Source organism: Rhodococcus sp. BP-349 (assembly GCF_019835845.1).
Lineage (GTDB): Bacteria > Actinomycetota > Actinomycetes > Mycobacteriales > Mycobacteriaceae > Rhodococcoides.
Genome location: NZ_JABUDR010000002.1, coordinates 55578 through 113248, shown reverse-complemented (window position 1 = coordinate 113248; position 57671 = coordinate 55578). Strand labels below are relative to the sequence as shown.

Genomic DNA, 57671 nt, shown 5'->3' with positions numbered 1-57671 from the left:
GCCGCATCACCGGATTCGCCAAGCAACTGCTGCTGGTCACGGTGCTGGGCACCACCGTCGCCACGTCGTACACCGTCGCGAGTGTCATCCCCAACATGATCGCCGAGCTCGTCCTCGGTGCCGTGCTGACGGCCATCGTCGTGCCCGTGCTGGTGCGGGCGGAGAACGAGGACGCCGACGGTGGCCGCGCGTTCGTGCGCCGGCTCTTCACCGCTGCGCTGACCATGCTGATCCTCGCGGCGGTGCTGGCCACGGCCGCGGCGCCACTGCTCACGCGCTACGTCTTCCTGTCGGAGGACGGCCAGGTGAATACGGGTCTCACCACCGCACTCCTTCTCCTGCTGTTGCCCGCGATCCTGTTCTACGGCCTCTCCGCACTGTTCACGGCGATCCTGAACACTCGGCAGAACTTCAAGCCCGGTGCCTGGGCACCGGTACTCAACAACCTGGTGGTGCTCGCCGTCCTGGTGATCTACCTCGTCGTACCGGGCGAGATCTCCCTCGATCCGGTGCGCATCAGCGACCCGAAGCTGCTGGTGTTGGGCGTCGGCATCACGCTCGGCGTCGTGGTCCAGGCCCTGAGCCTGGTGCCCGCGCTCCGACGGAACAACATCGATCTGCGCCCGCTGTGGGGACTCGACGACAGACTGCGTCAGTTCGGCGGCATGGCCGTCGCGATCGTGCTCTACGTCGTCATCAGTCAGGCCGGCATGGTGTTCGCGACGCGCATCTCCTCGCACGTCGACCCGGCCGGCCCGCTCATCTACAACCAGGCCTGGATCCTGCTGCAGCTGCCGTACGGCGTGCTCGGCGTGACGGTGCTGACGGCGATCATGCCCCGGCTCAGCCGCAACGCCGCCGCCAAGGACACTCCCGCCGTGGTCGACGACCTGTCGGTGGCCACCCGCATGACGATGCTGGCCCTCATCCCCGTCATCGGCTTCCTCACCGTGGCCGGCCCGCAGGTCGGCGAGGCTCTGTACGGCTATGGCAACTTCGGCGCAGCCGACGCCGAGCGACTCGGTGAAGCCGTCAGCTGGTCGGCCTTCACCCTCGTTCCCTACTCGCTCGTCCTGATCCACCTGCGGGTCTTCTACGCCCGTGAGCAGGCGTGGACGCCCACGTGGATCGTTCTCGGTATCACCGGCGTCAAGATCGCGCTGTCCGCCCTGACGCCGTTCCTGGCGACGTCGGATCGATCGGTGGTCCTGTTGCTCGGCGCAGCCAACGGTCTCGGCTACATCACCGGGGCGATCATCGGATGGATGCTGCTGCGTCGCAGCCTCGGCGAGCTACGACTCGCGGGAGTCCGGCGCACGGTCGCGGCGACGCTGATCTCCACCGCGATCGGCATGCTCGCGGTGTTCGCGGCCGACACGGCCCTCGGGCTCGACCGTCTGACCGGACCGGGCGCTCTGCTCCGCGTCGCTTTCGACGGCGCAGTCATGCTGCTGATCACCGGTCTGTGCCTGTACCGGGCACGGATCCCGGAAATCGAATCCATCACCGTCGCGGTGGCGCGTCGCCTCGGCCGCGCCCCGGCCGTGACGTCCGGACCTGTGACGACAGCGCATGTCGGGACCGATCCCATGTACGCGGAGACCGAGTTGATCCCCGCGATCGGTGGCCCCGACATGCCCCCGGTGGGTCGGCCGACCGAGGGGTTCGGTCGGGCCACCGGCGCGGGTCGGCTCCCGTACCCTGACAGGCGAGTGGACCCGCGAGCACACGGCGGTTCCCGCGCGCCGATGTACACCGGAGACGAGTCGGAGACGACGATCATCCCCGCGTACACCGGCGCATTCACGACCAGTGGTGACGAAGGAGTGTCAGTGACCGACGACGAGGGTGCACGGGGGCGTACGCCGTCCGAGGCCGAGGACGCCGCTCAGCCCGGTGGCGTGTCCACCGACGACCGTCGCGCCGCCGACTCCGATGCCGCCACCGGTTCGTCCGAGGACACCGACCGGCAGCCCGAGGCGTCCGCCACGGATACGAACGCGTCCGACCCCGACGATGTCACGGAGCCCGAGGCATCCGACTCCCGCGCTGTCACGGGGCCCGAGCGCACCGCCGACGACACCGAGTCCGGACTCGTCGACACCGGCGTCATGCCGGTCGGATCGCCCACTCTCCCCCCTGCCGTCCCTGTCGCCGGATCGCCCCGCGCGCCGCTGAGGGGACCGAAGCTCATCCCCGGCGCATCGGTCGCCGGCGGCCGTTACCGCCTTCTCGCACCCCACGGCGGTGCACGCGGACTCGAGTTCTGGCAGGCCCACGACGTCAAGCTCGACCGTGAGGTGGCCCTGACGTTCGTCGACGCCGGGCAACGCTCGACGGGCGATGCTCCCGAACGCTCCGACGGCCCGCAGGCCGTGTTGTCCCGGACTCTGCGTCTCGGCCGGATCAACTCTCCGGGACTCGCCCGTGTCCTCGATGTCGTCCGCGGCAGCTCGGGCGGCATCGTCGTCGCGGAGTGGACGCGCGGACGTTCCCTGCGCGAGATGGCCGACACGGAACCCTCCCCCCTGGGTGCCGCCAACGCCATCAAGTCGCTGGCCGCTGCCGCGGAGGCCGCCCATCGCGGCGGTGGCGCGCTGTCCATCGACCACCCGGACCGTGTGCGGATCAGCATCAAGGGCGACGCCGTTCTCGCGTTCCCGGCCACCTTCGGCGACGCTGATCCCGGCTCCGACGTGCGTGGACTCGGCGCGATGCTCTACGCGCTGATCACCGCGCGGTGGCCCCTGGGCGACCCGTCGGGCCCTGCGACCGTCGGCGGGATGCGCATCGCCGAACGCACGGCCTCCGGTGCGGCCATCGAGCCCCGCGAGATCCGCCCCGACGTGCCGTTCGAGATCTCGGCGGTCGCCGTGCGTGCTCTCGAGCAGAACAGCGGCATCCGCACGGCCGCCACCGTGCAGCACATCCTCGGCCAGGCCGCCGTGGTCAACGAGAAGACCGAGATGATCCCCGCACTGCGGCTCGGTCAGCGCCCGCCCGGGTCGACCGGTCACGCACTGGCCGACCCCGACGACGAGCCCCCCGCAAACCGCTCCAACGTCATGGTCGCCGCGTTGGTGGGCCTCGGTGTGCTCACCGTGGTGGTGCTCGGACTCGTCGGCTGGTGGCTCGCCAACCTGTTCGCCGGCGGCGGTTCGGACGAGCCTCTCACCGAGCAGAACTTCGGGCTCACGACGTCCGCGTCGGCTCCGGCCGCGCCCGGTGAGGTGGCACCCGCGCCGACCACCGTGCCCGTCGCGCTGTCGTCCGTCGACGTCTTCTCACCGCAGGGCACTCCTGACAACCCGAGCACCGTCGACAACGTGGCCGACAACGACCCGGCGACGGTGTGGGAGACGGACTCGTACTTCAACCCGTTCCCGTCCCTCAAGTCCGGCGTCGGCATCATGGCGACGCTGGACCAGGAGACCACTCCCGCCAGCGTCTACGTGAACTCGCCGTCACCCGGCACGGTCGTCGAGATCCGCTCGGCCACCAGCGCGACACCGAGCCTGGACGAGACACAGGTGATCGGGTCCGCGACGCTCGGCAACGGACTCACCGACATCGCCGTCACACCCGACGGCCCCGTCCGCTACGTGCTGTTCTGGATCACGGACCTCAGCACCGCCGGTGGCGGCAACCAGAGCACCATCGCCGACATCGGGGTCTCCGCAGCATCCTGATCACCGCGTGTCGTGCGCTGTCACAACAGATTTCGTGATCGGCTCGGACGGTTCGTTTCTGGGCTAGCCTCCGCGGGTGCGACAAATCGGGGGAGTCGCGGGTGGTGAGGCCACGGACGGCGAGCTGCTCGCGGCGCACATCGCGGGCGACGCGACGGCGTTCGCCGTGCTCGTGCGACGCCACCAGGACCACCTCTGGCTCACGGCCCGACGGGCCAGCTACTCCGCGGAGGACGCGGCGGACTCCCTCCAGGAAGCGCTGCTGTCCGCGCACCGCACCGCCGCCTCGTTCCGTGCGGACGCTGCCGTCCGCAGCTGGCTGCATCGCATCGTCGTCAACGCCTGCCTCGACCGCATCCGTCGTAATCGAGTCAGACCCACGGTGCCGCTCGGGGAGGAGACCCGCGAGCCGCGTGACCCCTTCGACCGCTACGCCGACGTCGACCTCTCCCTCGTCGTCGAGAAGGCACTGTTCTCTCTCCCTCCCGACCAGCGCGCCGCGATCGTCGCCGTCGACATGGAGGGGTACTCAGTGGCGGACGCCGCCGCGGCGCTCGGGGTTCCCGTCGGCACGATCAAGAGCCGCTGTGCGAGGGGTCGTCAGAAGCTCGCCGTCGTCCTCGCCACCGTTCGAGTGCAGAACTCGGACGAGTGAGGGGAACCGGGGACTCACCGACGGCGTCCAATCTGTCATGGCGACAGACGAGGCGGTGACGTGTCCGTGACCGACCGCGATCCCCTCACCCCCGATCTGCTCGCCGACCTGCACGCGGGCGTGCTCCCCGACGACGAGGCCGCTCGCGTCCGTGCACGCGCCGACATCGACGTCGAGGCAGCCGCGTATCTGGCCGACCTGGACGCCGTCGTCGAGATGGTGGGTGCGCGCGGCGCCGATCTCACTGCCGGGTTCCCGATGCCTCCCTCCGTCGCCGCTCGGCTGCAGGAGGCACTCGCCGACGCACCGCGAGACGAGGTGGCGACACGACGAGCGGGCCGACGCGCCCGGATGCCGGTCGTCGCGGCGGCCGCGGCGATCACCGTGCTGGTAGGGGCCGCCGCCGCGCTGTCCCTGGCATCGATCGAGTCATCCGGCGATGCCGATGACGTGGTCGCATCGGATCGTCTGCTCGATGATCGGACGGTGCTGTCCTTCGTCGGGTCGGTCGATCGTGGTCGCTTCACCGATGCCACCGTGCTGGCCGGCTGTCTCGAGGCCAACGGCATCCCGGCGTCGGCCACGGTGGTCGGATCGGGACCCGTCACCCTCGACGGCACCGAGGCGACCCTTCTCGTCACGGCCGGAACCACGCCCGGTTCGCTCGTCGCGATTGCTGTGGGCGACGCGTGCGGTCCGGACGATCCGGACACGGTCTCGCGCGCGGAGATCGGCTGACACATCCCGTAGCTGTCGTCTCGGGCCGCCTGCCTCGAGTGAGGGAACAACGTCTCCTGACCTAGTGTTGGAGCCATCAGAGGGTGTGCGCTGACGCGTCGGCCCTGGTTTTCTCACACGAATTCGGAAGGCGAAGATGACTACCTCGGACATCCACGACCTGATCATCGTCGGGTCCGGTCCCGCCGGCTACACCGCTGCGGTGTACGCGGCACGCGCAGAACTGAAGCCCCTCGTGTTCGAGGGCACCCAGTTCGGCGGTGCGCTGATGACCACGACCGAGGTGGAGAACTTCCCCGGCTTCCGCGACGGCATCATGGGCCCCGATCTCATGGAGCAGATGCGCGAGCAGGCGATGCGATTCGGCGCCGACATCCGCACCGAGGACGTCGAGGACATGTCGTTGACCGGTGACGTCAAGACCGTGACCGTCGACGGCACCGAGTACCGTGCCCGCGCGGTCATCCTGGCCATGGGTGCCGCCGCGCGCTACCTGGGTGTGCCCGGAGAGCAGACGTTGCTCGGCCGCGGCGTGTCCGCCTGCGCCACGTGCGACGGGTTCTTCTTCCGTGACCAGGACATCGCGGTCATCGGTGGCGGCGACTCCGCCATGGAGGAGGCAACCTTCCTCACCCGCTTCGCGCGCTCGGTCACCATCGTTCATCGCCGTGAGGAGTTCCGTGCGTCGCGCATCATGCTCGAGCGTGCCAAGGAGAACGAGAAGATCACCTTCGTCACCAACGCCGACGTCGTCGAGGTGCAGGGCGAGTCCGGCGTCACCGGACTGAAGATCCGTGACACGGGGTCCGGTGAGGAGCGCGTGCTCCCGGTGACCGGCGTGTTCGTCGCCATCGGCCACGACCCTCGCTCCGAACTCGTCCGGGGTCAGGTCGAACTCGACGACGCGGGCTACGTGACGGTTCAGGCGCCCACCACGTCCACCTCCATCGACGGTGTCTTCGCCGCCGGCGACCTGGTGGATCACGTCTACCAGCAGGCGATCACCGCGGCCGGTACGGGCTGCTCCGCGTCGATCGACGCCGAGCGTTGGCTCGCCGACCAGGGCGACATCACCGAGAACACGCTCGAGAACGCCGACCGCGACGTCGACGCCGTGAGCGTCTGAGCACCGTCCACCCGGATCACCTATCGGCACACGAGAGGCACGAGAACATGACCGACAAGAACACCGTCACCATCAGCGACGACACCTTCGCCACCGAGGTTCTGCAGAGCGAGAAGCCCGTCCTGGTCGACTTCTGGGCAACGTGGTGCGGACCGTGCAAGATGGTCGCCCCGGTGCTCGAGGAGATCGCCGGTGAGCACGCCGACAAGATCACCGTCGCCAAGCTCGACATCGACGCGAACCCGCAGGCAGCGCGTGATTTCAAGGTGATGTCGATCCCCACCATGATCCTGTTCCAGAATGGCGAACCCGTGAAGACCATCGTCGGAGCCAAGGGCAAGGCCGCGCTGCTGCGCGATCTGGACGGCGTCCTCTCCTGACCTGATTCGCACCACCACACGCCCGGCCTGTCCATGACACGCCGGGCGTGTGTGTGTTCTGCGGCCGGGACGATTGTGGGAGGAGCATGATCTTCTGAGACAATCGTCCTTCAGGAACACCTACCGGGGACGTGTACCGCCGGGCGCCGAGGCGTCCGGTACCGAAGAAGGGTCGACGACAGTATGAAGCCACTCCGCCACGGCGATCGAGGTCCAGCCGTCGCGGAGGTCCGGGACATCCTCTCGGGTCTCGGCTTCCTGCCGCCCTCCGCCGCGGTCGACGGCGACATCGCCTGGGCGGAGCCGAACGTGCTGTTCGACGCTGCTCTCGACGAGGCCGTCCGTGCATTTCAGCAGCAGCGCGGTCTTCTCGTGACCGGCGAGGTGGACACCGCCACCTATCGCTCGGTCAAGGAGGCGTCCTTCCGACTCGGCGCCCGCACCCTGATCTACCAACTCTCCGCTCCGCTGTACGGCGACGACGTCGCCACGCTGCAGCGTCGACTGCAGGACCTGGGGTTCTACAACGGCCGGGTCGACGGCTACTTCGGCGGCGAGACGCACGAGGGCCTGTCGTCCTTCCAGAGCGAGATCGGGCTGTCACCGGACGGCATCTGCGGACCCGCCACACTGCGCGCCCTGGACCTGCTCGGCACCAGGGTCACCGGCGGGTCACCACACGCGATCTCCGAGGAGGAGCTCGTTCGTCGATCCGGCCCCCAGTTGACGGGCAAGCGCATCGTGATCGACCCGGGCCTGGGTGGCACGAACTCCGGCATGGTGATCCAGACCGCGGACGGTCCGCTGACCGAGGAAGCGATCCTCTGGGATCTCGCTGGACGCCTCGAGGGGCGCATGGCCGCGACCGGTATGGAGACCTACCTGTCCCGCGCCCGATCCACGGATCCCAGCACGGCCGAGCGCGCCGAGACCGCCAACGGTATCGGCGCCGATCTCATGATCTCGCTGCGCTGCAGCAGCTACCCGTCGCCGGTGGCGCACGGTGTGGCCAGCTTTCACTTCGGCAATTCACACGGCTCCGCGTCGCTCATCGGTCAGGTGCTCACCAGCTACATCCAACGTGAGATCGTGGCACGAACCTCGCTGCAGGACTGCCGGAGTCACGGTCGCACGTGGGACCTGCTCCGACTGACGAACATGCCGACCGTACAACTCGAGCTGGGATACCTCACCAGCCATGAGGACGTCGAGGTGCTGGCCGACCCGCGGATGCGCGACATCATCGCGGAGGCCGTCCTCGTCGCGGTGAAGCGCCTGTATCTCCTCGGCCAGGACGACCAGCCGACGGGCACGTTCACCTTCGCCGAGCTGCTCGCCTACGAATTGTCGGTCGCCGAAGGCGCCTGACGGGGTTCCGTCGGGTCGGACGTCTGCTCAACGAGCCCCGACGGGCACCCGAGCATCGGCTTCGACGACAGTGAGCGCTGCTGCCTCCAGCAGCCGCTCGAGCGCCGCCTCCACGTCTTCCTTCCACCCGTGGTCCCGATCGAGCTCCAACCGGAGCCGCGGGAACCGGTGATGCGGAGCCACGACCTCGAAGCCGTACTTCTCGAGGAAGTCGGCGTCGATCATGCAGGTGGCCTCTCCGCACGGTGGAGTGTCGATGAGGGAACGTCGCTCGTCGAGCTCGGAATCCTCGAGCCGGACTCCGAACGCTTCGAGCGCTCGCACACCACGGTTGACGAGATCGCGCACCACTGCGTGCAGGAGCGTGTCCCGGATTCCGTCACCGTCCTGCGCGGACAGGGGTGAGTAGAGCGAGGTCAACAGAACTGCGTCCGGGCTGACGGGCGCGGTGGGGAAGTGCGAGACCCTGGGTACGGCCCCGGGGGGTGCGTACAGAGCGCACCCCACCGAATCGGAGGATGCCGGTACATCGGCGCCCGCGACATCGGTGGCGACCTGTCCGCACGGACCCCACTCGAGCATGACCATCGACAGCCACGCCTCCTTCTCGAACTCGGTGTCGACGAGAGTCGCTGTGGAAGGGGCCGCGGGATCCATGGTCCAGAAGACGCACTGGCGATCGTGCGCCGGAAGCGCATCGAATCCGCCGAGGGTGAGTGTGGAGACGACGATCGACACGCGTTGACTCAGCCTCCGTACCCCGACTCGCGGCGGCGACGAGCCTCCGCGACTGTGTGTGCCCCTTCAGGATAAGCGATAGGCCTCTCTCGAGGACACCACGGCGCCCGTCAGACGAAAGTCTCAGCAGTGCAATGACTTTCGGCTTCGATGGCGCAGTTACGTCACAGTGACGAAAGGAGCGTGGGTGGCCGTACCCGCGATCGACGCGGTCACGACGACTTCTGGCGTTCCATCATCTCCACGATGCGCTGAAGGTCGTCCACCGAGCCGAACTCGACCACGATCTTGCCTTTACGCTTGCCGAGGCTCACGGTGACACGGGTGTCGAACGATTCGGAGAGCCGCTCCGCGACGTCCTGCAGACCCGGCATCTGGATCGGCTTGCGTTTCGGAGTCGGGGCCGGCGCAGCCGGGTCCTCCCGATTCGCGAGAGTCACCGCCTCTTCGGTGGCTCGCACCGACATGCCCTCGGCCACGATGCGTGCCGCCAAATCCTCCTGTGCCGCGGCACCCGCATCGAGCGACAACAGTGCTCGAGCATGTCCGGCGGACAGAACGCCTGCCGCAACACGCCTCTGTACGGGGATGGGGAGCCGCAGGAGCCGGATCATGTTGGTGATGACCGGCCGGGATCGACCGAGCCGGGCAGCGAGCTGATCGTGCGTGACGTCGAACTCCTCGAGGAGTTGTTGGTACGCAGCCGCCTCCTCCAGTGGGTTCAGCTGGACACGGTGAATGTTCTCGAGGAGCGCGTCGCGGAGGAGAGTGTCGTCTGCGGTCTCGCGGACAATCGCCGGAATGGCGTCCAGGCCGGCTTCCTGGCTCGCTCGCCAACGACGCTCACCCATGACCAACTGATATCGATCATCACCGATCTGGCGGACCACGATCGGCTGCATGAGGCCGAACTCGCGGATCGAGTGCACCAGCTCCTCGAGCGCCTCCTGCTCGAACACGGAGCGTGGCTGCTTGGGATTCGGCTCGATCTTGCCGGGAGCGATCTCTCTGTACACCGCACCTGCGGGCGTGAGATCGTCCTCGACGATCCTCGGCGGGGTGGAGGACGGAGCCGTCGCCGTGCGGGACTCACCACCGATGACCACGTCCGCGGCCGCCGATCCCAGGCCGGAACTTTGACCGGGGGATGTCGGAATGAGAGCCGCCAGACCGCGGCCGAGACCGCCCTTCTTGGTCGAACTCATGCCGTTGCCTCCGTCCCTGCGTTCATGCTCGCGCTCCGCGCCGCCATCTCACGCCCGGCATCGAGGTAGGACATGGCTCCACGTGAACCCGGGTCGTAGTCCAACACGGTCATTCCGTAACCGGGAGCTTCGGAGACCTTCACACTGCGCGGAATCACCGACTTGAGTACGGCATCGCCGAAGTGCTTGCGCACCTCGTCCGCCACCTGGTCGGCCAGCTTGGTTCGGCCGTCGTACATCGTCAGGATCACCGTGGACACGTGCAGGCGCGGATTGAGGTGCGCCTGGACCAACTCGATGTTGCGCAGTAGCTGACCGACACCTTCCAGCGCGTAGTACTCGCACTGGATGGGAATGAGTACCTCCGTTGCCGCCACCATCGCGTTGACGGTCAGGAGTCCGAGCGAGGGAGGGCAGTCGATGAGGACGAAGTCGATCTGCAGATCATCGAGCGCAGCGCTGGACAGTGCCGTCTTGAGACGACCTTCGCGGGCCACCATGGAGACCAACTCGATCTCGGCGCCGGCCAAGTCGATCGTCGCCGGGATGCACATCAGGCGATCATTCTTCGGGCTGCGTTGAATGGCCTCCACGGCGGTGATCTCACCGAGGAGCAGCTCGTAGCTGGACGGGGTGCCCGAGGTGTGGACGGCGCCGAGAGCAGTCGACGCATTGCCCTGGGGATCCAGATCGACGACCAGAACAGACAGCCCCTGCACAGCGAGTGCCGCGGCGATGTTCACCGCCGTCGTCGTCTTACCGACGCCGCCCTTCTGATTGGCGATCGTCAGCACTCTGCGGACTGGCGGTCGCGGGAGGGCGACACCACTCTTGTGCAGAACCTGGCTCGCGCGCTGGGCGGCCGCACCGATGGGGGTGTCGTCCGACGTGATGGGGGAGTAGCCGTAGGACTCCGATGCCGGTCGTGTTTCACGTGAAACGTCGACGGCGGGTGTTTCACGTGAAACAGCGGCTTCGGATTCACCCGACATGACTTGCTCCTTCGACAACGATCGATCCACGCAGACGTCAGCGTGAGCCGGCGGAGAACTTGGGGACGCGGTTACCACGCACAGCGCGCTCCGCGCGTACAACGATAGTCGGTGTGGGAACGACGCCCTCACCACACTGCAACACCTGGAAGTTCTTTGCGCCTATCCGCGTGAGGGTCCCGGAGTCGCGATCGATCTCCTCCTGCGCCGTGCTGCCCTTCAAGGCGAGCATCACGCCGCCCTCGTGCACAAGGGGCAGGGACCAGCGCGCCAACTTCTCCAACGGGGCAACTGCACGCGACGTGACGATGTCACAACCGCCGGCTTCTTTGATGACGCCCGGCTGCTCGGCTCGTCCGCGCACCACTGTCACGTCGAGACCGAGTTGCTCCACGATCTCTGCGAGATACACCGTGCGGCGTAGGAGCGGCTCGACGAGGAACACGGACAGATCCGGTCGAGCGATCGCGAGCGGGATCCCTGGCAGCCCGGCGCCACTGCCGACGTCGACCACGCTGGCGCCCTCGGGGATGAGTTCTCCGACCACGGCGCAATTCAGGAGATGACGCTCCCACAGCCGGGGAACCTCGCGCGGACCGATCAATCCTCTGACGACACCGTCACCCTTCAGGGAGTCGTAGTACGCCCGAGCCGTGTCGGCCCGGTCACCGAACACTCGAACGATGGCATCGTCGACCCACGCTGGAGTCGCGGACTCTTCCTCATGTTCCACGTGAAACATCCTCTCGCGTCCTGCTGGGTGGTCATGAACCACACTCGTGTAATTCTGCTGACGCCGGGCGCCACGCGCTGGAGGCAGTCTAGTGACGACCGCAGACATTCCTCACCCGCCGAGACGTCGACCGACCCCGGACATAAGAAAGGGGCGCGGTCCGTGGACCGCGCCCCCTGTCGACTCCGTCGTCAGATCACTCCTTGACGACGACCACGTGTCGATTCGGCTCGACGCCGTCACTCTCACTCGTCACACCGGCGACCGTCGCCACGGCGTCGTGCACGATCTTCCGCTCGAACGGGGTCATCGGCTCCAGGGGTTCGCTGTCACCGGACGCCGCGACGCGCTCAGCGGCCTCGGTTCCCAGTCGCGTCAACTCCTCGCGGCGGCCCGCACGCCATCCGGCCACATCGAGCATCAGCTTGCTGCGGTCGCCCGTCGACTGCTGCACAGCGAGACGTGTCAGTTCCTGCAGGGCGTCGAGAACCTCACCCTTGCGGCCGACCAACTTGTTGAGATCCTTACCGCCGTCGATGCTGACGACTGCACGGTCACCCTCCACGTCGAGGTCGATGTCGCCGTCGAAGTCGAGGACGTCGAGCAACTGCTCCAGGTAGTCGCCCGCGATCTCACCCTCTTCGACGAGGTAGTCCTCGGCGTCACCCTCGGGCTCGTCCGCCTCTGTGTCTGATTCCGGGGTCACGGCAACAGCGGCCACCACGGTGTCGTCTGCCGAGGCCTCGACCTCGGGTGTGCTCTGCTCGTCCGTCTTCGAATCGATGGTCACGTTGTCGTCCATTTCCGTTCGCACTCGTATCACTTCACGTGGTTCTGGTCCGCGGGCGGACCGGCAGGGTCACGACGGCCGGATCAGCGACGCTTCTGCTGCTTGGGTCGCACCTTGCCGGGAGGAGTCTTCTTCTTCCGAGGAGTGGTGGCGCCGTTGGTGGCCGCGGTGCCCGGTGTCGGGTTCGACTCCGATGATGCCGTGTCACTGCCGGTGTCCGTGGCCGATTCTGCGGCGACGGCGCGGGTGGGCTTGGCTCCCGGTGCCGGCTTCTTCTTCAGGGCGTCAGGGCGCGCACCGGGCTTCGGAGCGTTCTCGTTCCGGCGCTCGAGAGCGGCTTCCTTCTTCGCCGCCTCTTCCTTGTCGATGCGACCGAAGACGAGGTGCTGCTGCGCATAGGTCCACACGTTGTTGCTCACCCAGTACAGGAGGATGGCCACGGGAAGGAACGGGCCACCGACGAGGACGCCGAGCGGGAACACGTACAGCGCGAGCTTGTTCATGATCGCCGACTGCGGGTTGGCCGCAGCTGCCTCGCTCTGACGCGCCACCGACGCGCGCGAGTTCAGGTGGGTCGCGATGCTGGCGATGATCATCAGCGGAATGGAGACGGCGAGGATCGGACCGATCGACGGGATGCCCCCGAACGGCTCGAACGCGCGCAGCTGTGACTCGGGCGACGTGATGGCCGCCGAGATGGGAGCACCGAAGAGACGTGCCGACAGGAAGGACTGGACATCCTCGACGCTGAAGAAGTAGTTCGGCGTCTCGGCGTTGACCTCCGGGCTCAGACCCAGCTGTCCGATACCGGTGCCTGTGCGGTTGAACGACCGGAGCACGTGGAACAGACCGATGAACACCGGTGCCTGTGCGAGTACAGGAAGGCAACCCATGATCGGGTTGAATCCGTGCTCCTTCTGGAGCTTCTGCATCTCGACGGCAAGCTTCTGGCGATCCTTGCCGTACTTCTTCTGCAGAGCCTTGATCTGCGGCTGAAGTTCCTGCATCTGGCGCGTGGTCCGCACCTGCTTGACGAAGGGCTTGTAGAGGATCAGACGCAGTGTGAAGACCAGGAACACCACGGACAGCGCCCAGGCGAAACCGCTGTCCGCGCCGAGCACGGCACCGAACACTTTGTGCCAGACCCAGAGAATTCCGGATACCGGGTAGTAGATGAAGTCGAGCACGGCTCTATGTACTCCTCTGTTGGTTCACCCTCACGGGGTCATGAGACTGCGGGCAAGCGTGGTCGGTGTCGGTCGGCACCGCGTCGGCGCCACCCCGGAGACGACGCGGGGGTGGAACGGGATCCCACCCACCAGGGTGCCAGGGTGCGCACTTGAGGAGGCGGACGACCGCCAGAACGGCACCGACGACGAACCCACGGGTGCGGAGCGCCTCCACGGCGTACTCACTGCACGTCGGCGTGAATCGACACGTCGGAAGACGAAGAGGGGAGATGTAGGACCTGTATGCCTCGACGAGAAGGATGACCGACCGGGCGGGGAGAGACACCAGCCGACGGAGAAGGCCACGGTCGGACGCAGGCACGTCCGAGACCGGATTCGAGGACTCCGTCATCACGTCTCGGACCGGCCGAGGGCGCGGGGGCGCTCGGCGGGAACCGGGTGAGAGGAGTTCATCGCGCGCATCGCTCCGAGTCGTCGCAGACCCGACGCCAGCTGGCGTTCGAGTTCGGAGGACGCCGCGGTCGCTGCGCCGGGCAGTGCCCGTACGACCACGTCGACATCCGACTCGACGAGAGGAAGCATCGAGCTGCAGATATGACGAAGCCGGCGTGCGACTCTGTGTCGAGTCACCGCCGGCCCCACTGCTTTACTGACCACGAGCCCGAAACGCGGGTGTCCGGAGGAGACGAGAGCGTTCTCGTCTTCTCGGAACCTCAGGTGCACGACGATGTCGTGGCGTCCTGTGCGTCGGCCACGGCGCACCGTCGTCTGGAAATCCGACGACTGGTGCAGCCGATGCTGCTCAGGTAACACCCGAGCGTTCCGGTTACCGGGAAATCAGGCGGTCAGCGACGCGCGGCCCTTGCCGCGACGAGCCGACACGATCGCGCGGCCGGCACGCGTGCGCATGCGCAGACGGAAGCCGTGCACACGTGCACGACGACGGTTGTTCGGCTGGAACGTCCGCTTGCCCTTGGCCACGGTGGTACTCCTCGAGATATCGGCAGTCCCGAGGACTGCCGGTGGTGTGATGATGGTCGCGAGTTCGGCGAACTCGAGTTCGGTGGCCACCCGTGCAGGGGAACGGCAGGACCGATCCACGCATGTCGCGGGTGACCGTTCGAGGGTACTGACGGCGTCGAACGAGGTCAAACCGCGCTACCCCGGGGACAGGGCTCCTGTCACGATGACACGCCCCCGGCAGGTCGACGACCTCGCGCGGCCGAGAGAGGACCGTTCGTCTTGTTGTGCACCGGTGAGCCTGCTAACTTCGCTGTGCGGGTGACGACGTCTCGCCCCGTCGGTGGGGATCTCTCACCACGACTCTGCATCACCGCAGGTCACAGCGCCGCTGCTCCGGCACGTCTCCGCGCGAGATGCCGTCGAGCTACACCGGTGTCGTTTGTCCACAGCTGTGGATAATTATGTGGAAACACAGGTCGGGTGGCATATTCGTGTCGTCGGCGGAGCTCTCGAGGCACCGCAGCATCATCGACGGCCGCGGTCACGCCACGGCCCCTGGGAGGCACCGTGGAGGACGATCCGGACGTCTTGGCCGCTGTATGGCCGAGTGTCGTCGCCGAGCTCACGGCCGAGTCCAATTCGGGGTCGTCTCTGTCTCGCGCTCAGAAGGCGTGGCTCGCACTCGTCCGACCCATCACTCTCGCGCAAGGTTTCGCCCTGCTCTCGGTTCCGTCGCCGATCGCGCAGGAAGCGGTCGAACGTGGTCTGCGTGAACCCATCCTCGCGGCACTCGGCCGCCATCTCGACCGCCCGGTCGAGGGACTCGGTGTCCGGCTCGCTCCCGGAGCGGACGCCGACCTGTCGGATGTCCCCACGCCCGTCGACACCGAACGCCGCCCCGACACCGCACACAGTGCACCCGTGTATCGCCGACGCCTGCTCACCGAGTCCACCGCGGGGGAACCGTCCGACTCGGAGAGCAGTGACTACGGCGATCACGAGGAGGTCGACGACGATCGGGACGCTCTGACCAGCGTCCAGAACTCGTGGCCCACCTCCTACACGGTGCCGCCGCGGTCGACGTCCACTCCGACGGGCAGCACGAGCCTCAACGCGAAGTACACGTTCGACACCTTCGTCATCGGCGCCTCGAACCGGTTCGCCCACGCGGCCGCCGTCGCCATCGCGGAGGCACCGGCGCGGGCGTACAACCCGCTGTTCGTGTGGGGTGCGTCCGGACTGGGAAAGACTCACCTGCTGCACGCCGCCGGCCACTACGCCCAACGTCTGTTTCCCGGCATGCGCGTGAAGTACGTGTCCACCGAGGAGTTCACGAACGACTTCATCAACAGCCTGCGAGACGACCGCAAGGTGGCGTTCAAGCGCCGCTACCGCGAGACGGACGTCCTGCTGGTGGACGACATCCAGTTCATCGAGGGCAAGGAAGGTATCCAGGAAGAGTTCTTCCACACCTTCAACACGCTGCACAATGCGAACAAGCAGATCGTGGTCTCCTCCGATCGGCCGCCCAAGCAGCTCGCGACCCTCGAGGAACGACTGCGCACCCGCTTCGAGTGGGGCCTCATCACCGACGTGCAGCCGCCCGAGCTCGAGACGCGTATCGCGATCCTGAGCAAGAAGGCGCAGATGGACCGCCTGGACGTGCCCCACGAGGTGCTCGAACTCATCGCGAGCCGGATCGAGCGGAACATCCGTGAGCTCGAGGGTGCGCTCATCCGGGTGACGGCCTTCGCGTCGCTGAACGGGCACAACCTGGACACCGCGCTCGCCGAGGCCGTTCTCCGAGACCTGATGCCGGACTCGACGGGACTGGAGATCACCGCGGCCACGATCATGGCCGTCACTGCGGAGTACTTCGACACCTCCATCGAGGAACTGTGCGGACCCGGCAAGGCCCGTGCACTGGCGCAGGCACGCCAGATCGCGATGTATCTGTGCCGCGAACTGACCGATCTGTCGCTGCCCAAGATCGGTCAGACGTTCGGCCGTGACCACACCACCGTCATGTACGCCGACAAGAAGATCCGTAAGGAGATGGCGGAGCGGCACCGTACGTACAACCAGGTGCAGGAGCTCACCGCCCGCGTGAAGCAGCGCTCCAAGCGCTGACCCACCCGAGTGTTCACGGCCGTTCGAGTCGCCCCCGCGGCGACTCGGGCGGCCGTTCTCGTCGGTACCGGAGTTTCTGCGCCGGAGAATTCGACCGGAATCCGGGCCGATTCTGCTCGATACACACCTGTGGACAACTGTGTGAATAACGTGGATACCCCGGGGATGAAATCTGTAGTTCGCGCCGAGTCCACCGTCCGTCCACATGTGACCCGCGCCGAGCCCGTCGTGGTGCCCGGGTTCATCCTCGAGCCGCCACGCCGTGCCACCAGCACCGGACAGGGTCGGTCCACAGATTCCACAGGACCTATGACTACTGCTTGTATTTCTTCCTAGGAACATCTCTTTGAAAACAGGGTGGGGACGGATCCATTCACAACCGCCTCCGAGGGCTCGGATCGAGACGAACCCCGACTTTTCAGCACGCGCTCGAAGGCATACGGTGTGGTTTGCCCACCGACTCGTGTGGAGCAGGTCAGCGAGAGGATCAACCGGGCGATGGAGCTTGGCAGTGTGAAGTTTCGAGTTGCTCGAGAAGATTTCTCCGATTCGGTGGCCTGGGTGGCCCGGTCGCTTCCGTCCCGGCCGGCGGTTCCCGTCCTCGGCGGTGTGCTGCTGTCGGTGGACGACTCCGGGCTGACCGTGTCCGGCTTCGACTACGAGGTGTCGGCCCAGGTACGCGTTCCCGTCGAGGTCGCCGGCGGAGGTCAGGTGCTCGTGTCGGGCAAGCTGCTCGCCGACATCACGCGGTCGCTGCCGAACAAGCCGGTCGACGTGTCGGTCGACGGGACCAAGGTGCTCATCACGTGCGGCAGTGCCAAGTTCTCGCTTCCGACGATGCCGGTGGAGGACTACCCACAGCTTCCCGAGTTGCCGTCGCAGACGGGCACCGTCCCGGTCGACGTGTTCGCCGAAGCCATCAGCCAGGTGGCCATCGCCGCCGGCCGGGACGACACGCTTCCGATGCTCACCGGCATCCGGATGGAGATCGACGGGGACTCCGTAGTGCTCGCCGCCACCGACCGTTTCCGTCTCGCCGTCCGCGAACTCGACTGGACTCCGGCCGCACCCGGTACGGCCGCCGCGGTGCTCATCCCCGCGAAGACGCTGTCCGAATCCGCGAAAAGCATTGGTGGCGGCGCGGAGTCGGGCGTCGAGCTCGCTCTGGGCTCCGCCTCGCACATCGGCAACGACGGCCTGCTGGGCATCGTCAGCGACGGCCGCCGGACCACCACCCGCCTGCTCGACGCGGAGTTCCCGAAGTTTCGGCAGCTGCTGCCGTCCGAGCACACCGCGGTCGCCAGCGTGCCCATCGCTCCCCTCCTCGAGGCCATCAAGCGCGTCGCGCTGCTCGCCGAGCGTGGCGCTCAGGTCCGCCTGGAGTTCTCGGCCGACACGGTCACCCTGTCCGCCGGTGGCGACGATGCGGGCCGGGCCGAGGAGTCGATCGAGGCGAACTTCCAGGGCGAGCCCCTGGTGATCGCGTTCAATCCGGGGTATCTCATCGACGGTCTCAACTCGCTGCACTCCGAGCGGGTGTCCTTCGGGTTCACCACACCGAGCCGGCCCGCAGTGCTGCGCCCGGCGGGTGAGGACGAGCTCGAGCCGGACGAGACCGGAACGTTCAGCGCACCGAAGAGTGCGTACACGTATCTGCTCATGCCGGTACGCCTTCCGGGCTGAGTCGCTCGCCAGGCACCGGCGCAGGTCCATCGAAAGGAAGCCACGCATGAACATCGGGTTGGTCGGTCTCGGCAAGATGGGCTTCAACATGCGTGAGCGCCTGCGGCGCCACGACATCGAGGTCACCGGTTACGATCCGCGGCCGGAGGTCACCGACGTCGAGTCGCTCGAGGCCCTCGCCGCCGCGCTCCCCGCTCCCCGCATCGTCTGGGTGATGGTGCCGTCGGGTCCCGTCACGCGCGACACCGTCACCACTCTCGCCGGCGTGCTGTCCGAGGGCGATCTCGTGATCGACGGCGGCAATTCGCGCTTCACCGACGACGCGGTGCATGCAGAACTGTTGTCCGCGAAGGGTATCGGCTATGTCGATGCCGGTGTCTCGGGCGGCGTCTGGGGTCTCGAGAACGGCTACGGCCTCATGGTCGGCGGCGCCGCGGCGGACGTCGAACGTGCGATGCCCGTCTTCGATGCTCTGCGTCCCGAGGGTGAGCGGGCGGACGGTTTCGTCCACGCCGGTCCGGTGGGCGCAGGTCACTACGCCAAGATGGTGCACAACGGTATCGAGTACGGCCTCATGCACGCCTACGCCGAGGGGTACGAGCTCCTCGCCGCGGAGGATCTCATCGAGGACGTCACCGGTGTGGTGCGCGCGTGGACCAAGGGCACCGTCGTGCGGTCGTGGCTGCTCGATCTCCTCGTGAAGGCTTTGCAGGAGGATCCGGGTTTCACCGACATCTCCGGTTACACACAGGATTCCGGCGAAGGGCGCTGGACCGTGGAGGAAGCCATCCGGCACTCCGTGCCGGCTCCCGTCATCTCGGCCGCGCTGTTCGCGAGATTTGCCTCGCGGCAAGTGGATTCGCCGGCCATGAAGGCCGTGTCCGCGCTGCGCAACCAGTTCGGCGGACACGCGGTGCAGCGTGCCCCCAACACGGAGAGCACCGGCGCGTAAGTGTTCGTCCGCTCGGCGACCCTGGTCGATTTTCGTTCCTGGCACCAACTCTCGGTGGACCTCGCGCCGGGAGTGACGGTGTTCGTCGGTCCCAACGGTCACGGGAAGACGAACATTCTCGAGGCACTGGGGTACGTCGCGACGTTGTCCTCACACCGGGTGTCGGCCGACGGTCCGCTCATTCGTACGGGTGCCGAACGGGCACTCGTGCGGGCGTCTGTCGTCAACCTCGGGCGTGAGCTCACCGTCGACGTCGAGATCAACGACGGGCGGGCGAATCGTGCGCGCATCAACACCTCTCCGGTGCGTCGGACCCGTGAGGTGCTGGGCATCCTGAACACGGTGTTGTTCGCACCCGAGGATCTCGCGATGGTGCGCGGTGATCCGAGCGAGCGGCGCCGCTACCTGGACGATCTGATCGTCGCGCGCTCTCCTCGAATGGCCGCTGTCCGTGCGGATTACGACCGTGTACTCAGGCAGAGGTCCGCGCTCCTCAAGAGTGCGAGTGGAGTGCTCCGACGGGGATCGTCGTCGAGCGACGGCGCGAACGCGTTGGCCACACTCGACGTGTGGGACGGCCAACTCGCCGGCTTCGGTGCCGAGATCGTGGAGCACCGGCTGCGCGCGGTACGCGACGTCGGTCCCTTCGTCGTCGACGCCTACCGCCGGATCGCACCGTCGTCGCGGCCTGCGGCCGTCGCGTACCGGAGCAGTCTCGCCGACGCCATGCCCCCCGAGATGCTCGCGCTGGGTCGAACGGAGGAACCGGACGACGTCGAGGTGCTCGAAGCAGCCTTCCTGCAACAACTCTCGGTGATGCGGACGCGGGAGATCGAACGCGGGGTCACCCTCGTCGGCCCGCATCGTGACGATCTCGACCTCGTACTCGGAACCGATCCTGCCAAGGGGTTCGCGAGTCACGGCGAGTCGTGGTCCTTCGCATTGTCCCTGCGGCTCGGCGCGTTCGAGTTGCTGCGGTCCGAGGGTTCGGATCCCGTGCTCCTCCTCGACGACGTCTTCGCCGAACTCGATCGTGCGCGGCGGACCGCCCTGGCGGGAGTCGCGGTGACGGCGGAGCAGGTGTTGGTGACCGCGGCAGTGCCCGAGGACGTGCCGCCCGAGTTGCGAGCGCGCCGCATGGACGTCCGCGCCCACGAGACCGAGGGCGCACGCAGATCCGAACTGACCGAGGTGTCCGAACCGGATCCTGTCGGAGGCGCGCCCGATACTGATGTGGACACGAGCCACGTCGAGGAGGAGTCATGACGGACGAGACGACGTCCGGCGGCGATCCGGCCGAGCCCCCGCTGCGCGGAGCGGACATCGCGCGGCGCGCGCTCGAGAACGCCCGCGCGGCCGCCAAGGCCAACGGCAAGGCCGTGGGGCAGGGTCGCGCGTCGACGCAACGCCGGCCGCGACGGTCGCGTACCTGGTCCGGCTCGCGGCCCGACGATCGGGATCCCCAGGCACTCGGGTCGCTGGCGAAGACACTCGCGGCGTCGCGCGGATGGTCCGCGAAGGTCGACGAGGGCACGGTGCTCGGGCGCTGGCCCCAGGTGGTGGGTGAGGACATCGCGGCGCATGCCGAGCCCGTGTCCGTCCGGGACGGAGTGCTGGCGGTGTCGGCGGAGTCCACGGCGTGGGCCACCCAACTGCGGCTGATGCAGTCGCAGATCCTCGCGAAGATCGCGGCATCCGTGGGCCACGGTGTGGTCACGTCGCTGCGCATCACCGGGCCCGCCGCGCCCAGCTGGAAGAAGGGGGACCGGCACGTGTCCGGTCGGGGGCCTCGGGACACCTACGGCTGACACCGAGCCCCATTGATCGGTTCGATCGCGATGGGTACCGTTTCACGAGGGAATGACCGGATGTGGTGATCGGGGACAGCGTCTCGGTGGATCCGATCCATGACCGCGCTCTGTCGCGAATGATCGAATGATCAGCCATCGAAAGGACCCGATGATGAACGACGATCCAGGACCCGTCGTCCTGCAGGCGCGCGACGTCTCGTTCGACTGGGACGACATGCGGATGCATTACATGGACGACGATCCCCTCGCCACGCATCTCATGAACGTCATGCACCTGTTCCTCCCTGAGGGTGAGGAGTGGTTCGTGCGAGTCTTCAAGGAAGCTTTGCCGCTCATCCACGACGAGAAGCTGCGCGCCGACGTCATCGGATTCATCGGCCAGGAGGCCATGCACGCGCAAGCGCACGCCGGCATCCACACGTATCTGGCCGATCAGGGCTTGGATCCGTCGCCGTACGTGAAGCACATGGAGTACGTGTTCCGCGTCGCGCTGGACAAGCGGCCGACGAACACGAGAAACAGTCTGGTGGAGCGGATCGCTCTCATCGCGGCGATCGAGCACCTCACGTCGTTCCTCGGTATGTGGGTGTTGACCGAGAAGGGTCTCGACGCCGCCGACGTGGATCCCCGCATGCTGGACCTCGTGCGATGGCACGGTGCCGAGGAGGTCGAGCATCGCGCAGTGGCCTACGACGTGCTGCAGTACTTCGACACACGCCGATTCCGGCGAATCCGTACCTATCTCATGGTCGCGCCCACCGTCGTGACGATGTGGGGTCGCGGTCTCAGCTACCTGATGAAGAACGACCCGACTCTGACGGACGACCAGCGCAAGTACTCGCTGAAGCAGCTGAGAGCGGTCACGCAGCGCGGTCTGTTCCCCACCGCCTCGGCTGTCGGCAAGGCGTCCGTGCGGTACCTACGTAAGGACTACCACCCGTCCAAGGAGGGATCCACCTCCTTGGCAGTCGCCTATCTCGCCACCTCTCCGGCGGCGAGGGCCGCGACAGTCTGATGCGCGATCGCACGTTCGTACGAGCCATCGCGGCCGTACGCGAGTACCGCGCGTCCCGCACGATCCCCGAGGATCTGTTCGGCAAGGGCGGCATGGACGAATCGCTCGCCCAGATCACGGACGGGTTGGACAAGGTGTTCGCGTTCCTGGACCACGCGAAGTACAAGGCTCGCGCGGCGCCGATCCAGACGCGGACGCACACGATGGCCGTGTCCGAGCGGTTCACCCTGTGTCGAGACGAGAACGTCGTCGGGCTGACGCTGCGCCGAGTCGACGGTGGCGACGTTCCGCCGTGGCACCCGGGCAGTCACCTCGACCTCGTCCTGCCCTCCGGGCGACGTCGCCAGTACTCGCTGTGCGGTGACCCGCTGGAGAAGGACGCCTACTCCATCGCGGTGCGGCTCGTGCCGGACGGCGGCGGTGGCTCGGCCGAGATGCACACCCTGACGGTGGGCGACGAACTGTCGGTCACCGGCCCCCGCAACGCTTTTCCGTTCTACGCGTCCGGATCCGCGTTGTTCGTCGCCGGCGGCATCGGCATCACCGCGATCATCCCGATGGTGCGCCGTGCCCGGGCTCTCGGCATGGACTGGCACCTCGTCTACAGCGGACGCTCGCGGCAGTCGATGCCCTTCCTCGACGAGGTGTCCACCTGGGAGCAGGAGCGTGTGACGGTCCGGACCGACGATGTCGACGGCCTGCCCACCGCTGCAGATCTCCTACGCCATGCTCCGGACGGCGGCTCCGTCTACTGCTGTGGACCGCCGCCGATGCTGGCCCTGGTGCGGGCCGGGATCTCGGGTACCGCGGCGACACGCCTGCACTACGAGCGGTTCTCCCCGCCACCCGTCGTCGCCGGGTCCCCGTTCACTGTGGAGCTCGCGTCGTCCGGGACGGTGGTGGACGTCGCTGCGGACCGGACGGCACTCGACGTGATTCGCGAGGTCGTCCCCGGTGTGCCGTACTCGTGCCGTCAGGGCTTCTGCGGGACCTGCAAGGTGAAGGTTCTCGCGGGCCGCCCCGAGCATCGCGACCGGCGGTTGGCCGACGGCGAGCGCGAGGATCACATGTTGATCTGTGTGTCGCGGTCGGCGGGGGAGCGTCTGACGCTCGATCTGTGACGCGCGGAGCCCCCGTACCCACGAATTGAGCCGTGGAACACGAGAAAAGTCCGTCTCCGACGCAATGAGGGGCCGTTTCGGGTGTCGACGTGAGCCGCGACCCGCGCTTTACCGGTACGATGGACCGGTAAAGACCACCGAGCGCGAGGGGCATGTGTCCCCGAGCGCATTTTTTCGGGTCGAGGTCCTCTGCCGTCCTCACCGACCGTGGTGAGTGTCGGGGGAGCGTAGTCGAGAAGGAGAACAGCTGACCGTGGCTGACCCCAAGGCAGGCAAGAGCGACAAGCCGAAGGAATACGACGCGTCGTCGATCACCGTCCTCGAAGGACTCGAGGCGGTGCGCAAGCGACCCGGTATGTACATCGGTTCCACCGGTGAGCGCGGCCTGCACCACCTGATCTGGGAGGTCGTCGACAACTCCGTCGACGAGGCCATGGCCGGCCATGCCACCACGGTGGAGGTCACACTCCTCGCCGACGGCGGCGTGCGCGTCGTGGACGACGGTCGCGGCATCCCCGTCGGTATGCACTCGTCGGGCATCCCGACCATCGAGGTCGTCATGACCCAGCTGCACGCGGGCGGCAAGTTCGACTCCGACTCCTACGCGGTGTCCGGTGGTCTGCACGGCGTCGGCATCTCCGTGGTCAACGCCCTGTCGACGACGCTGCTCGCGCAGGTCGACAACGACGGCTTCCACTGGGAGCAGACCTACACGAGGTCCGTCCCCGGCGAACTGATCAAGGGTGAGCCGACGAAGCGCACCGGTACGGCGATCTCGTTCTGGCCGGACGCCGGCATCTTCGAGGAGACGGTCTTCAAGTTCGACACGGTCGCTCGTCGCCTGCAGGAGATGGCGTTCCTGAACAAGGGGCTCACCATCGTCCTCACCGACGAGCGCGCCTCGGACATCGAGCGCATCGCCGACGAGGCCTCCGAGAGCGAACTCGCCGAGAGCCCGAGAGCAGAGCCCGTGGAGCCGTCGTCCGCGCCGGCCAAGATCAAGACCCGGACCTACCACTACCCCGGTGGACTCGAGGACTACGTCCGGTACATCAACAAGCCGCCGTCCAAGGCGCCGATCCACCCGTCGGTCGTCGGATTCTCGGCCAAGGGAACCGGTCACGAACTCGAGATCGCGATGCAGTGGAACGGGACGTACACCGAGTCCGTGCACACGTTCGCCAACACGATCAACACGCACGAGGGCGGCACGCACGAGGAGGGGTTCCGCTCCGCGCTGACCAACGTCGTGAAGAAGTATGCGACCGAGAAGAAACTGGTGAAGGAGAAGGACGGCATCCTCACGGGCGACGACATCCGTGAAGGTCTGTCCGCGATCATCTCCGTCAAGGTCGGTGAGCCCCAGTTCGAGGGTCAGACGAAGACCAAGCTGGGCAACACCGAGGTGAAGTCGTTCGTGCAGAAGGCCGCTGGTGAACATCTGACCCACTGGTTCGAGGCGAACCCGGCCGAGGCCAAGCTCATCATCTCGAAGGCCGTCGCCTCGATGCAGGCACGTACGGCGGCACGCCGTGCCCGAGATCTGGTGCGGCGCAAGAGCGCCACGGACATCGGCGGACTGCCCGGCAAGCTCGCGGACTGCCGCTCCAACGATCCGTCGAAGTGCGAGATCTACATCGTGGAGGGCGACTCGGCCGGCGGCTCCGCCAAGTCCGGGCGCGACTCGATGTATCAGGCCATTCTTCCGTTGCGCGGCAAGATCATCAACGTCGAGAAGGCGCGCATCGACCGTGTTCTGAAGAACACCGAAGTCCAGTCGATCATCACGGCCTTCGGTACCGGCATCCACGACGAGTTCGACATCGCCAAGCTGCGTTACCACAAGATCGTGTTGATGGCCGACGCCGACGTCGACGGTCAGCACATCTCGACTCTGTTGCTCACCTTGCTCTTTCGCTTCATGCGACCCCTCGTCGAGCACGGCTACGTGTACCTGGCCATGCCGCCGCTGTACAAGCTCAAGTGGCAGCGAGGCGTGGACCCCGAGTTCGCCTACTCCGATCGCGAACGCGACGGACTGATCGAGGCCGGGCTCGCCGCCGGCCGGAAGATCAACAAGGACGACGGCATCCAGCGCTACAAAGGCCTGGGTGAGATGAACGCGAAGGAACTGTGGGAGACCACGATGGATCCGAGCGTGCGCGTGCTGCGTCAGGTGACGCTGGACGACGCTGCCGCCGCCGACGAGCTCTTCTCCATCCTCATGGGTGAGGACGTCGAGGCACGCCGCAGCTTCATCACCCGTAATGCCAAGGACGTTCGTTTCCTCGACGTATAGGCGCTCCGCGCCTCGGGCGCCGCGCTAGGAGAATGCAATGACAGACACCACCCTGCCCCCCACGGGCGGCGACGGACCGACGTCCGACCGCATCGAGCTGGTCGACATCCAGCAGGAGATGCAGAACAGCTACATCGACTACGCGATGAGCGTCATCGTCGGTCGAGCTCTGCCGGAGGTGCGCGACGGTCTCAAGCCCGTACATCGTCGCGTGCTGTACGCCATGTTCGACAACGGATATCGGCCCGATCGCGGATACGTGAAGTCGGCTCGTCCAGTGGCCGAGACCATGGGCAATTACCACCCCCACGGAGACAGCTCCATCTACGACACCCTCGTACGCATGGCACAGCCGTGGTCCCTGCGCTATCCGCTGGTCGACGGTCAGGGCAACTTCGGTTCCCGCGGCAACGACGGCCCGGCTGCCATGCGGTACACCGAATGTCGGCTCACTCCTCTCGCGATGCAGATGCTCGCGGACATCGAGGAGGAGACCGTCGACTTCATCGCGAACTACGACGGCCGCACCCTCGAGCCGACCGTGCTGCCCGCGCGGTTCCCCAACCTGCTCGCCAACGGCAGCGGCGGCATCGCTGTCGGCATGGCCACCAACGTTCCGCCGCACAACCTTCGGGAGCTCGCCGAGGGCGTGTACTGGATGTTGGACAACTACGAGGCCAGTGAAGAGATCGCTCTCGAGGCGATGATCGAGCGGATCAAGGGCCCGGACTTCCCCACCCACGGCCTCATCGTCGGATCGCAGGGTATCGAGGACGCGTACCGGACCGGTCGCGGATCGATCCGGATGCGCGGCGTGGTCGACATCGAGGAGGGTGAGCGCGGCGGCACGCAGATAGTCGTCACCGAGCTGCCGTTCCAGGTGAACCCGGACAACATGATCGCCTCGATCGCCGAGCAGCTCAAGGACGGCCGCATCGCCGGCATCTCCGACATCGAGGACCAGTCGTCCGACCGTGTCGGCATGCGCATCGTCATCAAGCTGCGTCGCGACGCCGTGGCGAAAGTGGTGCTGAACAACCTCTACAAGCACAGCCAGTTGCAGACCAGCTTCGGTGCCAACATGCTCTCGATCGTCGACGGCGTTCCGCGCACCCTGCGGATCGACCAGATGATCAAGCTGTACGTGACGCATCAGCTCGACGTGATCGTCCGTCGTACGCGGTACCGGTTGCGCAAGGCCGAGGAGCGGGCCCACATCCTGCGCGGTCTGGTGAAGGCGCTCGACGCCCTCGACGAGGTCATCGCATTGATCCGCCGGTCCGCCGACGCGGACGTGGCACGCCAGGGTCTGATGGACCTTCTCGATGTCGATCAGATTCAGGCCGACGCCATCCTCGCGATGCAGCTGCGCCGTCTCGCCGCCCTCGAACGGCAGCGCATCGTCGACGAGCTCGCCGCGATCGAGATCGAGATCGCGGACCTGCAGGACATCCTCGACCGTCCGGAGCGCCAGCGTGACATCGTGCGCTCCGAGCTGAAGGAGATCGTCGACAAGTTCGGCGACGATCGGCGTACCCGGATCATCGCGGCCGACGGCGACGTGAGTGACGAGGATCTGATCGCGCGCGAGAACGTCGTGGTCACCATCACCGAGACGGGGTACGCCAAGCGCACGCGGACCGATCTCTACCGCTCGCAGAAGCGCGGCGGCAAGGGTGTGCAGGGCGCGGGTCTCAAGCAGGACGACATCGTCAGCAAGTTCTTCGTCTGCTCGACGCACGACTGGATCCTGTTCTTCACCACGAAGGGTCGGGTCTACCGGGCGAAGGCGTACGAGCTTCCCGAGGCCAACCGCACGGCCCGCGGACAGCACGTCGCAAACCTGTTGGCCTTCCAGCCGGACGAGCGCATCGCGCAGATCATCCAGATCAAGACCTACGACGACGCGCCCTACCTGGTGCTCGCGACGAAGGCCGGTCTGGTGAAGAAGTCCAAGCTCGCCGACTTCGACTCCAACCGTTCCGGTGGCATCGTCGCCGTCAACCTGCGCGGCGACGACGAGCTGGTCGGGGCAGTTCTCTGCACCAACTCCGACGACCTGCTGCTCGTCTCGGCGCAGGGACAGTCGATCCGGTTCTCGGCAACCGACGAGGTGCTGCGTCCGATGGGCCGCGCCACGTCGGGTGTCCAGGGCATGCGGTTCAACGGCGAGGACGCACTGCTGTCGCTGAACGTGGTCAAGGACGGCACGTACCTGCTGGTCGCCACATCCGGTGGCTACGCGAAGCGGACGGCGATGGAGGACTACCCCCCGCAGGGGCGCGGTGGCAAGGGCGTGCTGACGATTCAGTACGACCCGCGTCGTGGCACCCTGGTGGGAGCGCTCATCGTCGAGGACGACGACGAGCTCTACGCCATCACCTCGAGCGGCGGTGTCATCCGCACCGCGGCTCGGCAGGTTCGTAAGGCCGGCCGCCAGACCAAGGGCGTTCGCCTGATGAACCTCGGCGACGGTGACAACCTGCTGGCCATTGCACGCAACGCGGACGAGCCGGAGGACCTCGGGAACGCCGAGGCCGACGGATCCAAGGAGTCATGAGCGCAGTGAGTACTCCCGAACAGCCCGGGTCCACCGGAAACGGACGCCCCGCGCCGAGCACCACGTCCGACCGTCAGGCCCCACGGCCTGCCGGCGGACCCCCGGCACCTCGCCCGCCCGCGGCGTGGCCGCCTGCCCAGCAGGACGGCGCGCGCCAGGACGGGGTGCAGCAGGACTCCGCTCGGCAGGACCCTGCTCGGCAGGACCCCGGCCATCAGGGTCCCCGTCCGGCTCGGACACCGGACTCCCAGCAGGCCCCCGTACGCGAGCAGCAGCCACCTCAGCGTCAGCCGCAGACGAACCTGCAGAGTCGTCCCGCCCCGGGGGGTCGCACCCCAGATCAGGCCCGTCCGGACCAAGGGCAGGCGCGCACGTCCGTGCAGCCGGCCGCGCGGCCGACGGACGGCCAGGACCGTCCGCGCCAGGGACGTCCCGCCGAGGCCACGGCCAAGGCGGCGGTCATCGACGGGCCGACGCGCAACATCGCGCGGAACGACCTGCCCACCGACATGCCGGATCTCTCGACGGTCCGTCATCCGCAGCAGGAGGACCAGCGCGCCGAGCGCGCCACCCCGATGATGACGGCGCGGCCGTCGGAGTCGGGTGAGCCGTTGCGGGCGACCGTTCAGGTGCGCAAGATCGACCCGTGGTCGATGCTGAAGCTGTCGCTCGTGATCTCCGTGTCGTTGTTCTTCGTCTGGATGGTCGCCGTCGGCCTGCTGTACATGGTGTTGGACGGTATGGGCGTGTGGGATCGACTGAACAACGCGTTCTCCGACATCGTCGCCACCTCCGGTGAGTCCGGGCTGGTGTCGGCCGGGCAGATCTTCGGGTATGCCGCGGTCATCGGTCTCATCAACGTGGTGCTGTTCACCGCGCTGACGACCATCGGCACGTTCATCTACAACCTGTGCTCCGATCTCGTCGGCGGCCTGGAAGTGACGTTGGCGGACCGGGACTGACCCGTCGCACACCGGCGTTTTGGTCTCGCGCCGTGTGTGCGGTAATCTCGTTCCTCGGTCAGCACAGCGCGTTCCACCGTGCTCTGCGGGCCGAGTGCGGGCCTATAGCTCAGGCGGTTAGAGCGCTTCCCTGATAAGGAAGAGGTCGGAGGTTCAAGTCCTCCTAGGCCCACGAACGAGAGCGAGAAAGGAAGTCCGTGAGGATTCTGATCCCCGCCCTCGTGACGTCGGTTCTCGTTGCCGTCACCGTCCGCGCGATTCGCGTGGAGAGCACCCGGTGGCATCGACTTCCGGACGTCGATCAGGGGCCTTAGCTCAGTTGGTAGAGCGCTGCCTTTGCAAGGCAGATGTCAGGAGTTCGAATCTCCTAGGCTCCACAGTGTCGACAACACCCTGCTCCGCGTGCCGGAGCAGGGTTTTCTCGTCTCTGGACATGTCACCATGCCCACCGGCGATGCTTCGTCCACCACTGTGCCCGTCATCGTCGATACTTGACGCGTGAACTCCGGACGAGGAACAGAAGCGAGCACCGCGATGGTGGTCTATCTCTGCCCCACCGCTGTTCTCTTCATCGCCGGGGCCGTCGCGTTCTCGGGCACCACCACCGGGACCGTCGTCATGGTCCTCGCCGCATGCCTTCAACTTCTCGGTGCTGCCGTCCTGTACTTCGGCCCCCGCCCCACCTCGCCTCGCACGTTGGGCATCGTGACGGGCGGCGCCGTCGCGTCCCTGTGCGCGATGTTCCTGACGTCGGACGGTCCGGTGGCGTACCTGCTGCTGAGCCAGGCGGCGATGTTCCTGGGCATGCAGCTCGCGGGGTACTGGAGCGAACGAGGCGGCTGGGTGTGGGTCAGCGTCCTGACGGTGGGGTCCGTGGTAGCAGCCGCGCTGTCGCCGTCGAGCATGCCGACGGTCGCCTACGTCCTCACGGCGCTGGGCATCGTGGCCGCCGCGGAGTTCTTCGGCTCCCACTCGCGGCGCATGCGGCACTCGGCGTCACGCGATGCCCTGACCGGCCTCCTCAATCGCCAGGGCCTCGAGGGTCGCGTCGAGAAGCTTCTCCCGGTTTTCGCCTCCCGTGGGTTGCCGGTGAGCATGGCGGTGCTCGATCTCGACAACTTCAAGACCGTGAACGACATCTACGGGCACATCGCCGGCGACGTGTTGCTCGAGCGGGTCTCGGCGGCGTGGCGCGGTCAGTTGCGGAAGGGCGACGTCCTCGGACGTCTCGGCGGCGACGAGTTCGTGCTGTTCATGCCGGGGACGGGTGAGAGCGAGGCGGCGACACTTCTGGAGCGGCTGCGGTCAGCGCATTCGGCCGAGTGGAGCGTCGGCCTCGTCTGCATGCCCACCGTGCGCAAGTGGTCGGAGATCTACCGAGCCGCGGATGCAGAGCTCTACAAGGCGAAGCGCAGCCGCGGCGCCCAACAGATGTCCACGCCGGTGCCCAGGGCCGTCATCGAGGACCACGGAGTGCCCGCCGACCGCCGCTGACCACTCGATCCCCGGGCTGTGGACGGGGAAGGTCGGTCCGGTCGCCCGTTCTGGTCGACTGACCGCTCGACGAGGCGGCCACCACGTGCCGTCTCGGGAGTGACGGGGGTCGGCGTGAGCGAGTCTGTGGTGTGGACAGCACCGGACATGTGGAGCATGCACACGAGGCTGGTGTCCACGAGGACCCGCCTGCGAGTGCTGATCGATCGGGTGGCCGCGGCCGGGCCACTGCAGGGGTGGGAGGGACCGGCCGCGGACGCTGCTCGGTCGGTCCTCGGGGGGACGGTGGCGGACCTCTCCACGCGAGCGGACGTGTTGGGGCGGATCGCGGACGTCCTCGCTCGTGCCGGTGACGACCGCTCGGCTCTGTCGCGATGGGATCCAGCGGATCGCACGGGCGCGCTCGTCGAACTCGATCGCACGGTCGCGGAGGATCTGACCAGAGCAGGCGGTGACGAGTCGGCGGGGCCGGCGCCCACACGAGCCGCGGCGGTGCTCGACACGGTCGATCGGGCGCGGATGGCCGAGGACCGTGAGCGCCTCGTCGTCGCCGAGCGGGACCTGTCCGCGCGACTCGACGACACCGCGTTCGGCGGCGCGTTCTCGAACCTGGACGCGGGGCTCGCCGAGACGAGGCAGCGCCTGGCGGACCTCGACGCGCTGATCGAGGTGCTCGCGCGTCCGGAGCGCCGCCTCGTGCACTACGAGGCGGGTTCGCGCCGCACCCTGGCGGCGGTGTCCGTCGGCGACCTCGACGGCGCGGACCGAGTGGCGGTCATGGTTCCAGGCGCCGGGACCACGGTGGAGGCGTCCGTCGCGCGACACGACGGCGAGACGGCGGCACTCGTCGCCGAGGCGGGTGCGCTCGCGCCCGGCTCGGTCACCGCGGGTGTGTCGTGGCTCGGATACGAAGCGCCGCAATGGAACACGGAGCTCATCGAGCCGGGGCGCAGCGTGGCCTCGACCGCACCGGCCGCGGTCGGGGCGTCCGCACTCGTCGACGTTCTCGACGCGCTCGGCGACCGGCGGCACGGTGATCCCGCCCCGGAGGTGACGGTGGTGGCGCATTCCTACGGCACCGTCGTCGCGGCGCAGGCCATCGCGGCCGGTGCCCCCGTCGACGCAGTGGTGGTGATGGGATCACCCGGATGGAGCGACCGTGCCGCTGCAGCCGCGCCGGGTCCGGTGCACGTGGCCGAGGCGGCGTGGGACCCGGTCGCCGACCTGGGATGGTTCGGACCCGATCCCAGCGAGCGACCCGAGACCGAGGCACTCGACACCGCGGGCACCGTGGGCCACGCCGACTACCTGGAGCCGGGAAGCGTGTCGGCTCGGGCCGTGGCCGAGGTGGTGGCCGGACGGCCGAGCCCGCCTGCCGCGCGGACCGTGGACCTCGCCGACGTGGCGCGGTTCGTGCTGGGGATGCTCTGACGGGCGGAGCAGTGTCAGGGCGCCCGGTGACCGTTGGTCGTCGGGGTGCCCAGGCTCGGCGGCTCGGCGGCGGGAGGGGGCAGCTCGGTGCGACGTGATCGAGAGAACGCCACGGCACCGGCCCCGAGGAGTACGAGCAGTCCGAGCACGCCGGCGCGGCGGCCGGGAACGAAGCGACGGCGCCGTACGGGTGCCACCGCACGTACGGGTGCCGGACGAGCGGCACGCTGCTGGGCGCGCCGTGACCGGAGGACCGACACCCCCTTGCGAGTGACGACGAAACCTGTTGCTGCGGGGCCCTTCGCGAGCGTGAGGGCGGTGTCACGGGCGATGCCGAGCGCCTTCTTGGCGGTGGCACTGTCGGGTGTTGACGTCATCCGTTCACCCTTGCACATTCCCCGGGTGGCACGATGGACGTTGTGACCTCACCTCTACAGACTCAGACCGCGACCCTGCACACGAATCACGGCGACATCGTGATCGCCCTCTTCGGCAACCACGCGCCGAAGACGGTCGAGAACTTCGTCGGTCTCGCGCAGGGCACCAAGGACTACAGCACGAAGAACGCGTCGGGCACCTCCGAGGGACCCTTCTACGACGGCGCGATCTTCCACCGCGTCATCGCGGGCTTCATGCTCCAGGGTGGTGACCCCACCGGCACCGGCACGGGCGGTCCCGGATACAAGTTCGACGACGAGTTCCACCCTGAGCTGTCGTTCGACCGTCCGTACCTGCTCGCCATGGCGAATGCGGGCCCCGGAACCAACGGCTCGCAGTTCTTCATCACCGTCGGCCCGACGCCGCACCTGAACCGTCGCCACAGCATCTTCGGCGAGGTCATCGATCCCGCGTCGCAGAAGGTCGTCGACGAGATCGGCTCGGCAGCGACCGGCCGCGGAGATCGCCCCGTGAAGGACGTCACGATCGAATCCGTCACCATTGCCTGATCCGACCGAGGTGGTTCCCGCGTGGACACCCGTGACAGAAGCGGTGTGACGTGACAGGAACAGGATGGGGCGGCGCTCCGGTGCCGCCCCTCTCCACCTGCGTACGCCACCCCGATCGGCCCACCGGCCTGTCCTGCACCCGGTGCGAGCGACCGGCCTGCCCGGAATGCCTGCGGCCGGCTGCGGTGGGTCAACACTGCGTCGACTGCGTGGCGCAGGCAGCACGGTCCGTCCCGCGTGCTCGCACGATGGCCGGCGGCGTCAGCAGGACCGTCGCCACCCCCGTCGTCACCTACGCGGTGATGGCGCTCAATATTCTCGTGTTCGCCCTCACCGCCGCACAGTCCGGTGGCCTGGCGAACCAGTCGAGCTCGCTGTTCCGCAGCTGGCAGCTCGTCCCGCTCCTGGTGGCCGACGGCGACGTCGTCCGCATCCTGGGCAGCGGCTTCCTGCATTCCGGCATCGTGCACCTCGCCGTGAACATGTTCGCCCTGTACGTCATCGGCCGCGATTGCGAACTGGTGCTCGGGCGCTCGCGATACCTGGCCGTGTATCTCGTCGCCCTGCTCGGCGGGGCCGCGGCCGTGATGTGGCTGTCCAGCCCCCTGGTGGCCACGGTCGGAGCGTCGGGCGCCGTCTTCGGCCTGCTCGGTGCACAGGCCGTGATCCTCGTCCGATTGCGCCGCAGCCCCATCCCGGTGCTCGTCGTGATCGGGCTCAACGTGGTGCTGAGCATCGCGATCCCCGGCATCTCGCTGTGGGGGCACCTCGGTGGTCTCGCCGCCGGTGCCGCCGCCACGGCCGCGGTGCTGTTCGTCACCGGATCGGACGCCCGTCGGTCACGCCGGCTGGGGTGGTTCGGCATCGCCGGTGTCGGGCTGCTCGCTCTGGCGCTGATCGGTCTGCGTGCTGCGACGCTCGCGCCGACCTTCGTCGTGGGCTAGTCCCGCTGCGACCAGCCCGCGTCGACCCACCCGCGCAGTTCCAGAGTGTCGAACACGGCGCGCGGATCGGCGCCGAGGTCCCAGCGACCGAAGATGACCAGCCGCTCGTCGGCGCCGTCGGTCACGTCCATCTCCAGCATCGGAACCCGTCGACCGAGTCGTGGGTACGGGACGAGGCGGAGCGAGAGCACGTCGTCGCGCCCGTACTCGCGGGCTCCACGCAGAGTTCTGATGCGCAGGACGTCACCGTCGACGCTCAGCTTCGGGCGTTGTACCGCGGCCAGCGCAGCCAGTGCCAGGGCAGCCAGTGCCGCGAGTCCGATGAGCGCGCGGCCTGCCGGATCACCCGTCGTGGCGACGGCAGCGGCGGCGAGCGCGGCGGCTCCCACTCCCAGCGCGGCCACCGCGGCGAGGGGCGTGGACCACGACTGCGGTGTCTCGCGGCCACCTGTGGACAAGTTATCCACAGAAGTTATCCACAGTGTGGATGAACAACACGCGTGTAATTCTGGCGCGCATGGCGGTGGAATCCCCGGTCAACGCCATTTCATCGTCATGACGAGGCCGACGATCCAGAAACCGAAGCCGATGAGCAGGTTGTACGCACCCAGATCCGACATCCATCCGATGCTGTCCTGGGCGAGGTAGTACACGATGAGATACACCAGACCGAGCACCATGAAACCGAACATGACCGACAGATACAGAGTGCTCGACGGAGCAGCCTTGACCTTGACGGGCGTCCGCGACGCCGGGTCGATGGTGTAGTCGGGCTTCTTGCGGACCTTCGACTTGGGCATGGATGACCTCGAACTCTCGTGCCGGACTGCAGGCGGGCGGGGAGTGAGCCACGGTGGGGACGCTCACTGCTGACGTCCACGATAACCTGCAGCCGAGCTCCGACCCGTGCGGCATTAGTCTTGTGACATGCGCATCCTCGTCGTCGACAACTACGACAGCTTCGTGTTCAACCTGGTCCAGTACCTCGGCCAGCTGGGGACGCGGGCTCGGGTACTGCGTAACGACGACCCTGCGGTGCTCGATGTCGAGGCCGCGGTGTCGGAGGTCGACGGAGTGTTGCTCAGTCCCGGCCCCGGCACACCGCAGCGTGCCGGCGTCACCATGGAGATGGTGCAGGCGTGCGCATCATCGGGAACGCCCCTGCTGGGTGTGTGCCTCGGACACCAGGCCATCGGTGCGTCGTTCGGCGGCGTCGTCGAACGCGCACCGGAACTGCTGCACGGCAAGACGAGCGTGGTCCACCACTCCGGCGACGGCGTGCTGGCGGGCCTGCCGGATCCCTTCACCGCGACGCGGTATCACTCGTTGACAGTGCGGGAGGACACGATCCCGGACGACCTCGAGGTGACCGCGCGTACCGAGAGCGGCATCGTCATGGCGATGCGCCACCGGGAGCTGCCGATCCACGGCGTGCAGTTCCACCCCGAGTCGGTCATGACGCAGGGCGGTCATCGCATGCTCGCGAACTGGCTCGCCGTCTGCGGCGAGGCACCCGAGCCGGGCCTGGTGGCCGAGCTCGAGAGCGCCGCCCGCGTCTGAGCGCCGGGCGGCGTCGGGTCAGAGCCCGAACTTGCCGACGGTCAGGTTGACGCGCGCCGTCTTCGCGATGGCCGTGCCGGGCGCGACCGCCTGCTGCTGCACACGGTTGACCTGCGTGAGGTCGGAGGTCTGGACGTCGACCTGGTCGAGCTCGGCGACGGTGCCCTCCCAGCCGGCGGCGCGGAGGAGATCGACTGCCTGGACCGGGGTCTGGCCCACCAGGTCGGGAATCTCGAACTGCGATCCGTTCGACACCCGCACGACGACGGTGTCGCCGTCGGTGGCGTTGCTGCCGCCCGCGGGCGTCGTGGCGACCACCTCACCGGCCGGGAGCGTCGAGTCGACGTTCTGGCGGTCGACGAGGAAACCGGCACCCGCGATGTTGGGCTGGGCCACCTCGATGTTCTGACCGACCACGTCGGGAACCCGGACCTGTCGCGGTCCGGATCCGAGCGTGATGCGCACCGACGAGCCCTGAGCCATCGATGATCCGCGTGCCGGTTCCTGGCCGATGACCTTGTCGACGTCCGCACGAGACGATGCTGCGCGGCCGACCGACGGGTCGAGTGCGAGACCGGCCTGCACCAGTGCCTGTTCCGCAGCGCTCTGCGTCAGTCCTGCCAGCTGCGGGACCTGGATCTGTTCCGGCCCGGTGGACACCTCGAGCACGAGCGTGCTGTTCTCGTCGACCGTGGTGCCGGAGACGGGTCGTGTCCCGATGACGGAACCCTCGGGCACCGTCGCATCCGATCGTTGCTGGACGTCGACGCGGAAGCCGGCGTTCTCGAGGGTGGTGCGGGCGGCGTCCGCGGTCTGCGCGGACACGTCCGGGACGGTCACCGAACGAGCTTCCGCACCGGGTCCGAGATTCCAGAGGAAGACACCGACGATGCCGACGACCACGAGCGCGGCGAGCGCCATGACGGCGACGCGCAGACCCTTGCGCCGGGGTCGGTCCTCGTCGTCGTCCACGTCGGGATGTGCGTGGCGGGCGATCCGGCGAGGCTCGCCCGAGCTGTCGGACGCCGGCCGCGCGCCGGGTCGCGGCGCGTCCATCGAGCCGAGGATGGTGGTGCGATCCTCGTCGTTCATGACCATCGGCGCACTGGGCCGTTGACCGCCGAGGACCCGGATCAGATCGGTCCGCATGTCCGCAGCACTCTGGTACCGGTTGGCCGGGTTCTTGCTCATCGCCTTGAGGATGATCGAGTCCAGCTCACGCGGGATGTCCGGATTGACCGACGACGGCAGCCGCGGATCCTCCCGCACGTGCTGGTACGCGACCGCGACCGGGGAATCTCCTGTGAACGGCGGCTCGCCGGTCAGGATCTCGAACAGCACGCAGCCGAGCGAGTAGACGTCGGACCGCGCGTCGACCTGCTCGCCGCGAGCCTGCTCGGGCGACAGGTACTGGGCGGTGCCGATGACGGCAGCGGTCTGCGTCATCGGAGACGAACTGTCGGCGATGGCCCGCGCGATGCCGAAGTCCATGACCTTGACCGCACCGGCGCGGTTGATCATCACGTTGGCCGGTTTCACGTCGCGGTGCACGATGCCGTTGCGGTGGCTGAAATCGAGGGCGGCGCAGACGTCGGCGATGACCTCCATCGCGCGCTTGGGAGCCATCGGACCCTCGGCGCGGACGATGTCGCGCAGCGTGTCACCGTCGACGTACTCCATGACGATGTACGGCAGCGGACCCGTCTCGGTCTCGGCCTCACCCGTGTCGTACACCGCGACGATCGCCGGATGGTTCAGTGCCGCAGCATTCTGCGCTTCACGACGAAATCGCAGGTAGAACGTGGGATCGCGCGCGAGATCCTGACGCAACACCTTGATGGCCACGTCGCGATCGAGACGACCGTCCTTCGCGAGGTGGACCTCCGACATGCCACCGAAACCGAGGATCTCCCCGAGGTCGTACCGGGACGAGAGTTTGCGCGGTGTGGTCAACGCGATCCTCCCGGTGCGTAGTTGAACGGGTTCCCGTCGCCGTTGCCGTTACCGTTCCCGCCGCCCAGACCGGGGATGGTGAACAGCCCCCCGGCGGTCGTGGTGGTGGTCGTCGTGGGCTCGGTGGTCGTGGTGGTCGTCGTCGGTTCCGTCGTGGTGGTGGTGGTCGTGGTGGTGGTGGTGGTCGTCGTCGTCGTCGTGGGCTCGGTGGTGGTGGTCGTCGGCCGCGTGGTGGTGGTGGTCGGCTCCGTGGTGGGCGCAGCCGTGGTGGTCGAGGTGACGACCGGTGTCGAGCCGTTGCTCTCGGTGAAGACGAAGAGTCCGAACGCGACGACGGCGGCGAGGAGAAGCAGTCCGCCGGCAGCCCAGGCCAGTGCCTTCTGCCCGGGGGTCATGCCGGACGGGCGGTCCCGATCGGGTTCCGGTGCCCGCGGTGTGGCTGCAGCCGCGGCGGCGTAGCCGGTGGCGGAGGTGGTCATCATCCGGGTGCTGGACGGTCCACCGGCGGGCGGGATAACCCGACCGGTACCGGACGCCGTGCCCGGGGCGGGCGGGCGTCGGCCGGCGCGCACGGCGGCGACGGCGTCGGCGAACTCGCCGCCGTTCTCGTAGCGCGCGGCCGGGTCCTTCGTCATGGTGATCTCGATGAGTTCCCGCACCGGCTGCGGCAGATCGCCGGGAAGCGGCGGCGCGGCGTCCCGCACGTGCTTCATCGCGACTGTCAGCGCGCCGTCGCCGACGAACGGACGGGTCCCGCTGATGGCCTCGTAGCCCACGACGCCGAGCGAGTAGACGTCGGACGCGGAGGTCGCGTCCTGACCGAGCGCCTGTTCGGGTGCGATGTACTGCGCGGTGCCCATGACCATGCCGGTGCGGGTGACGGGCGAGGCGTCGACGGCCTTGGCGATGCCGAAGTCGGTGATCTTCACCGTCCCGTCGGGCGTGATCATGATGTTGCCCGGCTTGACGTCACGGTGGACGATGCCCGCGCGGTGAGCTGCCTGCAGCGCCCGACCGGTCTGCTCGAGCATGTCCAGAGCGTGGACCAGCGGAAGCCGACCCATGCGCGAGAGCACCGTGTTGAGGGGCTCGCCGATGACGAGCTCCATCACGAGATACGCGAGAGACTGCCCGTTGGCGTCCCGCACCTCGCCGTAGTCGTAGATGTTGGCGATGCCGGGATGGTTCAGCAGCGCGGTGGTCCGCGCCTCGACTCGGAACCGTTCGACGAACTCGGGATCGTCCGAGAACTCGGGCTTGAGGATCTTGACGGCGACGCGGCGATCGAGCCGGTTGTCCGTCGCTTCCCAGACCTGTCCCATTCCACCGGTCGCGATCAGTCGGAGCAGTCGGTAGCGGTCGGCGACCACTGCTCCGTTACCCAGGCCTCCACTCATGCGGGGCTCACCTCCCCTGCAATCCGGCGCCGAGCACTGCTCTCGCCACTGGTGCCGCGACGGACCCACCGGTGGCGGCGAGTGCGCGGTCACCACCGTTCTCGACGATGACCGCGATGGCGATCTTCGGGTCCTGCGCCGGCGCGAACGCGATGTACCAGGCGTGCGGAGGAGTGTTGCGCGGATCGCTGCCGTGCTCGGCCGTGCCGGTCTTCGACGCTATCTGCACACCCGCGATCTTGCCTTCGCCCCCGGAGTTGTTCTCCGAGCCGACCATCAGATCGGTGAGCGTGGACGCGACCTCGGGAGAGATCGACTGGCCCAGCGACGTGGGCTCGGTGGTGTCGAGGGTCGACAGATCCGGACCCTGCAGCTGGGCCACCATGTGCGGCGCCATCCGCACTCCGCCGTTCGCGATGGTGGCCGCGATCTCGGCGTTCTGCAGCGGAGTCAGTGCGACGTCGCGCTGGCCGATGCTGCTCTGACCGAGGGCGGCGTCATCGGGGATCTCCCCGACGGTGCTGTCGGCCACCGGGATCGGCACGGCCTGGTTCGCCTCGCCGATGCCGAACGCCGACGCGGCGTTCTTGACGTTCTGGGTGCCCGCGTCGATACCGAGTTCCACGAAGGCGGTGTTGCACGAGCGCGCGAACGCCTCGCGCAACGATGCGGTGGCGCCGCCGCCGCACGTGGAGCCGTTGTAGTTCTCGAGCGTCGTCGACGTGTCGGGCAGCGTGATGGTCGGCGCCGCCGTCAGCTGGGTGTCCGGGGTGGATCCGGCCGCCAGTGCCGCCGCGGTGACGACCACCTTGAACGTCGATCCCGGCGGGTAGGTCTGCGAGACCGCGCGGTTGACCAGGGGCTCACCCGGATCGCTGCTCAGTCGCTCCCACGCCTGCGTCGACGTCTCGCCGTCGTGCGTCGCCAGCTCGTTCGGGTCGTAGCTCGGCGTGCTGACCATCGTCAGGATCTTGCCGGTGGACGGCTCGATGGCCACGACGGAGCCGGTGTAGCCCTTCGAGGTCAACTGGTCGTAGGCGACCTGCTGCATGACCGGATCGATGGTGGTGACGACGTTGCCGCCGCGGGGATCGCGGCCGGAGAGAAGGTCGAAGAACCGCTTGCCGAACAGTCGGTTGTCCGAGCCGTTCAACACCGCGTCCTCGGACCGCTCGAGGGCGGTGCTCGAGTACAGCATCGAGTAGAAGCCGGTGACCGGCGCGTTGGCGGCCGGGCTGGACGGTGCGGCGGGATTGGCCGGGTACGTCCGCAGGTACTTGTAGCGATCGTCCGTCGCGACGGAGGCGGCGAGCACCTGGCCGCCGCTCGAGATCTGCCCACGCTGGCGTGCGTACTCGTCGAGCAGCACCCGCGAGTTCCGCGGATCCGTTCGGAGATCGTCCGCCTTGATGACCTGGACGTACGTCGCGTTGGCCAGCAGGACGACGATCATGGCCATGACGCCTATGGCGACTCTGCGCAGAGGTGTGTTCACGGGCGCTTCACCACCTCGGTGGGAGCGTCACCGATCGGAGCCGCCGGCCCGCGCTTCTGCGGCACGACGGGCGCCCGCGCGGCGTCCGAGATCTTGATCAGCAGGGCGACCAGAGCGTAGTTCGCGAGCAGCGAGGATCCTCCGTAGGACATGAACGGTGTGGTGAGACCGGTGAGCGGGATGAGCTTGGTGACGCCGCCGACCACGACGAACAACTGCACCGCGATGGTGACGGACAGCCCGGCGGCCAGCAGCTTGCCGAAGCTGTCGCGCACCGCGAGGGCGGTACGCAGCCCGCGCAGCACGAAGACGAGGTAGAGCATCAAGACGGCGGCCAGGCCGATGAGGCCGAGCTCCTCGCCGATGGTCGCGATGATGAAGTCGGTGCTCGCGAACGGCACCTGCGACGGCCTGCCACTGCCGAGCCCGGTGCCGCCCATGCCGCCGGTCGCGAGACCGAACAGCGACTGTGAGATCTGATAGCCCGTGTCGTTGTAGTCCGCGAACGGGTCGAGCCACGTGTCGGTACGGATCTTCACGTGCCCGAAGAACTGGTACGCGAGCAGGAAGCCGAGCAGGAGCAGCGCGACGCCCACGACGATCCAGCCGACGCGCTCGGTGGCGACGTAGATCATCACCAGGACCGTGCAGTAGATCAGCAGCGAGGTGCCGAGATCCTTCTCGAACACCAGGACGCCGATGGACACGATCCACGCGACGACGATGGGGCCGAGATCACGGGCGCGCGGGAAGTCCATGCCGAGCACGTGCTTGCCCGCGGTGGTGAAGAGCTCCCGCTTCGCCACCAGCACCGAGGCGAAGAAGATGAGCAGCAGGATCTTGGAGAACTCGCCGGGTTGAATGCTGAAGCCGGGCAGACGGATCCAAATCTTCGAACCGTTGACCTCGGACAACGACGAGGGCAGGACGGCAGGCAGGGCCAGGAACACCAGGCCGCCGAGGCCCAGGGTGTAGCCGTACCGCGCGAGAGTGCGGTAGTCGCGGACCAGCACGAGGACGGCGACGAACCCGGCGATGCCCAGTGCCGTCCACAGCACCTGCTGGGTGGCGTCCGCCGACGGCGTCTCGGCGCCGAGGTACACCGCCGACTGCTGCGCCGCGAGGTCGAGTCGATGGATGAGCACCAGTCCGAGCCCGTTCAGCATGGCGACGACCGGGAGCAGGAGCGGATCCGCGTGGGTGGCGAAGCGCCGGACCGCCGCGTGGGCGACCGCGAACATCGCGAGGTAGGCGAGGCCGTACTTCGCCAGGTCCCAGGTGATGGCCTGCTCCTGGCTCGCCTCGACGAGAACCAGCGACACCGTGGTGATGACCGCGGCGGCACCGAGCAGCGCCGCTTCGACACCGCGTTTCGTCGACTGCGGCGGGGCGGGGGCGAATCCACCGGGCGGGCTGGGGAACGAAGCGGACGACTGGCTGGGGGTGGGCCGGTTCGGGGTCGGCAGGTTCGAGGCGGACATCACGAACCCGTCCTGCAGGTCTGGCCCGCCACCAGCGTCGGCGTCGGTGCCGGGGTGGGCTCGATCGTGGTGGTCACGGGAGCCGCCGGATCGACGGGCACTGCCGGGTCCGGCACGGGCGGCGCCGCCGTGGGAGCGGGCGTGGCCTCGGGTGTCGGGCTCGGTGTGGTGGTGGCGCTCGCCGGCGGATCGCACGGGGGCAGCAGATCACCGGACGCGAGCCGCGCCACCTGGGTGCGTGCATCGTCGAGGGTGCCCGACGGCAGTCCCGAGCGCACCTGTTCGCGGGCCGAGGGCTGGAGATCGTCGACGCCGAGCACCGTGCAGTCGGCGTCGCCGGGAGCGCGCAGTTCGACCGTCGCGTCCGCACCGACTGTGGCCCCGTCGCGCACACAGCCGACCAGATCGACCTCCTGCAGCGAGAAGCCGAGCACGGAACCGGAGACTCCGCGCATCACGACCACACGGCCGTCGTCGGTTCCGACGTAGTAGTTGCGTTGCAGCAGTTGCCAACCCACGACGAGACCGATGACGAGGAGGGCGACCACGCCGAGGCCGGCCAACGACCACCGGAGCTTGTGCGACTTCTTCTCCGGCACGGGCGGCGGCGTCACGACGCGCTTCGGCGTGGTGCGGGGCGGACGCATGGCGGCGGCGCGCCCGGCGGCGGTGTCGGGCGGCGGCGCGTCCTCCTCGTCCGACATCGATGCTGCCCCGGCGAGAATGGGGTGCGACTGTCCGTAGTCCAGGTCGATGACGTCGGCGACGACGACGGTGACGTTGTCGGGGCCACCGCTGCGCAGCGCCAACTCGATGAGCCGGTCGGCGCACTCGTCGTTCTCACCCTCGCGGAGGGTGTCGGCGATGGTCTCACTGCTGACGACGTCGGACAGGCCGTCCGAGCACAGGAGATAGCGATCCCCGGCGCGGGCCTCCCGGACCGTGAGCGTCGGCTCGATCTCGTTCCCGGTCAGCGCGCGCATGATGAGCGATCGTTGCGGGTGCGAGTGCGCCTGCTCGGCGGTGATCCGGCCTTCGTCCACCAGGGACTGGACGAACGTGTCGTCCCGCGTGATCTGCGTCAGCTCGTCGTCGCGCAACAGATAGGCACGGGAGTCACCGATGTGGACGAGGCCGATCTTCCTGCCGCCGAACAGGATCGCGGTCAGCGTCGTACCCATGCCGTCGAGCTCGGGATCCTCCTCGACCTGCTCGGCGATGGTGGCGTTGCCCTCGCGCGTCGCGCGCTCGAGCTTGCCCAGGAGATCGGCTCCGGGCTCGTCGTCGTCGAGGTGGGCGAGCGCCGCGATCATGAGCTGGGAGGCGACCTCACCGGCAGCGTGCCCTCCCATGCCGTCGGCGAGGGCGAGCAGTCGGGCGCCGGCGTAGACGGAGTCCTCGTTGTTGGATCGCACGAGACCGCGATCGCTGCGCGCGGCATAACGGAGAACCAGTGTCACGGGCGCAGCTCGATCACGGTCTTGCCGACGCGGACCGGCGTGCCCAGCGGGACGCGCACCGCCGTCGTGACCTTGGCCCGGTCGAGGTAGGTGCCGTTGGTGGAGCCGAGGTCCTCGACGTACCAGTCACCTCCGCGCGGAGACAACCGCGCGTGACGCGTCGACGCGTAGTCGTCGGTGAGGACCAACGTCGAGTCGTCCGCACGACCCATGAGGACCGGCTGGGACCCGAGCGTGATGCGGGTACCGGCGAGTGAACCCTGCGTGACCACGAGCTGCTTCGCCACCTTCGCCTTGCGGCCCTGCAGCGACACCGGTGACTTACGGGACCGCGGTGCCACGCGCAGCCCGGAGGCCGCGTAGATGTCCGACCGCAGGGTGCGCAGCACTGCCCAGACGAACAACCACAGGATCAGGAGGAAGCCAGCTCGCGTGAGCTGCAGAATCAATCCCTGCACAGCGTGTCACCTCCTCGTGTCACCAGAAGCCGGGTCGCGGCTCTCTCGGTCGCCCGGGGACGTCCCGTCTCGGAGCATCATAAGGGCAGGCGCCGACGGCCGGTGTCGGCCGTCGGCGCCCGTCGCCGGTCCGAGCGCCTCAGACGATGCGAACCAGGATCTCCGAGTGTCCGGCGCGGACGATGTCTCCGTCCGCGAGCTGCCAGTCCTGGACCGGCGCACCGTTCACGGTCGTGCCGTTGGTGGAACCCAGGTCGGACAGCATCGCGACCCGGCCGTCCCAGCGGATCTCGAAGTGCCGACGCGAGACGCCGGTGTCGGGGAGCCGGAACTGGGCCTCCTGACCGCGTCCGACGACGTTGCCGCCCTCGCGCAGCTGGTAGTGCCGGCCACTGCCGTCCTCGAGCTGCAGAGTGGCGGCGAGCCCTCGGGACGCGGCGGGACGGTCGTAGTCGTCGCCGTCCGCGACCTGCTGGTATCCCTGTGTGGCCGGCTGGTCGTACGCCGCCGCAGCGCCGTAGGCCCGCGGCTGTGGGGACTGGCCGCCCTGGTCGTAGCCGCGCTGGTCGTAGTCGCCGTACGCCTGCTGACGGTCCTGACCGTGCTGATCCTGACCCGACCGGTCGTATCCGCCCTGGTCGTACCCGCGCTGGTCGTAGCCACCCTGGTCGTAGCCACCCTGGTCGTACCCGCGCTGGTCGTATCCGCCCTGGTCGTAGCCGCGCTGGTCGTATCCGCCCTGGTCGTATCCGCCCTGGTCGTAGCCGCGCTGGTCGTAGCCCTGCTGACCGTAGGCGCGAGGATCGGGCCCACCCTGGTCGTACGGCTGACGACCCTGACCACGCGGATCCGGCGCCGGCTGCCCGTAGGCCTGGCGGTCGTACGGCTGCTGAGCGGGAGGCTGCTGGCCGTAGGCGCGCGAGTCGTAGGGAGCGCGGTTCTGCGGCTGGCGTCCGTAACCCTGGTCGTAGCCGGCCTGGTCGTACCCCGACTGGCCGTAGCCCTGCTGGTCGTACCCCGCTTGGCCGTGACCCTGCTGGTCGTGACCCTGTCCGTACGGTGCGCGTCCGTATCCGCCCTGCTCCTGACCTGCAGGCGGCCGTCCGTAGCCGCGAGCGTCCTGCTCGGACTCGCCGTAGGCCCGCGGCGGGCGGATGCGGTTCTCCGCCGCCGGATCGACGCGTCCCGATGCCTCGGGGTCGTACGCCTCGGACGGGTACGCGCTGCCGTTGCGGGGCGCACGGGCAGCGACGCCCGATGCGGGCCGATCGTTGTCGCGGTCGGGCTCGTCGCCCTGGTTCTGAGTCCCTGAGTTCTGGGTCATGGGGCCGGCTCCTGATGTCGACGACGGTCGGTCTGTTGCAGTGGACTGGTGGGGTGACGCTGCCTGCTGGGGTGTGACTGCATGGTGGGGTGACGCGTCGGGATCGACGGTCCCCGAGGTGCGGAACTGTCCTGTGTGCAGTGTGGTGGACGGTTCGAATCGGACCACCACGCGCCCGTACGTCTGCCACCCCTGATCGGTGATGAAGTCCTGGAGGTGGCGCGAGAAGGCACGAGTGGTGAGGTCGTGGTCGGACGCGAGTCTGTCGTGGTCCGACGGGCTGATGGTGATGACGTAGGCGTTGGGAGCCAGCAGATGTCCGCCGTCGAGCGTGCGGACGGACATGGTGGCCTCCTGCTGGAGGGCCGCCTCGACCTCCTGCGGCACCACACCGCCACCGAAGACGCGAGCGAAGGCGTCACCGACAGCACTCTGCAGCTTTCTCTCGAATCGCTGAACCACTCCCACGACACCCTCCTTCTTCGTCTTCGTCGGTACTGCGTTCATTTCGGTCCTGCGTTCACTTCGGTGGTGCGGCCGTGCGTCGGGGACTCATGATGCTGGAACCGTCCCCGGGGCGTCCCTGTCGCCGACGTTCGCGCGGGCCGTGGGCCTCGCGTGTCCTTCCGCCGTGCGACTACCGATCCATGCTATACGTCCGGAACCGGTTCCCGGCCCCGGCTCGGCACCGGAAACCCGGACCGCCGGTATGGATTTCTGCCCGAGTGACGGGCCGTGTTAATCTCGTCCCGTCGCTCGGGCGAGTGGCGGAATGGCAGACGCGCTGGCTTCAGGTGCCAGTGTCCTTCGGGACGTGGGGGTTCAAGTCCCCCTTCGCCCACCACACTGGCCGTAGCTGAGAAATCGCTACGGCCAGTCGTTTTTCTCGGGCCGGTCGTCGTCCACCGGCAGGTATCGAGCCATTGTGAGATCTCCGACGTCGAGCTCGCGCGCTCCCGGAGTATTCTCGTGGTCGAACGCCGAGGTACCGCGCAACGTCGCGCACACACCCACACCACCGGGGAACGACCAGGTCGGGCACGAATGAGGATGCCCTGATTTGTGAATTCGACCGGTTCCTGACTTATCGTTCAGCTGCGGGGTCGACCCACAAGGATCGCCCCTGCCCGAAAACACTCGGTCACCACCTCGGAACGGATCGTTGTCCGAGAGTGGCCGGAGCCCCATCGGAGTGCGTGTTCAACGGTGAACCCGCTCTCGCATCGCCCCGCGGCGGCTCGCGTCGATTCTCGGACGTGGCCGCGCTCTCGCGGATCTTGGCTCGACTCGTCAGTTAGGCAAGACACATGCAGCTTCCCGGACACCGGTACCCATCAGCGCGCGGCCTCTACGATCCCGCCAACGAACACGACTCCTGCGGTGTCGCGTTCGTGGTCGACATGCACGGTCGTCGGAGCCGCGACATCGTCGACAAGGCGATCACGGCGCTGATCAATCTCGAACACCGCGGCGCTGCGGGTGCGGAGCCCAACACGGGTGACGGTGCCGGCATCCTGATCCAGGTCCCCGATGCGTTCTACCGCGCCGTGGTCGACTTCGATCTGCCGCCCGAGGGCTCCTACGCCACCGGTATCGCGTTCCTCCCGCAGGCGCGCGCCGCGTCCGCCGAGGCGGTCGCCGGTGTCGAGCGCGTCGTGACCGAGGAGGGCCTCGACGTCCTCGGCTGGCGCGACGTCGAGACGGACGACGCCTCCCTGGGCGCGCTCGCCCGCGACGCCATGCCGACGTTCCGCCAGGTGTTCATCGCTGCTCCGGACCGTGCGCTGTCCGGCATCGACCTCGAGCGCCGCGCGTTCGTCGTCCGCAAGCGAGTCGAGCACGAACTGGGTCTCGAGGGTCCCGGCAAGGACGGTCCCGGACGCGAGTCCGTGTACTTCCCGTCGTTGTCGCCGTCGACCATCGTCTACAAGGGCATGCTCACGACGCCGCAGCTCCGAGGCTTCTACCTCGATCTGCAGGACGAGCGGGTCGTCAGTGCCCTCGGTCTGGTGCACTCGCGCTTCTCCACCAACACGTTCCCCTCGTGGCCACTGGCTCACCCGTTCCGCCGGGTCGCACACAACGGTGAGATCAACACCGTCACCGGCAACGAGAACTGGATGCGCGCCCGCGAGGCCCTCATCGAGTCGGACGTCTTCGGGGGCCCGGAGAAGCTCGAGAAGATCTTCCCGGTGAACACGCACGGAGCGTCGGACACCGCGCGCTTCGACGAGGTGCTGGAGTTCCTGCACCTCGGCGGTCGCAGCCTGCCGCACGCCGTGCTGATGATGATCCCCGAGGCGTGGGAGCACCACGACAAGATGGATCCGGCTCGCCGGGCGTTCTACCAGTACCACTCGACTCTGATGGAGCCGTGGGACGGACCGGCGTCGGTGTGCTTCACCGACGGCACCGTCATCGGCGCGGTCCTCGACCGCAACGGTCTGCGTCCGAGCCGTCTCTGGGTCACCGAGGACGGCCTGGTCATCATGGCGTCCGAGGTCGGCGTCCTCGACATCGAGCCGTCGAAGATCGTGCGCAAGGTTCGCCTGCAGCCCGGTCGCATGTTCCTGGTGGACACCGCGCAGGGCCGCATCGTCAGCGACGACGAGATCAAGGACGAGCTCGCCGCCGAGCACCCCTACCAGGAGTGGCTCGACGAGGGTCTCGTCGAGATCGACGACCTGCCCGAGCGCCCGCACGTCCACATGACGCACGACCGCGTGCTGATCCGTCAGCAGATCTTCGGCTACACCACCGAGGAACTGACCATGCTGGTCGCGCCCATGGCCAAGGCGGGCGCCGAGGCCATCGGGTCCATGGGCACCGACACGCCCGTCGCCGTGCTCTCGAACCGCCCGCGCATGCTGTTCGACTACTTCTCCCAGCTGTTCGCCCAGGTGACGAATCCGCCCCTGGACGCCATCCGGGAAGAGGTGGTCACCAGCCTCGGCGGGACCATCGGTCCCGAGCGGGATCTCCTGCAGCCCAGTGCCGAAGCATGCCGGCAGATCGTGCTGAAGTCCCCGATCCTGCACAACGACGAGCTGGCCAAGCTGGTCCACATCAACGACGACGGCACCCAGGACGGACTGCGGTCCGTGGTGGTCCGCGGCCTCTACCCGGTCGCCGAAGGCGGTGAGGGACTGCGTCGTTCGCTCGAGATCATCCGCTCGCAGGTGTCCGCGGCGATCGACGGTGGAGCGCGCATCGTCATCCTGTCCGACCGTGAGTCGAGCGAGCGACTGGCCCCGATCCCGTCGCTGCTGCTGACCTCGGCGGTGCACCACCACCTGGTTCGGGAGAAGACCCGCACCAAGGTGGGGCTGATCGTCGAGGCCGGTGACGCCCGCGAGGTCCACCACATGGCCACCCTCGTCGGCTTCGGTGCCGCAGCGGTCAACCCGTACATGGCGTTCGAGTCGATCGAGGACATGATCGATCGCGACACCCTGCAGGACATCGACTACGACAGTGCCGTCGAGAACTACATCAAGGCCGCCGGCAAGGGCGTGCTCAAGGTGATGTCGAAGATGGGCATCTCGACGCTCGCCTCGTACACCGGCGCCCAGCTGTTCCAGGTCATCGGCCTGTCGCAGGCACTGGTCGACGAGTACTTCTACGGTGTGCAGTCGCCGCTCGGCGGCATCGACCTCGACCAGATCGCGGCCGACGTCGCGGTGCGTCACGGAATCGCCTACCTGGACAACAAGTTCGAGCGCGCGCACCGCGAACTCGAGACGGGCGGCGAGTACCAGTGGCGCCGTGAGGGCGAGTACCACCTGTTCAACCCGGACACGGTGTTCAAGCTCCAGCACGCCACCCGCACCGGTCAGTACTCCGTGTTCAAGGAGTACACCCGCATGGTGGACGACCAGTCCGAGCGACTCGCGTCGCTGCGCGGCCTGTTCCGCTTCAAGACCGAGGGCCGCACTCCGATCTCGATAGACGAGGTGGAATCGGCACGCGACATCGTCAAGCGGTTCTCCACGGGTGCGATGAGCTACGGCTCCATCTCGGCCGAGGCGCACGAGACGTTGGCCATCGCGATGAACCGCCTCGGTGGCCGCTCGAACTCGGGTGAGGGCGGCGAGGACACCGCGCGTTTCCTCCCCGACGAGAACGGTGACTGGCGTCGGTCCGCCATCAAGCAGGTCGCGTCGGGACGCTTCGGTGTCACGTCGAACTACCTGACCAACTGCACCGACATCCAGATCAAGATGGCGCAGGGTGCCAAGCCCGGTGAGGGCGGCCAGCTTCCGGCGCACAAGGTGTACCCGTGGGTGGCCGAGGTGCGGCACTCGACGCCGGGTGTCGGTCTCATCTCACCGCCCCCGCACCACGACATCTACTCGATCGAGGATCTGGCCCAGCTGATCCACGATCTGAAGAACGCCAACCCGTCGGCGCGCATCCACGTGAAGCTCGTCTCGGAGGTCGGTGTCGGTACGGTCGCCGCCGGTGTCTCCAAGGCGCACGCCGACGTGGTGCTCATCTCCGGTCACGACGGCGGCACGGGCGCCACCCCGTTGACGTCGGTCAAGCACGCCGGCGCACCGTGGGAGCTCGGCCTGGCCGAGACCCAGCAGACATTGCTGCTCAACGGTCTTCGCGATCGCATCGTCGTGCAGGTCGACGGTCAGCTCAAGACCGGTCGCGACGTCATGGTCGCCGCGCTGCTCGGTGGTGAGGAGTTCGGCTTCGCCACCGCGCCGCTGGTGGTCTCGGGCTGCATCATGATGCGGGTCTGCCACCTCGACACCTGCCCGGTGGGCGTGGCGACGCAGAACCCGCTGCTGCGCAAGCGGTTCGCCGGTCAGCCCGAGTTCGTGGAGAACTTCTTCCTGTACATCGCCGAGGAGGTCCGCGAGTACCTCGCGGAGTTCGGTTTCCGCACGCTCGACGAGGCCATCGGCCAGGTCGCGCTGCTGGACACCACCGCGGCGAAGGATCACTGGAAGGCGTCGAAGCTCGATCTGTCGCCGATCCTGGACGTCGCCGAGTCGGCGTTCATGAACCAGGATCTCTACTGCACCGGCACGCAGGACCATGCGCTGGACAAGGCTCTCGACCAGCAGCTCATCGTGCAGAGCCGCGAGGCCCTGGACAAGGGCGAGAAGGTCGAGTTCTCGACGCGGATCACCAACGTGAACCGCACCGTGGGCACGATGCTCGGCCACGAGGTCACCAAGGCGTACGGCGAGGACGGTCTGCCGGAAGGCACGATCGACATCACCTTCACCGGATCGGCCGGCAACAGCTTCGGAGCGTTCGTGCCCAAGGGCATGACGCTGCGACTGCAGGGCGACGCCAACGACTTCGTCGGCAAGGGTCTGTCCGGTGGGCGGATCGTCGTACGCCCGTCGCTCCAGGCCAACTCGAGCTTCGTCGCCGAGAACAACATCATCGCCGGCAACGTGATCCTCTTCGGTGCCACCGAGGGTGAGGCGCTCATCCGCGGTGTCGTCGGCGAGCGGTTCGCCGTCCGTAACTCGGGCGCCGTCGCGGTGGTCGAGGGCGTCGGTGACCACGGGTGCGAGTACATGACCGGTGGCAAGGTCGTCATCCTCGGCGAGACCGGCCGCAACTTCGGTGCCGGCATGTCCGGCGGTGTGGCGTTCGTCTTCGATCCGAACTCGACGTTCGAGGACAACCTCAACACCGAACTCGTCGACATCGAGGAGCTCCAGGGTGACGAGTTCGCGTGGCTCAAGGATGCGATCACGCGGCATCGTGACGAGACCGGGTCCGAGGTCGCCGAGCGCATCCTCGGAGACTGGTCGCAGCAGGTCAATCACTTCGTGAAGGTGATGCCCCGCGACTACAAGAAGGTACTGCTCGCGATCTCCGAGGCCGAGAAGAACGGCGCGGACGTGGACGAGGCGATCATGGAGGCAGCTCGTGGGTGATCCACAAGGATTTCTGAAGAACACGTCGCGGGAGCTCCCGTCGCGGCGTCCCGTCGACCTGCGCCTCATGGACTGGAAGGAGGTGTACGAGGACTTCTCCACGGACACCCTCCGCACCCAGGCCAGTCGGTGCATGGACTGTGGCATTCCGTTCTGCCACAACGGGTGCCCGCTCGGGAACCTGATTCCCGAGTGGAACGACCTGGTGTACAAGGACCGGTGGCGTGAGAGCATCGACCGGTTGCACGCCACCAACAACTTCCCGGAGTTCACGGGCCGGCTGTGCCCGGCTCCGTGTGAGGCGTCGTGCGTCCTGGGCATCAACCAGGACCCGGTGACCATCAAGCAGGTCGAGGTCGAGATCATCGACCGCGCCTTCGACGAGGGGTGGGTCCAGCCCGTCTACCCGACGTACCTCACCGGCAAGAAGGTGGCTGTCGTCGGTTCCGGTCCCGCGGGTCTCGCTGCAGCGCAGCAGCTCACGCGCGCCGGCCACACCGTCACCGTGTTCGAGCGAGCGGATCGCATCGGCGGACTCCTCCGCTACGGCATCCCCGAGTTCAAGATGGAGAAGCGCCACATCGATCGCCGGTTGGCGCAGATGGAGGCCGAGGGCACCATCTTCCGCACCGGTGTCAACGTCGGCGTCGACATCACCGCGGACGAGCTCCGCGCGGAGTTCGACTCGGTGGTCCTGTCGGGTGGTGCCACCAAGGCCCGTGACCTCGAGGTCCCCGGCCGCGAGTACGGCGGCATCCATCAGGCGATGGAGTTCCTGCCCTGGGCCAACCGCGTCCAGCTCGGTGACGACGTCGTCGACCAGTACGGCCAGCCGCCCATCTCGGCTAAGGGCAAGAAGGTCGTCATCATCGGCGGCGGCGACACCGGCGCCGACTGCCTCGGCACGTCGCATCGTCAGGGCGCGGCCAGCGTCCACCAGTTCGAGATCATGCCCCGCCCGCCGGAGGAGCGCGCCGGATCCACTCCGTGGCCGACGTACCCGCTGGTCTACCGCGTCTCCTCGGCTCACGAGGAGGGCGGCGAGCGCGTCTTCTCCGTCAACACGGAGCGTTTCACGGGCGAGAACGGCATGGTCACCGGACTCGACGCGCACGAGGTCGAGTTCAAGGACGGTCGCTTCGCCAAGGTCGAGGGGTCGGACTTCCACCTCGAGGCCGACATCGTGTTCCTCGCGATGGGCTTCACCGGACCCGAGAAGCCGGGCCTGCTCACCGATCTCGGAGTGAACCTGAACGAGCGCGGCAACGTCTCGCGGACCGACAAGTGGAACACCAACGTCGACGGCATCTTCGCGGCCGGCGACATGGGTCGCGGTCAGTCGCTCATCGTGTGGGCCATCGCCGAGGGCCGCTCCTGCGCGTCCGCGGTCGATTCCTTCCTCATGGGGAAGACGGCGCTGCCCGCACCGATCGTGCCCACCCAGGCACCTCAGCGGTAGCGAGTCCACACTCCCGGTACGAACAGATCACCCCCTGCAGCTCGGCTGCAGGGGGTGATCTGTGTCGGGACTCGGTACTCAGCGTGCCCGGCGGAACAGCACTGCTGCCGCGCTGCCGGCGATCAGCAGCGTGACGAGCGTGGCCCCGGACGCGGCCACGATGCCGTCGACGTACGCCTCGCGGGCGCGGGACGCGAGGTCCGGCCCGACGTCCGGTGACATCCGTCCTGCCTCTGCCAGGGTGCCGGCCAGCGTGCCGTCCCCGGACGTGTCGGCGGGCCCCAACACCAGGCGGTACGTGGCGACGCTGATGGATCCGAGCACGGCGATGCCCAGTGCCCCACCGAGTTCCGCGCCCGTCTCCGACACGGCACCGGCTGCGCCCGCCTTCTCCGGTGCCGCGGTGGCGAGCACCCGATCCGAGCCGAACGTGGTGCCGGTGCCGACACCGAACGCGGCGATCACCATGCCGCACAGCAGGATCGCGAGCGTGGCGCCCGACCCGACGTCCGAGGGGAGGGCCACCGCACCGATCACCAGGGCGCCGACGAACATCACGGAGATCGCGCCGACGAGGATGACGGCCGGCGGGCGGCGCTTCATGATCAGGGGGGCCGTCAGCGAGGCGGTGGCGGTCGCGATCGCCGGGATCAGCGACCACAGTCCCGCCTCGAGCGTGCCGAGCCCCATGACGAGCTGAAGATACTGCGACAGCATCAGATTGAAGCCCGTGATGATGAAGACCGACACGAGGATGACGATCACCGCGACGGAGAACGCCGGGGTGCGGAACAGGTCGAACTCGATGACGGGATGCGTGCTCGCGCGTTGACGTCGCACGAACCACCAGCCGACGAGGAGCCCCACCGCGAGCGCGGCGGCCACCTGCCAGTCGAGGCCGTTCTGCGCGGCGTGCTTGAGCGCGTAGACGATTCCGAGCATCGCGACGATGGAGGCGCCGACGGCGGGCAGGTCGAAGCGGCCGGGATTCGGGTTCTTCGCCTCCGGCAGCATCAGCGGCGCGGCGATCAGCAGGACCACCATGATGGGGATGTTGATGAGGAACACCGAGCCCCACCAGAAGTACTCGAGCAGCGCGCCCGCGATGACCGGACCGAACGAGCCACCCCCGGCGAATCCGGCCGTCCAGATGCCGATGGCGACTCCGCGCTGAACGGGGTCGACGAAGAGCTTGCGTAGCAACGACAGTGTCGACGGCGCGAGCGTGGCGCCGCCGATGCCGAGGAGCACGCGGGAGGCGATGAGGGCCTCCGGAGTGTGCGAGAAGGCGGCGGCGACGGACGCGACACCGAAGACGAGTGACCCGATCATGAGCAGTCGACGGGTGCCGATGCGATCGCCGAGGGAGCCCATCGTGACCAACAGGCCGGCGAGCATGAAGCTGTAGATGTCGAGGATCCACAGCTGCTGCGAGCTGCTCGGCTGGAGGTCCTCGGTCAGCGAGGGCAGGGCGAGGTACAGGACCGACATGTCCATCGAGACGAGGACGATGGGGACGACGAGGACGGCCAGACCCCACCACTCGCGACGCCCCGCCCGTTCGGTGGCGGACGTGTCGATGCTGGTCATGCGTGATCCGTTCGAGAGTGCGTGTGGTGGTGCTCCGCGAGGGGAACACCCTGCATTGCAACACACGGAACGGATCGGAAAAGAATCCGTTCCGCCAGGTGAGAGGGAACGAACATGCGGGTGGCAGTACTGGGAACCGGAACGATGGGTGCGGGCATGGCGGGGTCGGTGCTCCGCGGCGACCACGAGGTGACGGTGTGGAACCGCAACGCCGACCGCGCGGCGCCGTTGAGGGATCAGGGAGCGACTGTCGCGGACGGTCCGGCGGACTGCGTGGCCGACGCCGACGTGGTGATCACGATGCTCTACGACGAGTCGGCCACCGCGGAGACGGCGTCCCTGTTCCTGCCCGCCGTGAAGAACGGCGCCGTGTGGGTCCAGTCCGCGACCGTCGGCCCTGCCGGCGCCCGCCGGCTGGCCGATCTGGCGCAGCAGCACGGGGTGGCCTTCCTCGACTGCCCGATGCTGGGAACCAAGGCGCCGGCCGAATCGGGGAAGCTCACGGCATTGGCCTCGGGGCCTGCGGAGGCGCTCGAGTCGGTGCGGCCGGTGCTCGAGACGATGACGGTGAAGATCGTGACGGCGGGAACGGAGCCCGGCCGGGCAAGTGGGCTCAAACTCGCCTGCAACGCGATGGTGTCGACGCTGACGGCGGCCACCGCGCAGTCTCTCGCGATGGCGTCGGAGCTGGGCCTGGAGCCGGCACTCGTCCTCGAGGCACTCGACGGTGGTCCGATCGACGCGCCGTACACGCAGATGAAGGGCAGGGCGATGATCGACCGTGACTTCACCCCGTCGTTCGGGATCGACGGGGTGGTCAAGGACGTCGATCTGATGATCGAGGCAGTGGACCCACGTACCTCTCGCCTACTGCAGGCCGTGCGCAGCGCCTACGGGGACGCCAGCGCCGCGGGGCACGGGGCGGACGATCTCGCAGCCGTCGTGACGGCATTCGAGACCGACGAGGGGTCTCGGCGTTGACGCAGTCGAGCGATAACCGTCGTCCGTCGTCGCGACGCGCCGTACGTTCGGGTGGACCGATGACGGACGAGCGAGACGAGAACGACGATGAGTGATCTGCACGTGGTGGCCACCATTCCGGTGACGGACGGATTCGAGGAGGTGCTCGAGGCGATGCGGCAGTTCGCCGTCCTCACGCGCCAGGAGGACGGCTGCCTCGAGTACGACGTCTACACCTCGAACGCGGCGGCCGACACGATCGTCACCGTCGAGCTGTGGCGGGATCAGGCCGCTCTCGACGGGCACATGGCGTCACCGCACATGGCCGACGTCATGGGTCGCCACGGCGCCAAGCTGGGCGCCCTGGCGATCCATCCGTTGACGCCTGCCTGAGTCAGGCGAGGCGCGGTTCGTCCCGGTAGGCCGCGCGGCCGTCCTCCGGGTCGGACCGGGCGACGAGTGAGTAGACGAGACCGGACACCGCGAGCAGGGCGACCATGACGAGAACGGCGAGCCAGCCGGTCGAGTCCATGGCGTCCGCTGCGATCCGCTCGAGTCCGGCGGCGAGCCACCCGACAGGAGTGAAGGCCGCGGCCTTCCCGAAGATCGAGCTGTCGGGCGATCCCACCAGCGCGCCACCGGCCAGCACGAGCTGGACGAGAAGCAGCACCAGGTTGATCGACTGGCCGACGGCACGGCCGAACGCCATCTGGACGGCGCCCGCTGCGGCAAGGAACGCCGCGGAAGCGAGGAACAGGAAGACGATGCCGCCGAGGAGCGAGCCGAAGCTCAGGCCGTCGCCGACGAACCAGTAGGCGATGCCCGCGGCGGCCGTGACCGCGAGGGCGCCGAGGACGGGTGCGATCCGCGCCAGGCGGTCCCGACGCGTCAGCAGGCGCATCAGACTCACAGCGGCGGCCGCGGCCACGGCCACCAGTGCCGCGATCAGGTAGTAGTTCGACGGGGTGCTGCCCTGCACGACGAGAGTGGTCTGCGTCTGGCCGTTCTCGTCGGTGGTGGTGGTCGCCGCCACCGCGTTCGCAGCGGGCAATGAGGTCTGCGCGGTCTTCACGTTGGTCTGCAGGCTGCTCACCACGCCGCCGATCGGTTCGATGCCGGTCGCGATCTGGTCGGTGCCCGCCCGCAGCTGCTTGCCGCCGTCGTCGAGCTGGATGATGCCGTCGTTGAGCTGGCCGGCGCCGGTGGCGAGCAGAGCGCTGCCGTCGACCGCCGTGTTCACGCCGGTGACGAACTCGCTGGACGGATCATCGAGCTGGAATGCGAGCAGGGCGGCACCGTCGCGCAGCTGGTTGATCTGGGAGACGGCGTCGGGGCCGATGCCCTGCGCGTTCAGTGTGTCGATGAGCTCGCGCAGCTGGCGCGCCGCATCGGTGGTGATGGGGTTGTTCAGCACCTCGATCCGATCCGCGACGTCCGCGATGGACGAGGTGACCTTGGCCTGCTTCTCGCCGAGCGCCAGGAGCGGCGTCGTCAGCTGGTTCACGCCGCCGCTGATCTGCGTCGCGCCGTCACCGAGCTGTCCCACGCCGCCCTGGAGCTGCACGATTCCAGCGGCCAGCTGGGCGTTCCCGTCCGCGAGCTGCTGGGATCCGGTGCGGGCCTGTCCGAGGCCGTCGGAGAGCTGAGTGACCCCGTCGGTGAGCTGCGGGGCGGCGTCGGTCAGCTGAGTGAGTCCACCGCTGAGCAGGCTCAGTGGCAGCTGCGTCTGGGTGAGCGCCGAGCGCGTCTTCGCCAGCGGGTCTCCCGCAGCCGTGGTGCCGCCGTCCGTGCCCTCGGAACCGTCGGCCGAGGTGGTGGTCTCGGAACTGCTCTGCGAGGCCAGGGGAACGACGTCGTTCCCGCTGAACGATGCGTACAGACCGGCCAGGAGCAGGGGGAGTGCGATCACGAGAACGACGATCACGGGCCGCGACAACGTGGCGACGAGACCCGAGCGCGGGGCACCGTGTGCTGAGGAAGAAGTCATGATACTGCTCAGGCTAACCGGTGCCGACGCTCTCGACGGACCGTGTCGAGCGCCGATCGCGCCCGTAACGCCCGGTGACCTGCGCGATTAAGAAGTCGGTGAGGATCGCGCGCGGTTCCGGGGGAGTAGATCCCACACGTGCTGCGTCTCGTTCACCGACGCTACCGTACGTCTGCCGCTGCGCGAGAACAGTATTCGCGTGACCGAGACGTAGTCGATCGGGAAGGTGAGTGGCATGGCGGTGCCGAGCAGATCCTGCAGGTAGACGTTGATCACACCGCCGTGGGCGACGGCCGCGACCGTGTCCTCGGGCTCCGCGTCCCGCACCACCGAGGCGATGTCGTCGAACACCCGTCGGCGGAAGGCGTCGGCGTCCACCGCGCTCGGCAGATGCCCGGCCTTGATGCGCTCGAACTCGGCGGGGAACTTCTCGCGCGCCTCCTCGATGGGGAGGTAACCCGGGAAGTCGCGGTCGTACTCCGCCAGACCGTCGAGCACGTCAACCGGGAGTCCGGTGTCCGCCGCGAGCGGTTCCGCGGTCTGCCGGGCGCGCAGTTGTGGACTGCTGACGATGCGCGCGAGCCGATGGGCGCGCAGCCCGTCGGGCACGCGCGCGGCCTGCTCGAGTCCCAGCGGTGCGAGTGCGGGATCGGCACCCGCGTCGGAACGCAGCGGCAGAGCGTGGCGGATCAGCAACAGTTGCACAGCGGCCACTGTCTCAC

47 protein-coding genes and 3 tRNA genes (1 of these 50 only partly in view) are annotated in these 57671 nt (G+C 67.9%); 28 read left to right on the top strand and 22 right to left on the bottom strand.

The genetic code is table 11. From position 1 onward, the window contains the following. The 6 genes from murJ to HQ325_RS10930 all read left to right on the top strand — a co-directional run. Nucleotides 1–3689, top strand: the 3' portion of a protein-coding gene (gene murJ / locus HQ325_RS10955) for a murein biosynthesis integral membrane protein MurJ (RefSeq protein WP_374107232.1). It extends 151 nt beyond the left edge of the window; 3689 of the gene's 3840 nt are visible here — the last part of the coding sequence; the start codon falls outside the window, past its left edge; it ends in the stop codon at nucleotides 3687–3689. Between the two features lie 76 nt (nucleotides 3690–3765). After that, nucleotides 3766–4344, top strand: a complete 579-nt coding sequence (gene sigM / locus HQ325_RS10950; protein ID WP_222629425.1) for an RNA polymerase sigma factor SigM — start codon at nucleotides 3766–3768, stop codon at nucleotides 4342–4344. Nucleotides 4345–4404: 60 nt separating this feature from the next. Next, the gene (locus HQ325_RS10945; RefSeq protein ID WP_222629423.1) at nucleotides 4405–5082 is read left to right on the top strand and encodes a hypothetical protein; all 678 of its coding nucleotides are present in this window, start codon (nucleotides 4405–4407) and stop codon (nucleotides 5080–5082) included. A 136-nt stretch (nucleotides 5083–5218) separates the two neighbouring features. Continuing rightward, the gene (trxB, locus tag HQ325_RS10940; protein ID WP_222629421.1) at nucleotides 5219–6208 is read left to right on the top strand and encodes a thioredoxin-disulfide reductase; all 990 of its coding nucleotides are present in this window, start codon (nucleotides 5219–5221) and stop codon (nucleotides 6206–6208) included. A gap of 47 nt (nucleotides 6209–6255) precedes the next feature. Next, the gene (gene trxA / locus HQ325_RS10935; RefSeq protein WP_222629418.1) at nucleotides 6256–6588 is read left to right on the top strand and encodes a thioredoxin; all 333 of its coding nucleotides are present in this window, start codon (nucleotides 6256–6258) and stop codon (nucleotides 6586–6588) included. A 183-nt stretch (nucleotides 6589–6771) separates the two neighbouring features. Then, nucleotides 6772–7956: an N-acetylmuramoyl-L-alanine amidase gene (locus HQ325_RS10930; RefSeq protein ID WP_222629416.1), complete on the top strand. Its 1185-nt coding sequence runs from the start codon at nucleotides 6772–6774 to the stop codon at nucleotides 7954–7956. 27 nt (nucleotides 7957–7983) lie between these two features. Here HQ325_RS10930 and HQ325_RS10925 read toward each other — a convergent pair whose 3' ends face one another. From HQ325_RS10925 to rpmH, 9 genes are all read right to left on the bottom strand, one after another. Further along, nucleotides 7984–8694, bottom strand: a complete 711-nt coding sequence (locus tag HQ325_RS10925) for a GNAT family N-acetyltransferase (RefSeq protein ID WP_222629413.1) — start codon at nucleotides 8692–8694, stop codon at nucleotides 7984–7986. Nucleotides 8695–8906: 212 nt separating this feature from the next. After that, on the bottom strand, nucleotides 8907–9899 hold the full coding sequence (locus tag HQ325_RS10920) for a ParB/RepB/Spo0J family partition protein (RefSeq protein ID WP_222629411.1): 993 nt from the start codon (nucleotides 9897–9899) through the stop codon (nucleotides 8907–8909). Next, complete coding sequence (locus HQ325_RS10915) at nucleotides 9896–10891, bottom strand: ParA family protein (protein WP_222629409.1); 996 nt, start codon at nucleotides 10889–10891, stop codon at nucleotides 9896–9898. The genes HQ325_RS10920 and HQ325_RS10915 overlap by 4 nt, the downstream gene beginning before the upstream one ends. Nucleotides 10892–10928: 37 nt before the next feature. Then, on the bottom strand, nucleotides 10929–11633 hold the full coding sequence (gene rsmG / locus HQ325_RS10910; RefSeq protein ID WP_222629407.1) for a 16S rRNA (guanine(527)-N(7))-methyltransferase RsmG: 705 nt from the start codon (nucleotides 11631–11633) through the stop codon (nucleotides 10929–10931). Between the two features lie 187 nt (nucleotides 11634–11820). Beyond that, nucleotides 11821–12426, bottom strand: coding sequence for a protein jag (locus HQ325_RS10905; protein ID WP_222629405.1), 606 nt, complete (start codon nucleotides 12424–12426; stop codon nucleotides 11821–11823). A gap of 71 nt (nucleotides 12427–12497) precedes the next feature. Next, the gene (gene yidC, locus HQ325_RS10900) at nucleotides 12498–13601 is read right to left on the bottom strand and encodes a membrane protein insertase YidC (RefSeq protein ID WP_222629403.1); all 1104 of its coding nucleotides are present in this window, start codon (nucleotides 13599–13601) and stop codon (nucleotides 12498–12500) included. A 4-nt stretch (nucleotides 13602–13605) separates the two neighbouring features. Further along, complete coding sequence (gene yidD, locus HQ325_RS10895) at nucleotides 13606–13995, bottom strand: membrane protein insertion efficiency factor YidD (protein WP_222630946.1); 390 nt, start codon at nucleotides 13993–13995, stop codon at nucleotides 13606–13608. After that, a complete protein-coding gene (gene rnpA, locus HQ325_RS10890; protein ID WP_222629401.1) occupies nucleotides 13995–14417 on the bottom strand; it encodes a ribonuclease P protein component in 423 nt (140 codons plus the stop codon). Before rnpA ends, yidD begins: the two co-directional genes overlap by 1 nt. 24 nt (nucleotides 14418–14441) lie before the next feature. After that, nucleotides 14442–14585, bottom strand: a complete 144-nt coding sequence (rpmH, locus tag HQ325_RS10885; protein WP_027505944.1) for a 50S ribosomal protein L34 — start codon at nucleotides 14583–14585, stop codon at nucleotides 14442–14444. Between the two features lie 549 nt (nucleotides 14586–15134). Between rpmH and dnaA the strand changes: the two genes are divergently transcribed. The 14 genes from dnaA (at nucleotide 15135) to HQ325_RS10815 (ending at nucleotide 32025) form a co-directional block, all read left to right on the top strand. Then, on the top strand, nucleotides 15135–16697 hold the full coding sequence (gene dnaA, locus HQ325_RS10880) for a chromosomal replication initiator protein DnaA (RefSeq protein WP_027505943.1): 1563 nt from the start codon (nucleotides 15135–15137) through the stop codon (nucleotides 16695–16697). A gap of 498 nt (nucleotides 16698–17195) precedes the next feature. Then, nucleotides 17196–18380 carry a DNA polymerase III subunit beta gene (dnaN, locus tag HQ325_RS10875; RefSeq protein WP_027505942.1) on the top strand — a complete coding sequence of 395 codons (1185 nt, stop codon included), beginning with the start codon at nucleotides 17196–17198 and terminating at the stop codon, nucleotides 18378–18380. A gap of 28 nt (nucleotides 18381–18408) precedes the next feature. Beyond that, a complete protein-coding gene (gene gnd / locus HQ325_RS10870; RefSeq protein WP_308014562.1) occupies nucleotides 18409–19332 on the top strand; it encodes a phosphogluconate dehydrogenase (NAD(+)-dependent, decarboxylating) in 924 nt (307 codons plus the stop codon). Further along, nucleotides 19333–20598 carry a DNA replication/repair protein RecF gene (gene recF / locus HQ325_RS10865; RefSeq protein WP_222629399.1) on the top strand — a complete coding sequence of 422 codons (1266 nt, stop codon included), beginning with the start codon at nucleotides 19333–19335 and terminating at the stop codon, nucleotides 20596–20598. Further along, nucleotides 20595–21140: a DUF721 family protein gene (locus tag HQ325_RS10860; RefSeq protein WP_222629396.1), complete on the top strand. Its 546-nt coding sequence runs from the start codon at nucleotides 20595–20597 to the stop codon at nucleotides 21138–21140. The genes recF and HQ325_RS10860 overlap by 4 nt, the downstream gene beginning before the upstream one ends. 127 nt (nucleotides 21141–21267) lie before the next feature. Next, nucleotides 21268–22158 (top strand): metal-dependent hydrolase, encoded by an 891-nt coding sequence (locus HQ325_RS10855; protein WP_222629394.1) that lies wholly within the window; start codon nucleotides 21268–21270, stop codon nucleotides 22156–22158. Then, entirely contained in the window at nucleotides 22158–23279 is a 1122-nt protein-coding gene (locus HQ325_RS10850) for a PDR/VanB family oxidoreductase (protein ID WP_222629392.1), read from the top strand. The genes HQ325_RS10855 and HQ325_RS10850 overlap by 1 nt, the downstream gene beginning before the upstream one ends. 253 nt (nucleotides 23280–23532) lie before the next feature. Further along, complete coding sequence (gene gyrB, locus HQ325_RS10845; RefSeq protein ID WP_222629390.1) at nucleotides 23533–25578, top strand: DNA topoisomerase (ATP-hydrolyzing) subunit B; 2046 nt, start codon at nucleotides 23533–23535, stop codon at nucleotides 25576–25578. A 37-nt stretch (nucleotides 25579–25615) separates the two neighbouring features. Then, complete coding sequence (gyrA, locus tag HQ325_RS10840; protein ID WP_222629388.1) at nucleotides 25616–28138, top strand: DNA gyrase subunit A; 2523 nt, start codon at nucleotides 25616–25618, stop codon at nucleotides 28136–28138. Further along, nucleotides 28135–29100 carry a DUF3566 domain-containing protein gene (locus HQ325_RS10835; RefSeq protein WP_222629386.1) on the top strand — a complete coding sequence of 322 codons (966 nt, stop codon included), beginning with the start codon at nucleotides 28135–28137 and terminating at the stop codon, nucleotides 29098–29100. Before gyrA ends, HQ325_RS10835 begins: the two co-directional genes overlap by 4 nt. A gap of 98 nt (nucleotides 29101–29198) precedes the next feature. Next, nucleotides 29199–29272 (top strand) — tRNA-Ile (locus tag HQ325_RS10830). A gap of 132 nt (nucleotides 29273–29404) precedes the next feature. Further along, nucleotides 29405–29477 (top strand) — tRNA-Ala (locus HQ325_RS10825). A 121-nt stretch (nucleotides 29478–29598) separates the two neighbouring features. Then, on the top strand, nucleotides 29599–30594 hold the full coding sequence (locus HQ325_RS10820) for a GGDEF domain-containing protein (protein WP_308014529.1): 996 nt from the start codon (nucleotides 29599–29601) through the stop codon (nucleotides 30592–30594). A gap of 114 nt (nucleotides 30595–30708) precedes the next feature. Next, nucleotides 30709–32025 carry an alpha/beta hydrolase gene (locus HQ325_RS10815; RefSeq protein ID WP_222629385.1) on the top strand — a complete coding sequence of 439 codons (1317 nt, stop codon included), beginning with the start codon at nucleotides 30709–30711 and terminating at the stop codon, nucleotides 32023–32025. Between the two features lie 14 nt (nucleotides 32026–32039). On the opposite strand, the gene HQ325_RS10810 is transcribed toward HQ325_RS10815, so the two are convergent. Continuing rightward, on the bottom strand, nucleotides 32040–32402 hold the full coding sequence (locus HQ325_RS10810; RefSeq protein WP_222631161.1) for a hypothetical protein: 363 nt from the start codon (nucleotides 32400–32402) through the stop codon (nucleotides 32040–32042). Between the two features lie 33 nt (nucleotides 32403–32435). On the opposite strand from HQ325_RS10810, the gene HQ325_RS10805 reads away from it, so the two are divergent. Both HQ325_RS10805 and HQ325_RS10800 read left to right on the top strand, forming a co-directional pair. After that, a complete protein-coding gene (locus HQ325_RS10805) occupies nucleotides 32436–32972 on the top strand; it encodes a peptidylprolyl isomerase (protein ID WP_222629383.1) in 537 nt (178 codons plus the stop codon). Nucleotides 32973–33022: 50 nt separating this feature from the next. Beyond that, nucleotides 33023–33916, top strand: a complete 894-nt coding sequence (locus HQ325_RS10800) for a rhomboid family intramembrane serine protease (protein WP_308014530.1) — start codon at nucleotides 33023–33025, stop codon at nucleotides 33914–33916. Here the strand turns inward: HQ325_RS10800 and HQ325_RS10795 are convergent. Both HQ325_RS10795 and crgA read right to left on the bottom strand, forming a co-directional pair. Then, complete coding sequence (locus tag HQ325_RS10795; RefSeq protein WP_222629381.1) at nucleotides 33913–34374, bottom strand: PH domain-containing protein; 462 nt, start codon at nucleotides 34372–34374, stop codon at nucleotides 33913–33915. The genes HQ325_RS10800 and HQ325_RS10795 overlap by 4 nt on opposite strands. 78 nt (nucleotides 34375–34452) lie before the next feature. After that, on the bottom strand, nucleotides 34453–34716 hold the full coding sequence (crgA, locus tag HQ325_RS10790) for a cell division protein CrgA (RefSeq protein WP_027505930.1): 264 nt from the start codon (nucleotides 34714–34716) through the stop codon (nucleotides 34453–34455). Between the two features lie 127 nt (nucleotides 34717–34843). Here crgA and HQ325_RS10785 point away from each other — a divergent pair, with 127 nt between their 5' ends. After that, nucleotides 34844–35476 carry an aminodeoxychorismate/anthranilate synthase component II gene (locus HQ325_RS10785; RefSeq protein WP_222629379.1) on the top strand — a complete coding sequence of 211 codons (633 nt, stop codon included), beginning with the start codon at nucleotides 34844–34846 and terminating at the stop codon, nucleotides 35474–35476. Between the two features lie 18 nt (nucleotides 35477–35494). On the opposite strand, the gene pknB is transcribed toward HQ325_RS10785, so the two are convergent. From pknB to HQ325_RS10750, 7 genes are all read right to left on the bottom strand, one after another. Next, nucleotides 35495–37429, bottom strand: a complete 1935-nt coding sequence (gene pknB, locus HQ325_RS10780; RefSeq protein ID WP_222629377.1) for a Stk1 family PASTA domain-containing Ser/Thr kinase — start codon at nucleotides 37427–37429, stop codon at nucleotides 35495–35497. Further along, entirely contained in the window at nucleotides 37426–38826 is a 1401-nt protein-coding gene (locus HQ325_RS10775) for a serine/threonine-protein kinase (protein ID WP_222629375.1), read from the bottom strand. The genes pknB and HQ325_RS10775 overlap by 4 nt, the downstream gene beginning before the upstream one ends. Nucleotides 38827–38833: 7 nt before the next feature. Next, nucleotides 38834–40321 carry a penicillin-binding transpeptidase domain-containing protein gene (locus HQ325_RS10770; protein WP_222629373.1) on the bottom strand — a complete coding sequence of 496 codons (1488 nt, stop codon included), beginning with the start codon at nucleotides 40319–40321 and terminating at the stop codon, nucleotides 38834–38836. After that, the gene (locus HQ325_RS10765; protein WP_222630940.1) at nucleotides 40318–41802 is read right to left on the bottom strand and encodes an FtsW/RodA/SpoVE family cell cycle protein; all 1485 of its coding nucleotides are present in this window, start codon (nucleotides 41800–41802) and stop codon (nucleotides 40318–40320) included. Before HQ325_RS10765 ends, HQ325_RS10770 begins: the two co-directional genes overlap by 4 nt. Next, a complete protein-coding gene (locus HQ325_RS10760; protein ID WP_222629370.1) occupies nucleotides 41802–43262 on the bottom strand; it encodes a PP2C family serine/threonine-protein phosphatase in 1461 nt (486 codons plus the stop codon). The genes HQ325_RS10765 and HQ325_RS10760 overlap by 1 nt, the downstream gene beginning before the upstream one ends. After that, nucleotides 43259–43720 carry an FHA domain-containing protein gene (locus HQ325_RS10755; protein ID WP_222629369.1) on the bottom strand — a complete coding sequence of 154 codons (462 nt, stop codon included), beginning with the start codon at nucleotides 43718–43720 and terminating at the stop codon, nucleotides 43259–43261. Before HQ325_RS10755 ends, HQ325_RS10760 begins: the two co-directional genes overlap by 4 nt. Before the next feature lie 139 nt (nucleotides 43721–43859). Continuing rightward, a complete protein-coding gene (locus tag HQ325_RS10750; RefSeq protein WP_308014564.1) occupies nucleotides 43860–45512 on the bottom strand; it encodes an FhaA domain-containing protein in 1653 nt (550 codons plus the stop codon). 290 nt (nucleotides 45513–45802) lie between these two features. Here HQ325_RS10750 and HQ325_RS10745 point away from each other — a divergent pair. From HQ325_RS10745 to HQ325_RS10735, 3 genes are all read left to right on the top strand, one after another. Further along, nucleotides 45803–45888, top strand: a tRNA-Leu gene (locus HQ325_RS10745). 463 nt (nucleotides 45889–46351) lie between these two features. Further along, nucleotides 46352–50953 (top strand): glutamate synthase large subunit, encoded by a 4602-nt coding sequence (gltB, locus tag HQ325_RS10740; RefSeq protein ID WP_222629365.1) that lies wholly within the window; start codon nucleotides 46352–46354, stop codon nucleotides 50951–50953. Continuing rightward, nucleotides 50946–52412: a glutamate synthase subunit beta gene (locus HQ325_RS10735; protein WP_222629363.1), complete on the top strand. Its 1467-nt coding sequence runs from the start codon at nucleotides 50946–50948 to the stop codon at nucleotides 52410–52412. Before gltB ends, HQ325_RS10735 begins: the two co-directional genes overlap by 8 nt. Before the next feature lie 78 nt (nucleotides 52413–52490). On the opposite strand, the gene HQ325_RS10730 is transcribed toward HQ325_RS10735, so the two are convergent. After that, a complete protein-coding gene (locus tag HQ325_RS10730) occupies nucleotides 52491–54002 on the bottom strand; it encodes an MFS transporter (RefSeq protein WP_222629361.1) in 1512 nt (503 codons plus the stop codon). A 114-nt stretch (nucleotides 54003–54116) separates the two neighbouring features. Here HQ325_RS10730 and HQ325_RS10725 point away from each other — a divergent pair, with 114 nt between their 5' ends. Continuing rightward, nucleotides 54117–54983: an NAD(P)-dependent oxidoreductase gene (locus tag HQ325_RS10725; RefSeq protein ID WP_222629358.1), complete on the top strand. Its 867-nt coding sequence runs from the start codon at nucleotides 54117–54119 to the stop codon at nucleotides 54981–54983. An 87-nt stretch (nucleotides 54984–55070) separates the two neighbouring features. Beyond that, nucleotides 55071–55355: a putative quinol monooxygenase gene (locus tag HQ325_RS10720; protein ID WP_222629356.1), complete on the top strand. Its 285-nt coding sequence runs from the start codon at nucleotides 55071–55073 to the stop codon at nucleotides 55353–55355. 1 nt (nucleotide 55356) lies between these two features. Here HQ325_RS10720 and HQ325_RS10715 read toward each other — a convergent pair whose 3' ends face one another. Beyond that, nucleotides 55357–56949: a phage infection protein gene (locus HQ325_RS10715; protein WP_222629354.1), complete on the bottom strand. Its 1593-nt coding sequence runs from the start codon at nucleotides 56947–56949 to the stop codon at nucleotides 55357–55359. Nucleotides 56950–57036: 87 nt separating this feature from the next. Further along, entirely contained in the window at nucleotides 57037–57654 is a 618-nt protein-coding gene (locus tag HQ325_RS10710; protein ID WP_222630938.1) for a histidine phosphatase family protein, read from the bottom strand. Between the last annotated feature and the right edge of the window lie 17 nt (nucleotides 57655–57671).

Coding starts and splice junctions, on each gene's coding strand:
- HQ325_RS10715 (WP_222629354.1), bottom strand. CDS start 56,949: ATGACTTCTTCCTCAGCACACGGTGCCCCGCGCTCGGGTCTCGTCGCC.
- HQ325_RS10905 (WP_222629405.1), bottom strand. CDS start 12,426: ATGGACGACAACGTGACCATCGATTCGAAGACGGACGAGCAGAGCACA.
- HQ325_RS10720 (WP_222629356.1), top strand. CDS start 55,071: ATGAGTGATCTGCACGTGGTGGCCACCATTCCGGTGACGGACGGATTC.
- trxB (WP_222629421.1), top strand. CDS start 5,219: ATGACTACCTCGGACATCCACGACCTGATCATCGTCGGGTCCGGTCCC.
- HQ325_RS10835 (WP_222629386.1), top strand. CDS start 28,135: ATGAGCGCAGTGAGTACTCCCGAACAGCCCGGGTCCACCGGAAACGGA.
- dnaN (WP_027505942.1), top strand. CDS start 17,196: ATGGAGCTTGGCAGTGTGAAGTTTCGAGTTGCTCGAGAAGATTTCTCC.
- HQ325_RS10915 (WP_222629409.1), bottom strand. CDS start 10,891: ATGTCGGGTGAATCCGAAGCCGCTGTTTCACGTGAAACACCCGCCGTC.
- trxA (WP_222629418.1), top strand. CDS start 6,256: ATGACCGACAAGAACACCGTCACCATCAGCGACGACACCTTCGCCACC.
- HQ325_RS10775 (WP_222629375.1), bottom strand. CDS start 38,826: ATGAGTGGAGGCCTGGGTAACGGAGCAGTGGTCGCCGACCGCTACCGA.
- HQ325_RS10725 (WP_222629358.1), top strand. CDS start 54,117: ATGCGGGTGGCAGTACTGGGAACCGGAACGATGGGTGCGGGCATGGCG.
- HQ325_RS10850 (WP_222629392.1), top strand. CDS start 22,158: ATGCGCGATCGCACGTTCGTACGAGCCATCGCGGCCGTACGCGAGTAC.
- HQ325_RS10930 (WP_222629416.1), top strand. CDS start 6,772: ATGAAGCCACTCCGCCACGGCGATCGAGGTCCAGCCGTCGCGGAGGTC.
- HQ325_RS10805 (WP_222629383.1), top strand. CDS start 32,436: ATGGACGTTGTGACCTCACCTCTACAGACTCAGACCGCGACCCTGCAC.
- gyrA (WP_222629388.1), top strand. CDS start 25,616: ATGACAGACACCACCCTGCCCCCCACGGGCGGCGACGGACCGACGTCC.
- HQ325_RS10730 (WP_222629361.1), bottom strand. CDS start 54,002: ATGACCAGCATCGACACGTCCGCCACCGAACGGGCGGGGCGTCGCGAG.
- HQ325_RS10860 (WP_222629396.1), top strand. CDS start 20,595: ATGACGGACGAGACGACGTCCGGCGGCGATCCGGCCGAGCCCCCGCTG.
- yidD (WP_222630946.1), bottom strand. CDS start 13,995: ATGACGGAGTCCTCGAATCCGGTCTCGGACGTGCCTGCGTCCGACCGT.
- HQ325_RS10810 (WP_222631161.1), bottom strand. CDS start 32,402: ATGACGTCAACACCCGACAGTGCCACCGCCAAGAAGGCGCTCGGCATC.
- HQ325_RS10765 (WP_222630940.1), bottom strand. CDS start 41,802: ATGTCCGCCTCGAACCTGCCGACCCCGAACCGGCCCACCCCCAGCCAG.
- HQ325_RS10855 (WP_222629394.1), top strand. CDS start 21,268: ATGATCAGCCATCGAAAGGACCCGATGATGAACGACGATCCAGGACCC.
- crgA (WP_027505930.1), bottom strand. CDS start 34,716: ATGCCCAAGTCGAAGGTCCGCAAGAAGCCCGACTACACCATCGACCCG.
- HQ325_RS10920 (WP_222629411.1), bottom strand. CDS start 9,899: ATGAGTTCGACCAAGAAGGGCGGTCTCGGCCGCGGTCTGGCGGCTCTC.
- rsmG (WP_222629407.1), bottom strand. CDS start 11,633: ATGTTTCACGTGGAACATGAGGAAGAGTCCGCGACTCCAGCGTGGGTC.
- gltB (WP_222629365.1), top strand. CDS start 46,352: ATGCAGCTTCCCGGACACCGGTACCCATCAGCGCGCGGCCTCTACGAT.
- HQ325_RS10785 (WP_222629379.1), top strand. CDS start 34,844: ATGCGCATCCTCGTCGTCGACAACTACGACAGCTTCGTGTTCAACCTG.